The sequence below is a fragment of the Bacillus cereus group sp. MYBK101-2 genome (assembly GCF_051918845.1).
Classification (GTDB): Bacteria; Bacillota; Bacilli; order Bacillales; family Bacillaceae_G; genus Bacillus_A; species Bacillus_A paranthracis.
In genome coordinates this window covers 115,344-172,566 of the sequence record NZ_JBQAIE010000007.1, presented here as the reverse complement: position 1 = coordinate 172,566, position 57,223 = coordinate 115,344, and the positions used below count along the sequence as shown (strand labels likewise).

The window sequence follows — 57,223 nt, the reverse complement described above, 5'->3', positions numbered from 1 at the left end:
TTCATGTACTTCCTGTAAAGTGATTCCTTTACTCTCATCACCTTTTGCACTTTGTAAATCTTTTAACAGTAAGTTAGTTGATGTCGTTACTGCACATCTATTAGATGCATACGCTAACGCTTGTTTATGATGCTCTAGTGAAAAATCAGCAACTGCATCCGCTACAAAGAACGGCTGAATTCCATCCATAAATGCTTCACAAGCTGTTAAAAGGCAGCCAATATGCGCATAAATACCGCAAATAATGAGTTGATCTCTTCCTTGTTCATGTAAAATTTCTAATAGATTTGTCTTTTTAAATGCACTATATCTCCATTTTGTTAAGAATATATCATCCTCATTAGGAGAAAGTTCATCGACAATCTTCTTTTTATCTGGTCCAGCAGGAATACCGTCACCCCAGAAGTCTTGTAATAATCCTCGTTGTTCTAGTGTTTGTCCACCTGGTTGTGCTGTATAAACAACTGGTATACCAAGTTCCTTACATTTTTCTCTTATCACCTTAATATTTGAAATGAGTTCTACTTTTGGCGATTCTTTATCGCTATATGCATCAAGAAAATATTCTTGCATGTCATGGATTAAAAGAACCGCACGTTTTGGATCCGGCGTCCAGTTCACTTTATTTTTTGGTAGTTCGGATTCAACTGGCATTTTGTATACTGAAATAGATGGGATAGCCATCTAATCACTTCCTTCCGGTTTTTATTATTGTTTTACTGTAATAAGTTTTTCAGCAATGACTTTACGTAATTCTTTTTTGCTTACCTTTCCAACGCCTGTTTGCGGGAATGATTCAATAAATTCAATTCGATCTGGAATCTTATAAGCTGCTATACCACGCTCTCTTAAAAATTTTTTTAATTCACTTACTGCCGGAGCTTGTCCGCGAGCTATTACAAATGCACAAGTACGTTCTCCTAAATAGTCATCAGGCATCGATACAATTGCTACATCATGCACTGCATCATGTGCTAATAAATGATTTTCCACTTCTTCCGCAGCAACTTTCTCACCACCACGGTTAATTTGATCTTTATCTCTTCCTTCTACTATGATGTAACCTTGTTCATTTACTTTTACAAGATCACCTGTGCGATAAAATCCATCCTTTGTAAATGATCGTGCATTATGCTCTTCTGCTTTATAATAACCACGAATTGTATATGGCCCTCGCGTTAATAAACTACCTACCTCCCCAGGTTTTACATCGTTGTCGTTCTCATCAACAACCCTTATTTCATCCAATGTAGACATCGGTCTACCTTGCGTATGAATAATAATTTCTTCAGGATCATTTAATCTTGTGTAATTGACTAAACCTTCTGCCATACCGAATACTTGCTGTAACGTACATCCAAATGTAGGGCGTATACGTTTTGCAACCTCAGCGCTAAATTTCGCACCACCTACTTGAATCACTTCTAGGCTCGATAAATCATTATTACGAGAAGATGCAGCATCAAGCCATATCATTGCTAATGGTGGAACGAGAGCAGTAATCGTAACTTTTTCTTTTTCAATAAGTGCAAATGCCTCATCTGGACTACCTCCAGTTGCCAGCACTACTTTTCCACCCGCATAGAAAGTTCCAAATGTTCCAGGAGAGCTCATCGGGTAATTATGTGCTACTGGAAGAACGGCCATATAGACACTCTTTGCACTTAAATTACAAATTTCAGCGCTAACACGTAAACTATAAATATAATCATCATGCGTTCGAGGAATTAATTTAGAAAGTCCTGTTGTCCCCCCTGATAATTGGAGAAACGCAACATCACTTGGCTGAACTTCTGGTAATGGAACGGAATCTATATATAAATCACTTATGTTCACAAATTCTTCTTCTTCTCCCACTACAATTACATGTTGTAAAGTTGGCACTTTCTCTTTCACTTCTCTTGCTAGTTTTCGATAATCAAAACCGAGAGCTTTATCTGAAATAACGTAAGCACTCGCCTCACTAAACTCACAAAAATAACTAATTTCACTGCTTCGATGTGAAGGTAATGCAAAAACAGGAAGTGCCCCAATTCGAAATAGCGCAAAACATACTTCGAAAAACTCAATAACGTTAGGTAGCTGGATTACAACTCGATCCTCTTGCTTTATTCCTAAATTCAGTAGCCCTGAAGCTAATCGATCTACTTTTTTATCAAACTCACTATACGTAATATGCGTATTACCACTTACAACTGCAATTTGATCGCCATATTTTTCAGCTCGCTCTCTTAACATCCCGCCAAATGTTTCCCCAAGCCAACACCCTTCCTCTCGATAACGATCAGCAAATTCTTTTGGCCATTTTGTATAACCTGTTAGCATTCTTTCTGCCCCCCTACTTTTCATTAAGTGAACTATCATTTAATCCTAATGCTTTCAACATTGTTTGGAACTTAGCTGATGTTTCTGCTAATTCATCTTCTGGTTTTGACTCAGCAACAACGCCCGCTCCTGCATATAAACGGAGTGTATTTTCTTGTACTTCAGCACAACGAATTGTAACAATCCATTCACCGTCTCCATTTAAATCACTCCACCCTAGCATTCCTGTAAAGAATTCACGGTCAAATGGCTCAATTTTTTGAATCGCCTCTCTCGCTTCTTCCATCGGTGTGCCGCAAACTGCTGGCGTCGGATGAAGAGCAATTGCTAATTCCAAAGAAGTAGTATTCGGATCCTTTAGTTCACCTTTCACTTCAGTAGATAAATGCCACATCGCTTCACTATGAATAACGGATGGCTTTTCCGGAACATGTAATGTATGACAGTACGGACGAAGCGCTGCAGCAACTGCTTCTACTACTACCGCATGTTCATGTAAATCTTTTGGAGAAGAAAGTAATTCCTCTGCTCTTCTCTTATCTTCAACTGAATCCTCACTACGTGGCCTTGAACCAGCTAACGGATTAGAAATAACTTGCATACCATTACGTGAGACGAGTAATTCAGGGCTCGCTCCAATTAACGTCTTACTATTCTCATTTTCATCTTTCGATACATTCACAGCAAATGTATATCCATGCTTATTATGCGCTGCTAATTCTCGAAGAAGTTTTTGCTTATCAATCTTTTCGGAAGAATTAACATCTAACGATCTGGATAGAACGATTTTCTTTAACTCCCCGCCCTTTATTTTTGCAATTCCTTGCTTCACACCATTCATATACACTTCAGGCGCTGGTACAGGCGTCATTTCGAATGTTAAGTTCTCATTTATTTCAAGCTGATTTGTTGTATCCAATTGTAATCGCTCAGAAGTCCCACTATATTCTGGTACGATAAGTTGGACTTCTTTTCTACGATCAAATGGCAAAGCACCGACAACGATAGGATTCGGATTTCCGGCTTGTTTTGCATTACATAATACTGCTTGTACAAGTTCTGGGAAACTTTCAATTTCATGATGCTTTACTGTAGTAAACTCTCCTTCTGCTAATATCGTTCGAGTTGGTGAAGCGAAAAAGAATGAAGATTCAGTCTTATAATCTTCTAGTAATTTTTCTGACAGTTCCTTTACAGCCGTAAATTCCTTCATTGTATAGTAACCCCCTGAATTTTTTATTAAACGCCTAATGTAGCTCCGCCATCAACACATAAATTATGCATTGTAATATGACTAGCTTTATCTGAAGCTAAAAACAATACTGCTTCAGCAACTTCTGAAGGCTGTGCAATTTTTTGTAACGGTATACCGAGTCTATATATACTTTGAGAACCAGCAATTATATTTTTTTCTCCATTCTCATCAGCCCATAGTAGCCTTTGCATTTCAGTTTCAGTAGAACCTGGAGAAACTACGTTACAGCGAATGTTATACGCTGCAAGTTCTAATCCTAAACATTTCATAAACATCGTCGTAGCAGCTTTTGATGCAGCATATGCAGCCATCTCCATTCTCGGCGTATTTGCTGCATTTGAACCAACTGTAACAATTGTCCCTGACTTTCTTTGCATCATATGTTTACTTACTGCTCGGGACATATAGAAAACTCCTGTAGAATTTACAGAAAATGTTTTATTCCAATCTTCATCACTTAACGAGTGAATCGCTCCCATACGTAAAACCCCTGCAACATTTACTAATATATCTATTGGCGCTATTTCATTTTCAATATCATTTACCATCTGTTCAACTGCGGTACTATCACTCACATCTAAGCAAAACGTTTTCAAATGTATTTCATTTAAGAGTTCGTTTAATCCCTCTTCATTTTGATCAACCGCAATAACTGTAGCTCCTCTTTCTAAAAACATTTTAGCAACAACACTACCTATACCTTGAGCTGCACCTGTTACTAAAACAGTTTTCCCATCAAATTCCCCTAAGTTCATTTCCTCTATCCTTTCATTTAAAAATCAATCTAATTAAACAAATAATGATAATGATTATCATTATCGATGTAAAAAATAATACACTTACTAAACTAATTGGTCAAGTGTACTTTTCATTAAAATATTATTCATTGATAATGTTTTTCATTTAACGTTCTTACACCGAAATGATAATCTTTCTCAATAAACTTGTCAACCTATTTTTATTTTTCAGATAAAAACTTTAGTGCTTTTCAATACAATTACATCTAAAAGTATTAATAAATACTTACATTAATACTTTAATTCTTACCCCTCTTTGTAAAAATTGAAGATGATAAACTGAAGATCTCTTCAGTTACAAAGCCTTAACAAAAAGTCGAGCATTTATTTTCTCAATATTTGTCTGAAAATATATCTTGCAAACATCAATTCATATTTTCTTTATTATTTAAGATTTAATACATATTTCGAATACGATGTATCGATTTATTATATTCCAATATAATCCAAACGGATATTTCACTCACTTTTATATCAAAAAAAATAAAAAGTAATTTAACCTTGTTAAAATAACTCAAAAAAGCACCCTATTTAACAGGATGCTTTTTCGTAACTATAGTGTTTATAGAAGATTTATATACTTATGCTACGCTGCGATACTCTTCTTCTTGTTCTTTTTTCTGTTTAGGTGCTCGAATTAAAATTGCGATAATGAATGACACGACACATAGTACACCAATCACCATAAAAGTTGGTTTGAATCCACCTAGAAGTGCACCGATAAAGGAACCTGCAAGCGCTCCAAATCCAAATCCTTGATACACAATTCCGTAATTCTTACTATGGTTTTTCATACCGAAGAAATCACCAACAATAGCTGGGAAAATAGTAATATTTCCACCAAAGCAAAACGCTACACTTGCTACACATACGAAGTAGATACCGTAATTCAAATCTACGAAACTTAGAACTAATACCGAACTCGCCATAACCACAAAAGTACCCGTAACAATTTTCAAACGACCAATCTTATCTGATAACGGTCCTAGAATAATACGACCTAATGTGTTAAATATTGCAACCATAGCCACCGCATTAGCTGCTGTCGCTGCACTAAGCCCTACAAGTTGAACACCAATGTCTTTTACCATACCAATTAAGTATAAGCCACTCATACATGATGTAAATAACATGATGAATAATAAGTATACTTGTTTTGTGCCTAACATTTCTTTCATTGTATATTCATGAGTGTTTGTTTCCTGAACTGCACCTTGATCAGCAGCTTGATGGATTAAACAAGCTCCAAGGAGAATCATGGCTGTAACAATTAAACCCCAATATATAAACGCTTGCGATACACCAACGGAATCAATTAACTTTGCATTTATATATTTGAAAATTAAGCTACCTGTACCATATGCAGCTACAGATATACCAGAGATTAAACCTTTACGTTCAGGGAACCACTTAATTAAATTAGATAGTGAAGTAATATAAGCTGTACCATCTGCGTAACCTACAACAACTCCTGCTAGTACATAAAGCAATATTAACGAAGAAGCTTGTGAACTAAGTACTAATCCTAGTCCTAATGCTAGTCCAGCTATCATAATAAGTTTACGAAGTCCCCATTTTTCTTGCAATTTACTTGCAAATAAAGTTGAAAATGCTAAGGAAAGACTAGTAATTGAGAAAGTTATCGCAACCGCGTTAAGACTCCAACCGTATTTACTAACTAAAGGCTGATTGAATAAACTCCATGTATATATCGTTCCAAGTCCCATTTGAACTATTACTGTACCAAGGACAACAAGCCATGGATTAACCTTTGATTTTTTCATACCTTTCCGCCTCCTCTTTCTATTTCAATGCTTTTCGCTAAGTCTTGTTTTTTTATGTTCATTTTGGTCATCTCTTTTGATTTAACACCTTCATTGTATAAGATGTTTTCAGTTATGTAAGCACTTACAAGGCAAGGCGTCAAAAACATGGAATCAGTTACAGAAAACGAAGGATGAAATACAAAAAAATGTTTTTTAAATACGTAATAGTTGTTCATATTGTTTTGTATAAGTTAAATTTACATATGTTTTTGAATCCTTTTTTCAATAGTAAAACAATAAAACCGTCTCTTTAATAAACATTAAAGAGACGGTTTTATTAAATTAATTCATAAGCCTGACTTTCTTTATACATTTATAATTGTTTCTTCAAATGTAATAATTGGCTCTACAAATTCCATCATAATGAAAGCGTTTTTAATACGTCTTGTTAAAACTTCTTTTAATTCTGCACACATAGACTACAAATATTTTTTTGATAAATAAAACTAAATATTCACTAATATACTTATACGTGGTTTAATATATATAATAAAAAATATTTCTGTCTTTAATGAGGAGGTACTATGAAAGCAAACGTAGGGGATACTATACTTTTTCAACGAAACAATTTAAAGATTACAGGATCTGTACTAAAACTTTATACTGAATCGGTCTTAGTTGAAATTACAAATGTAAGCGGTGGTACTTTTGAATTTGAACGAACAATTGTAAATCATAAAAACTATAAAATATTAAATACGAATACATAAAGTGAAACTTTAATCAGTGGGGGTTTTGTTCATCCCCCACTGATTATTAGTTGAACCAATCAGACGTTTACGGACAGCCTGACTCCCACCTAACTTCTTTGCTCCAACTGAATTTTGAGGTGGGAGTTTTACTGTCGGTTAACGCGTGATAGAACAACACAAAATAGCCCCTGCCCACCAGCAGCGGCTATTTTATATGAAAATACTTCATTAGTTTATATATCCTAAAACACTTACAATCTTACTCGCTTTTAAATTATTAATATGATAATAAATTTCTAAACCTCTTCTCTCAGCTCGTAACACTTTACCTTTCATTTTTGATAAATGTTGCGAAACAGTCGATTGTGGAATATTTAGTAATTCTGTTAGTTGTGTTACGTTACAAGTTTTTCTCGTGCTTAATTCATTTACAATTTGTAATCGGATTGGGTGCGCCATAATTTTTAAAATATCTACATCTTCTTCTGAAACTAAACTTTTTCTCATTTCACTCGTATATGTTGTCATAAGACATTCCCCTTTTATATGAATTCCTTTTATTTAGATCTATTTCCAAAATATTTAAAACTCCGATGTGAAACCTTTATATAAAAATAATAGAATTTTAAATTTTTAAAAACAGAACGAAATACAATTCACTTTATTTATTTGGTACATATACATAATACAATGTTAATATGTGCTCTATGTGAAGTTAGCATAAATTTATAATGAAGATTTTTCAAATAATTCACATCTAACTATATACTCCCTCATAACACTATCCAGTGATTTTAACATATTTTAGGCGTTTGTATATACTATATACAAAATAAATGTTATTTAGGGGGAATTCAAATGCCTACAATGTTACAAGAAGAAGTTGAAGAAGCGCGCGAAACATATGTCAGTCGTATCATTTTGGTCGGTGGATCGGCTTTATTTTTAGTAGGTGGTGTTATCTCGGCAATTTCGGCTTTTAAAGCTTATAATCGGTTGGAAAATACGCCTCCTTCTACAGATAACTCATAGGTGAATTATCTAATTTTGAATAACAAATAAAGAGGCTGTCCCCAAAGATGCTTTTTAGCCAAAATCGTATAAAAAGTGAAAGGCAGAAATGTTGATTTTATAACATTTCTGCCTTTTCGATTTCATGTGATCTTACTTCGAAAGAGACTTATGAGACAGTCCCTTTATTTTATCAAAAGTTCTATACTAAAGAATCGCAAATAATATGAATTACAATTGAACTTACTTCACCACAAACCGTGTCTGACTACACCCATCCTTCTGCTTCGTTACTTCTAATACAGCTGGCATTGCGTTTTTCAGCTCTTGAACGTGTGAGATTACACCAATAAATCGACCTGATTTTTGTAAGTCAATTAAGGCGTCAACCGCTTTTGTTAATGACTCCTCATCTAATGAACCGAATCCTTCGTCGATAAACATCGTTTCGATTGAAATACCGCCTTCATACGCTTGAATGACGTCTGCCATGCCGAGCGCTAAGCAAAGTGAGGCATTGAATTTCTCGCCGCCAGATAATGTTTTTACATCGCGTGTTTGGCCAGTATATGCGTCGTATACATCTAACCCTAATCCACTTTGACGATTTCTCTTTTCAACTCGTTCACTTCGTTTTAAATAAAATTGTCCATTTGATAATTTACGTAATCGTTCGTTTGCAATTTGAACAATTTGTTCTAAATACTCAATTAAGATGTAACGTTCAAATGATATACGGCTTTCGTTATCACCTTTCATTACTTCATATAAGTCAACAAGTTCTTGGAAAGCTTTTTCTTCCTCATGAATTTGCTCATCAATACGTCTAATATTTTCATGTAAATCAGAAATATAAGTTACCGCATTTTGCGAACGTTGACGTTTTTCTTTAATGATATCAAGGTTAATTTCTAGTTCTTTAATGTGTTCACCTAACGCCGTAATATCCATATACTCTTTATCTTTTAATTCAGCATGTAACTCTTCAATTTGTTTTGCAAGTACTTCAAGAGATGAATAATAGCTTTGAATTTCTTTTTGTAACATATCCATCTCGGCATCACTTAATTTCGCTTCTTTATACGTAATTTGATCTGTAAATCCACTCTGTTCAAGCTCTTTCATAAAGCGCGTGAAAGTCTCTTCTTTCTTCGATTTTGCACTTTCAAATTGATTAGAAGCACCTTCCTGTTCTGCTTGAATACGTATATTTTCATTTTGCCAATGTTGATACGCCTCCTGCACTTTCTTCCATTCGTCCTCCATTAATTTGAGCTCATGCATAGCTTGGTCAAACTGGACTTTCCAAGCTTGGACTGTTTGTAAGTTTTCAGGAATGTTTTTCTTATCATGTTCATATGACGTACGAAGCTGCATACAATCCATTTCTATACGGTGCTGTTCTGTTTCTACCTCATGTTTTTGTTTCTGAAGTGCATCTACTTTTTCTTCTATGCTTTTTATTTTCGCAGCTGTTTGCTTACGCGTTTCTTCACTTGCTTTTAACGTATTCACTTCAGTTGCTAATTGTTTTCCTTTTTGAACAAGCGCACTATATGTTTCAGCTAATTCTTCTGAGCGATAGCCTCGCTTCTTAACCTCTTCTATTACTTGCTCATATTGAAGATGATAGAAATTCCATTTCTCCTCTAATTGAACAAATAGTTTTTCAGCAATATTTTTCTTATCTCTTAAATCATTTAACTCTTTTTCATCGATCGCATCACTTTGCTCTGTAGCTTTTTTCGGATGGGTCGTACTACCACATACTGGACAAGATTCACCATCATGTAAATGAAGAGCTAATATACCAGCTTGTTCACTTAACCAGCGACGTTCCATATTTTCATATGCATTCACTGCCGATTGCATGTTATTATATGCCGCTTCTTTTTCTTTCTCGAATTTTTGTTTTTCTTGCCAAACATCATATGCTTGCTTTAAAACTTTTGCATCTTCTCGCATATTCGTTAGTTCTTCTACTTTAGCTACGTATTGTTCAAGTGCTCGTTCTAATTGCTGTAATTCATCAGACATTAGCTGTTTATGATTTGTATGCACTTCTAATTGTTGCTCTAAATTTTGCATACTTACTTTTAATTTCCCTACTTGAACTTCTGCATTTTGTAAATTCAACTGTTTCTCAGCTAATGATGCAATAATCGGTTGTAACTCTTCTAATCTTTGAACAAGTTTTTTTGCATTTTCTCTCTCAGGTTCTTTATTCTTTACTGCTTCATATTTCTCCTGAGCAAGTTTAAAGTTATTCGTTATATTTTCTTTTTTAGCGATTATTTGTTTTAACAAACTTTCAACTCTCTGCTCATTTTGCATTGCTTCTTCATACCATTGTTCAAATGGTAATAAGCGCTTCGCTTGTTCCGCACGTTTAAAAGATGTTTCTTTCATTTCAATGACTGTACGGTTTTCTTGTAATGTATTATATTTCTCATTCTTTTGTTGTAAATCTATAAATTTCTCATTTACAGACTTCGCTGCATGAAAACGTGTTTCAGCATCCTTTAATTGCTTCGTTTGAATATCTTGTTCTACTTGTAATTGCTCCACCTCTGCCTTATACGCAGCTGTCTCTTGTTCTAATGCCTCTACTACTTGATGCGTATTTACATGGTCTTGTTCCACTAATGTCTCTAATAATGCTCCATCACGAATTGGTAATTTAAAAACATTACGGAAATATAACTCTCGCTCTTTCTGTTTTTCTTGTAAGACGTCTTTCCATTGTTTTCGTTTTTGGTCAAGTAACTCACGCATTAACTTATAACGATCTGTTTTAAAAATACGACGCAAAATCTCTTCTTTGTTTTCTGTCTCAGATGTTAATAGTTTTCGGAATTCCCCTTGCGGTAACATAACAATTTGGCTAAATTGATGTTTACTTAAACCAATTAAATCTTCTACTTTTTTATTTACATCCGTTACATGGAAACGATCAACAGCCGGAATCTTCTCTTCATCAATTACTTCATATAATTCTACTGCATGTCCCGTAATCGTCTTGTTCCCTTGTTTTTTATGTCCCAGTTGTCGTTTTATTTCATAACGTTTCCCTTTTAACTGAAAGGTTAATTCTACGCTTGTATACACATTATCATCAGCAAATTGACTGCGGAGCATGCTCGTATCACTTCGTTCTTCTCCGCTTGCCTCACCATATAAAACATAACAAATCGCATCAAAAATCGTTGTCTTTCCGGCGCCCGTGTTTCCAGAAATGGCGAAAATACGATGCTCTCCCAAATCGTCAAAATCAATTACTTCTTTCTGTTTATATGGGCCAAATGCCGTCATAATAAGCTGAATCGGTCTCATCCTCGTTCACCTTCCCGTTCTTGCACTGTTTGTAATACTTCTACAAATAGACGTTCTTTCTCTTCTGATAAATCTAAGCCTTTCATTTCTTTATAAAAAGCCTTTAATAATGATAAATCATCCATTTTATGTCTTGAAACAGTTAATTCATTTGACTCAGTGAACTCTCGTCTTTGAATGGCTCTTTCAACATGCATTGCATTTGGATAAACAGAGCGTATTTTTTCCATTGGCTGCAAGACAGGATTTTCATCTAATAATTTTACAAACACGTAATCTTCACTTACTGGATGTTGTAACAATTCATCTATTTTCGCTTCTACTGTTCGCATTTTACGGCGTGGTGTAAGTAACCTTTTTTCAATTGTTACTTCACCTTGCTCGTCCAATTCCACAATATAATATCCTTTTTTATGTTTTTCTTCAGAAATAGAATATGCAAGTGGAGAACCTGAATACCTGATTGTCTCATTACGTACGAAATGCGCTTGATGTAAATGTCCAAGCGCTGTGTAATGAAACTTATCAAAATAATGACTATTCACGTATTCAGCACCACCAATTGAAAGCGGTCGTTCAGCATCACTTGTATTCTCTTCCGCTTCGCCCGCAGAAGTTACAAATGCATGACCAACAAATACATGTCTAGCTTCTTTATCCATCGTTTCAGAAAGTTCATTCATAAAAATACGCATCGCATCATCATGAGAACGTACGTCTTCGTTTTTCAATACATGTCTCACTATGCTTGGATCCGCATAAGGAATGAGATGGAAGTGAACCTCCCCATATTCATCATTTAATATAATTGGCTCATATGGAAATTGAAATTGCCCCACAATAAATAATCCTTGTTTCTTCATTAAACTACTTCCAAAATGAATACGATCTGGACTATCATGGTTTCCTGCGACTGCAATAACTGGTGTTTGTAAATCAATCACTATTTTTTGCAGCACATCATTTAATAAGTCTACTGCTTCCGTAGGTGGAATTGCTCGGTCATATAAATCCCCTGCAATAATTACGGCATCTGGTTTTTCTTCTTCAACAGCTTGTACAAACTGATCTAATACAATCTTTTGATCTTCAGTCATATACACGCCATGAACAAGCTTTCCTAAATGCCAATCGGCTGTATGAAATAACTTCATGGTTTCCTGCTCCTTTTAATTTACTGAATTTAGTGATACAAGTTGATAGTTTATTGTAGTTTTTCCGTTCTCCCATTCTAACTTTTGTATCATTGCACTACCGATTCTTTCTTCATTTGATTTATATAAAGGTAATATTTCTTGAACTGTAAATAAGTGATAACCATCCAATTTTAATTGAAATATGTTTTCTTCTATATGTAATCTTACTTCTTTTTCATTTGAAATAATTTTTGTGTGCATCTCAAATTTCATGATAGATACAACCCCTTTTTCTAATCTCTACACTATTAATAGTATATTGGCTATGCAAGATTGACAAGTAAATACACGGTAAAGTACATACTTTTCTATTGCGATATGTTTTTTTAATTTCACATATAATACGGTATGTGAAATTTTATTCTTTCCAAAAATAAAAATGTCTCATATGACATCTTTATTTTTGGATAAATTCTTTCATTACATAATATAAAACTGTAATGAAAACAATCGCTACAAAAAATGAAAATACTGCAACAATGTACCCATCTTTATTTAATAAAATGCAAAAAGAAATAGATATGATAAAAATCGGAAATACAAGTCGTACTTTATCCTTCACTTCCTCTGTCGTATCTGTATGATGAAAATATTGCGTTATCCCTATCATTAAAGAAGACAAAATAATCACCGACAATAGTAAAGGTACTGGCATTCCGATTTCTCCTTTCTCTATTTCTAATGAAAAGCAATTTTTCTTTCATTATAATCACTTCAAATACTCTTTTCGAAGTGATTATGTACAATTTACACATATATAATAGCGTGTTTATCATGGTAACTTCAAATAATTACAATTACAGTAATGTTGTAATATTCATTTTCAACCTCCAAAATCCTGCAAATATAACTCGTCAAAATATGCAGTGGATAAATTAACATATACCGCCAACTTTAGACAAAATTTATAAAGGACATTTCAGTACGTATAAAGAATTAAGAATAAGAAGATATGTAAGGGAGGATGAATCATGACTGAACACGTTTTATTTTCTGTTAGCGAAAACGGCGTTGCATCAATTACTTTAAACCGCCCAAAAGCACTTAATTCTTTATCTTATGACATGTTGCAACCAATTGGGCAAAAACTGAAAGAGTGGGAACATGATGAGCGAATTGCGCTTATCGTATTAAAAGGAGCTGGCACAAAAGGTTTTTGTGCAGGTGGCGATATTAAAACTCTTTATGAAGCACGTTCAAATGAAGCTGCATTGCAGCATGCGGAACGTTTCTTTGAAGAAGAGTATGAAATTGATACATATATTTATCAATATAAAAAACCGATTATCGCTTGTTTAGATGGAATTGTAATGGGTGGTGGTGTCGGTCTTACAAATGGTGCGAAATACAGAATTGTAACTGAGCGTACGAAATGGGCAATGCCAGAGATGAATATCGGCTTCTTCCCAGACGTCGGTGCTGCTTATTTCTTAAATAAAGCTCCAGGGTATGCCGGCCGCTATGTCGCTTTAACAGCATCTATTTTAAAAGCTTCTGACGTATTATTTATAAACGCTGCTGATTACTTTATGACATCTGATTCATTACCCAAGTTCCTTACTGAACTGGAAAGTGTAAATTGGCATAAAGAAGACGATGTACATACTCATTTAAAAGAAGTCATCCGTACATTTGCAACTGCTCCAACATTAGAAAGCGAGCTTGCTCCTTCATTAGAAGAAATTAATTCACATTTTGCATTCGATACAATTGAAGAAATTATTCATTCATTAGAGAAAGATCAAAGTTCCTTTGCTTTAAAAGCGAAAGAAACGTTATTATCAAAATCTCCTATTTCACTAAAAGTAACATTAAAACAGTTTATTGATGGACAAAATAAGTCCGTTGAAGAATGTTTCGCTACTGACCTTGTACTTGCTAAAAACTTCATGAGACATGAAGATTTCTTTGAAGGAGTACGATCTGTTGTCGTTGATAAAGACCAAAATCCAAATTATAAATATAAGCAGTTAAGTGATGTTTCAGAAGAAGATGTAAATCGGTTCTTTAACTTACTTAACGCATAAAGTGAAACGTTAATAAGTGGGGTTCATACAGGAAAAATCAAGGCTATAGAGTCGTATAATTACACGGCTCTATAGCCTCTTTGTCATTTAATAATTTTTAATAAAATTTAATTTTATTAAATCGAAATATGTGCTACACTATTTTTAATCAAATATTCTAAAAATAAAAAAGGAGGAGCGACTATGATTGAAAATTATTTTCTTTTCATCATTATGTCTATTTGTCTTATCATTTTACCCGGCCCTGATACTGCAATGGCTACGAAAAACACATTAGTTGCTGGTAAAGTGGGCGGGGTGAAAACAGTGTTCGGTACATGTATTGCACTATTGATCCATACTTTAGCAGCAGTAATCGGCCTTTCTGCACTTATTGTAAAGTCAGCTCTTTTATTTTCTATTTTCAAGTACGTTGGAGCTCTATATTTAATTTATATTGGTATTAAAGCCCTTTTAGCAGTAAGAAATAAAGAAGGCGTCGATACGAACGATATTTCTTTGCATAATGAAGACGAACACACTTCTTGCTTTCGTCAAGGGTTTCTTACGAATTTATTAAACCCTAAAGTTGCAGTCTTCTTTTTAACATTTTTACCGCAATTTTTAAATCCAAATCATAATACGTTTATCCAACTTCTCATAATGGGCCTTACTTACCTCATTTTAACAGTTATATGGTTCGCTTTTTATATATTTTTAATTGATAAAATTAGTGCTTTTATGAAAAAACCGAAGACGCAACGTTATATTCAAGGGTTAACAGGAATTGTCTTAATTGGTTTTGGTATTAAACTAGCTTTTGAAAAAAGTAATTAACAAAATGAAAACCACCACTATTAATAGTGGTGGTTTTCATTTAATAACTCATTTTGCTGTTTATTTTATATTAAAACCAGCGCTCAGTTACAACTTTTTTACGTGTATAGAATTGAACGCCATCTGTACCATTTGTACCTAAATCACCAAAGAATGACGCTTTATTTCCTGCAAATGCGAAGAATGCCATTGGTGCTGGAACGTTTACGTTTACACCGATCATACCCGCATCGATGTTATCACGGAACGTTTGTGCATGTTTACCGTTTGACGTATAAATAACCGCACCATTTGCAAATTTAGATTGATTTGTTAGTTTAATACCTTCTTCTAAATCTTTAACACGGACAATGCTTAATACTGGAGCGAAAATTTCATCTTGCCAAATTTTCATTTCTTGATTTACGCCATCAAAGATTGTCGCACCTACAAAGTAACCTTCTCCAACTTCTTCCTTAATTTTGCGGCCATCTACTAATAAAGTAGCTCCATCTGCTACACCGCTATTAATATAGCCCAATACGCGTTCTTTATGAGACTCACGAATTAATGGTCCAACATAATTATCTTCGTGGAAACCGTCACCTACTTTTAACTTCTTCGTCTCTGCTACTAGTACGTCGATGAACTCATCTGCAATTTCATCAACTACTGCTACTACTGAACATGCCATGCAGCGTTCTCCGCTACTTGCAAATGCGGATCCAATTACACCTTGCACTGTTTTCTCAAGATTGCAATCTGGCATTACAATCGCGTGGTTTTTCGCACCAGCTAACGCTTGTACACGTTTTCCATGTTTTGTACCTGTTTCGTATACGTAACGAGCTACCGGCTCAGATCCAACGAACGAAACAGCTTGAATATCTTTATTTTCTAAAATGCTATTTACAACATCTTTTCCGCCTTGTACTAAATTTAGTACGCCTTTTGGAAAACCAGCTTCATAGAATAACTCTACAAGTCTTTCAGCCAAAAGCGGCGTTCTTTCAGATGTTTTTAATACGAATGTATTACCACAAGCAATTGCAAGCGGGAACATCCATAATGGAATCATCATCGGGAAGTTAAACGGCGTAATTCCAGCAACAACTCCAATTGGGTAGCGCCAAATTGATCCATCAATGCCGCTTGCAATATTCGGAAGTGCTTGTCCCATCATTAAATTTGGAGTAGATGTTGCTAGTTCTACTGCTTCAATACCACGTTGTACTTCACCAGTTGCATCCGTTAATGTTTTACCATTTTCTAGCGTAATGATTTTTGCAAGTTCTTCTTTGTTTTCTTGTAAAAGCTGTAAATATTTATACAATTGTCTTGAACGATTCGGAACTGGTACTTTAGACCATGTTTCGTATGCTGCTTTTGCCGCTTCAACAGCTTTTTCAACATCTTCTTTCGGAGATAGCGGAACGTAAGCGATAATTTTTCCAGTCGCCGGATTTGGAACTGCTTCTACTTCTGTACCAGTAGATTCTACCCACTCACCATTAATATGATTTTTTACTCGTTTAATTTCAGTTGTAATCATTATATTCTCTCCTTTTTTATGATGTTTATAAGTCTATTATTTTTGATTAGAAATTAATTGTTCACTAACTTTCTTATATAAAGCAGCCATATCGTTTTCACCATACCCAGCTTCACTGGCTTCTTCATATACGTTTAATAGCATTTCGCTTACTGGTAAGTGAAGCTCACTTTCTTTCGCTAAATCTACTGCAAACCCTAAATCTTTCTTTAATAAATTTACAGTAAAACCTGGCTCGTAGTTTTCTGATGCAATAAAACTTTTATAATTGCGCTCATAAATTCTACTTTGACCATAGCTTACATTTAAAATATCAAACATTTTATCTAAATCCATATTGTTCTTTTTCGCTAATGTTAAAGCTTCACTCACACCAGCTGTATAAAAACCAATTAATAGGTTATTAATTAATTTAACTGTTGTCCCACTATCAATTTGCTCACTAACATGGAAAATGTTCGCACCTAATACACCCATGATAGATTCCGTCTTTTCATATACCTTTTTTGATCCACCAACCATAAATGTTAATGTACGGTTTTCAGCTCCAATTACCCCACCACTAACAGGTGCTGCTAAAAAGTCTACTTTCTTTTCCTTTGCAGCTTCCTCTAACTGTTTGTTTAACTGTGGAGATACAGTACTTGTATCAATTAAAACTACATTCGAGTGACTATTTTCAAATAATCCTTCTTCGCCAAAATATACTGCTTCAACAGCGCGAGGTGAAGGTAAACTTGTAAAAATTACATCGCATGTTTCCGCTAGTTTTGAAATTGATAAGCCGATAATTCCGCCTTCTTTTTCAAAAGAAGCTTCAGCATTTTTATTTAAATCCACACCATATACTGTGTAACTTGATTTAACTAAATTTTTAGACATCGGAAGACCCATGTTACCTAAACCAATAAAACCAATCTTTTTCATATCGCTTTCCTCCTATTTACACAATATACTTTCCGCGATTTATAATAGCTTTCGCAATTTCTCTCTTTTTTGTAAATACGTTCGTGTATAAAGGCACTAATAATTGACGAATTTCAGTTAAAATCACGTGTCTATCTTGTTCTTCTGTAATAGCCGCGGAAAGTATAGAAATCGCTGATTCTTCTACTTTGCGATAGCCTTCTTCACAAATAACGTCAGTTATCATTTGTTTCGTACGCTCTTTTTCTGCACCATTTTTACTAATTGCTTTACTCGTACGTAAAAATGCTGATTCCATGACGTACACGTCCGTTAACATATTTGATAATACACGTGAATATTCTTGCTCTTGATCAATTTTTAAACCTGGAGTTTTAGAGAGCGTTTTCAAAGATTGTTTCAACAATTTTTTCGCTAATAAAATGTAACGATGGTTTCTTTCGACATTTTCTACATCAATCTCTATTTCAGTATCTTCAATTTGTTCCATTTGCTTCATTAACATTTTGGCAACTGTTAATCTATTAATTTCGTTCGTCCCTTCAAAAATACGACTAATTCTAGCATCACGGTATAATCGTTCTACTTCATACTCTTGCATATAACCGTAACCACCATGAATTTGTACAGCTTCATCTACGATATGACCAAGTGTTTCAGAAGCATTTACTTTATTCAGTGCACATTCAATTGCAAATTGAGACATTTTCTTCATAAGATCTTCATCGCTCTCATGAATTGCTTCATCAATTACACCTGCTGTACGATACGCTGCACTTTCTGCTCCATATGTAGCAATGATCATATTTGCAATTTTCTCTTGAATCATCGTAAAGTCTACTAATTCCGTTTGAAACTGTTTACGTTCTTTTCCGTATTGAACGGACAATCCAATTGCTTGCTTTGCTGTTCCAATATTTCCAAAGGCAAGTTTTAATCTAGCAAAGTTAAGAATATTAAGAGCTACGTGATGCCCTTTCCCAACTTCCCCTAAAACATTTTCAGCAGGTATGACAACATCTTCTAAAATAAGCGTCGCTGTTGAAGAACCTTTAATCCCCATTTTCTTTTCTTCTAGCCCAATAGATACCCCTTCACATGTTCTTTCGACAATAAACGCTGTCATTCCTTTATTTGTCTTCGCAAAAACAACGTATACATCTGCCATATGAGCATTTGTAATCCATTGCTTTTCACCATTTAGCTTCCAAGCAGTACCATCTTCATTTAATACTGCACTCGTTTTTGCACTTAAAGCATCAGAACCAGCATTTGGTTCAGTTAAAGCATAAGCCCCAATCCATTCTCCTGATGCAATTTTCGGCAAATATTTTTCTTTTTGTTCTTTCGTTCCGTAATATATGTAAGGCAATGTACCTACACCTGCGTGTATATTAAATGAAACGCTAAATGCACCAGCGTATCCCATTTTTTCTGCTACAAGCCCTGAAACTGCCTTTCCTAATTCAAATCCGCCATATTCTTCTGGAACCTCGATACTTAATAATCCAAGTTCTCCAGCTTTCTCAAACAATTGACGAGAAACTTTATAGTTATGTTGTTCAATATTCTCCATTTGTGGAACAATTTCTTGTTTAACGAATTGTTCAGTCGTTTTTGCGATTAAATCTTCGTCTCCTGAAAAATCTTCTGGCGTAAAGAAAGCATGATTCACATCTTTATTAAGTGAAAAAAATTCATCCCACGGTAACTTCGTTTTCTCCATCTGAATCCCCCTATCATTTCGGCCTTACTTGCTACTACATATGCTCGTCTACGATGAGTGGAATATCTTATTTTTGAAAACAGAAGGCGATGAATTTTCACATCAAGCAGTTTGTCTTGCCAAAGATGTATTCTCATCGCCTTAGTTGTTTTATCCCGCTTTAATGGGCAGTAAGACCCCCGCCTCAAAATTCAGCGAAAGCAAAGAAGTTAGGCGGGGGGCGGGCTGCCCATAAAAGTCCGATTGGTTCAACTAATAATCAGTGGGGGATGAAGAAAACCCCCACTGATTAAAGTTTCACTTTATCTATTGATCCTCTGATAATACTGTTTTTGCAATTCCAGTATCTAGTTCTTCAAAGTCATGATATGAAATTGTTTCATATAACTCACTTCTCGTTTGCATATTAGAAAGTGCATCTTTTTGAGAACCAGTTTCCTTAATTAAAGTAAACACATTCTCATACGCTTTCGCTGCTACGCGAAGTGAAGTTACAGGATAAATAACCATTTGGAAGCCCATATTCGCAAATTCCTCTGCACTATAATACGGCGTTTTCCCGAACTCAGTCATATTGGCAAGTAAAGGTGCATTTACTTTACTATTAAATAGACGGAACTCTTCTTCTGATTGAAGCGCTTCTGGGAATATTGCATCTGCACCTGCTTTTACATAGGCGTTTGCTCTTTCAATCGCTTCATCCAAGCCTTCTACGCCGCGAGCATCTGTGCGCGCTACAATATATAAGCTCGGTGCAACTTCTTTAATCGCTTTAATCTTTTGAACTAATTCTTCTGTCGTAACGAGTTTTTTACCATTTAAATGTCCACATTTTTTTGGTAATTGTTGATCTTCAATTTGAACAGCTGCTACTTTCGCTTCCACCATTTCTACTGCTGTTCTCGCTACATTTAGGACGCCACCGAATCCAGTATCAATGTCAACAAGAACTGGTAAGTCTGTAGCTCTTACTAGATCTCTTGCTCTCTCTGCTACTTCAGTAGACGTCACGATTCCTAAATCAGGTAGCCCTTTACTTGCAGTATAAGCAGCTCCTGATAAATAAAGAGCTGAAAATCCTGTATTTCTCGCAACTAAAGCTGCCATTGCGTCATGAGCACCTGGAATTTGCAAAATTTCATTTGCTTCTACTAAAGCTCGGAAGCGATTCGCAAGCTCCTCTTGTGTTGACTGTTTATTCACAACCCAAGCCATTCTAAATTCCCCCTATTATTAAATTAAGAATAGATCTACAAATTCGTTTACGTTCATATTTTCTAGTTTCTCTTCATTTAAACAAGCTTCATGAATTTGTTCTTGTTGCTTACTAGAATAATGACCTGCCATATTTGCAGTGAATTTTTGAACAACTTTTGGAATTGCTTCGTCTCTACGGAAACGGTGACCAAGTGGATATTCACATTCCACGTTTTCTGTTTCAGTGCCATCTTTGAAATGGACTTGAACAGCGTTGGCGATTGAGCGCTTGTTCGGGTCAAGGTAATCTAAACTGTACTGTTTGTTTTCAACAACAACCATCTTATTACGTAATTCATCTACACGTGGATCATTTGCTACTGCATCCTCATAATCGTCCGCAACGATATCTCCTTTTAATAAACCAATTGCCGTAATGTATTGTAAGCAATGATCACGATCCGCTGGGTTATTTAATGGACCTTCTTTATCAATAATACGGATTGCTGATTCATGAGTTGTAATTGTAATACGGTCAATTTCATCTAATTTTCCTTTAATTTCTGGATGTAATTTCACAGCACATTCTGCAGCTGTTTGTGCATGGAATTCTGCTGGATATGAAACTTTAAATAATACATTTTCCATTACATAAGAATCTAATGGTCTTGCTAATTTTAATTCTTGTTTATTGAATAATACATCTTGGAATCCCCAGCCCGGTGCAGATAATGCCGTAGGGTAACCCATTTCACCTTTTAGAGCAGTCATTGCAAGATGAACACCGCGGCTCGTTGCATCACCTGCTGCCCATGATTTACGTGATCCCGTATTTGGAGCATGACGATATGTACGAAGACTAGAATTATCAATCCATGCATGTGATAATGCATTAAAGATTTCTTCACGTGTTCCGCCAAGCATTTTCGCAACTACAGCAGTTGTTGCTACTTTTACGTATAATACGTGGTCAAGACCAACGCGGTTTAAGCTGTTTTCTAAAGCAAGTACACCTTGAATTTCATGTGCTTTAATCATCATTTCTAATACTTCACGTACTTTTAACGGTTCTCTTCCTTCTGAAATACGAACACGGCTAATATAATCTGCCACAGCTAAAATTCCGCCTAAGTTATCAGATGGATGTCCCCATTCTGCTGCAAGCCAAGTATCGTTATAGTCTAACCAACGGATCATACAGCCGATATTAAATGCACCTTTCACTGGATCAAGTACATATGACGTACCTGGTACACGTGTACCATTTGGCACGATTGTTCCTGGTACAACTGGTCCTAATAATTTCGTACATTCTGGATATTGTAATGCTAAAATTCCGCATCCAAGTGTATCAAGTAATACGTAACGAGCAGTACTGAATGCTTCTGCACTTGTTACCTCTTTATTTAATACATAATCCGTAATCTCTTCTAATAATGCATCTTTTTGTTTAATTTCATTTGTTTTAATCATGCTATCCTTCCCTTTCTGTCGAAAATTCGTTATTATTAATGATGGGTGTCGGTCAAACACCCATCTGGCGGGCGGTGCTAACAACTCCCCAGTTGTTCTTATTTACTAAGCACATGTCGCTCGCCAATATAATTTACACGTGGACGGAACAAACGATTGTTCGCATGTTGCTCAATAACGTGCGCACATAGTCCTACTGTTCTAGAGCTAAAGAAGATTGGTGTGTACAGTTGAATTGGAATACCAAGCATCCAATATACTGGAGCTGCGTAATAATCAAGGTTTGGATAAATTCCTTTTTCCTTCTCCATAATCTTTTCTCCAGCTTCACACATTTCATATAGTGTATAATCACCTTTCACATCACATAACTGCTTTAAAGCTTCCTTCATCATTAAAGCTCTTGGATCCATCTTCTTCATATATACACGGTGTCCAAAGCCCATAATTTTTTCTTTGTTATATAGTTTCTTCTGTAATAACTCTTCAAACTTTTCAACATTACCAGCTTCTAAAAGCATGTACATAACCGCTTCGTTCGCACCGCCATGTAAGCTACCTTTTAAAGATGCAACCGCACCTGTTAAAGCACCATATAAGTCGGATTGTGTAGATGCAATAACGCGCGCTGTAAATGTAGAGTTTGGCATTTCATGTTCACTATATAAAACAAGGGAACGATCAAAGATCTTCTCCTCAAGTTCAGTTGGTTTTTTACCTGTTAACATATAGAAGAAATTCGCACTATATGATAATTCCTTAAGTGGTTCGATTGGCTCTTCATTATTTAAAATATGATAGCTATTCGCTACAATGTTTGGTACTTTACTCAATAATTTGTATCCGCGGCTTTTGTTTACTTCTAACGAGCGGTTTTCAATATCATTATCGTAACCAGCTAATGCGGACACACCTGTACGCAATCCATCCATAGGGTGCGTTTCTTTCGGTAATGCCTTCAGTACGTTGAATACACCTTCTGGTACCGCGTATTCTTCTTTTAATTTCTTTTCAAGTGTTGCTTTTTCATCCTCATTCGGTAGATGTTCTTCCAATAAAAGGTGCACAATGTCTAAATACTCTTTTGTTTTTGAGAGTTCGATTAAATCATACCCTTGAATTACAATTTCACCTTTCACTGTGTCAAGAAACGAAATCTTCGTCTCCGCTGCCACTATACCATCTAATCCCGGGGAAAATTTTTCTTCAGCTTTCATCATTATTTCCTCCAATCCTAATAGATCTTCGTGCACATAACTGTAAGCCTTTACAATATTGTGAAACTACATTTCTATTTCAATGTATCAGAGTTTTTAGAAGATTTCAATTTATTTTATAATGATAAGTTTCCTATACTTTTACCGATGTAACAATACAGTTTTTCAACAATAATTTTCATAGTTTATAAAGAAAGGACAGACTTCTCTTTATTTATCTTTAAAACAAAATATAAAGTTAATTCATATAACCCAGTTAAATATATACCTACTTTACAATTCCTTTTACTAAATAAAAAAAACGAGCCGTATTCATATACAACCCGTTTTTTGCATTATATTTATTTCACTATTCTCTAAATATAATTTCCATATAAAATTTATTTATTTTTAATAAAGTTATTATTTTACGTAATTAAATTGAATTTCTTCCATTTCCTCATGATAACCTACAACTAAATCATAGTTTTGAAAGTACCAAAGATTATCAACATCCACAAAAAATAAAATACCTTCTTTCTCAACTGACACAATTCCCCCAGCTGCTTTCTCTGCAACAATCCCTAAAGAATAGCCTGGCTGGATGGAGCTATCTCCTCCGTACCTTACATTAAACCGTATAGATTCACCATGCTTTATACGTAATTCTTCTTTAAACCATTGTAGAGCTTTATGATCAATTGAAATTTCCATCTTTGTTCCTCCAGTTTACGCAAATTCTTTTTTACCTAATTGCTGTTTTACAAAAAACACAAAAATAATGAAAGCAATTAATCCTGAAATTGCACTACCAGCAAATAAAATACGGTAACCAAACATTTGTGAAACAACTCCAAGTAAAATTGCACCAAGTCCAATCCCTAAATCAAATGCAGTAAAGAACGAAGCGTTAGCAACTCCTCTTTTACTCGGATCAACAATTGTAAGCATCGCGGCTTGCAATGCTGGCTGTGCTGAACCGAATCCAACACCATATAATGTAGCTGCGATAACTACACCTATTAAATTATTTGAAATCGTTAGCACAACTATTGCAATAACAGTAATGCATAGTGCCGGAAGTATGATAAATACTTCTCCATACTTATCTAATAGTTTTCCTGAAATTGGTCTTACGATTGTTAAAGCAATTGCATATACAAGAAAGAATGTCCCAGGATTCACATCAATTGACGATGCAAATAGCGGTAAAAACGTCGTAATGCCTCCATATGCAAATGATAAAAAGAATACAACTATCGTAATGGATAGAACGGATTTTTCAAACAGTTGTATTTTCCCTTTTTCTTTTTGTGGTGTGAATGGCATTTTCGTCATTAACGATAATAAGACTGCCATAAAGGATAAAAGAGTTGCTAATAAGAAAAGGCCGTGAAATGAATAATTTTGTACAACCGATAATCCAATCATTGGGCCGATTGCCATTGCAATCGTCATAGCCATCCCATACCACCCCATACCTTCACCACGGCGTGAATCTGGAATAATATCAGTTATCGCTGTTCCAACAGCTGTTGTAGAAACAGCCCATGTTACTCCGTGAATAACACGTAAAACAGCTAAAAGGACAATAGTCGTCGCTAAATGATAAGAGTACATCGTTAACCCAAAAAAGATGAGTCCGAAAATAATAAAGGATCTTCTACCATATTGATCTAACATCCCTCCAATAATCGGTCGTATTACAACTGCCGCTATTGTAAACATTCCCATCATAAGTCCGACTTGTGATTCATTGCCACCTATCTCTTTAATAAAGAGTGGGAGCGTTGGAACAAGTAAATAAAATCCTGTAAATAAAAATAACATTGCGAAAGTCATTTGAATAAATGATTTCGTCCATAATCGTTCCATTCATATTCCTCCATAAACACGTAAGTTATTGCAATTAACACCTCCATTTTACAGTTTCTTCGTTCCTTTTCCCTCCGTAAATAGACGTATCTTTTTATAATAAATGGTCCAAAATCAATTTAAATTAGTCTTACAACTTTATACGTATGTTTTAGCCTAAAGTCCCATTTATTTGTACCTTTATATGTGTGAAAAGAATATACTACTTTATTATCGCAACTTAGGAGTGAATATTTTTATGTGGGTATCATCAAGAGTAACTGCCGTAGTTCCTTCGACCCCCGAAATACACGTTCCCGCTGTTCATACAGCTAGTTCCGATGTCGGTATTGAACTTCCCGCAACTTGGCAACACTATCAAATTCCCGGTCAAATTACTCCCTCATTTTGGCATCATGGCGCACATCCAAGTAGTCCCCCCTTTCAAAGCCACGCTTATCCTCCGTTACCTCAATCTCAAATTTTTTATCATTTTCCTTCAATTTATTTTCAAAACTTCTATGGTACTTTTAATATTTAAAATACATTGTCTCATAGCTACTGCATTTAAAAGAAAAAAGCACTTAAGATTGTAATTTTACAAATCTTAAGTGCTTTTTAATATTTTTTATAAAATTTTCTTATTGTCCATTATTAGCAGGGGCCTCTCCTGCATTACCGCCAGTTTCTGGTTGTGTGGTCGCTGGTGGAGTTGTATTTCCTTGGCCTCCTCCATTATTTGCTGGAGGTGTCGTATTTCCTTGACCTCCACCGTTATTTGCTGGAGGTGTCGTATTTCCTTGGCCTCCTCCGTTATTTGCTGGAGGTGTCGTATTTCCTTGGCCTCCTCCGTTATTTGCTGGAGGTGTCGTATTCCCTTGGCCTCCTCCATTATTTGCTGGAGGTGTCGTATTCCCTTGGCCTCCTCCATTATTTTGTTCATTTTGTTTCTTTTCTTCTTCTTGTTTCTTTTGCTCTTCTAGTTTCTTTTGTTCTTCTTGCTTCTTAAGTTCCTCTTGTTGCTTTTGTTCTTCTTGTTTTTTCAGTTCTTCCTGTTTCTTTAATTCTTCTTGCTTTTTCTCTTCTTCAGTTTTTTGCTGTTGATCTTGTTTTGGTTTTTCCGTTGTATCCGGTACGCTCGTATTTGGAGAAGAATCACGTTTTTCACCTTTTATACGCAGCTCACTACCTTCTTGAATTACACTACTTGGCATTTTAAATCTTGATTTATCTGTAGCCATCTCGCTCATCATTGCTTTAAAGATCAACTGTGCAATTTTCGTATTTTTACTACTAATATACTCGTCTTTACCATCTTTCATATACCCAGTCCATACCGCCATCGTATATTGCGGCGTATAACCTGCAAACCAACTATCACGAGTTGCACTTTCCGGAATATTAAATTTTGCTAATTGTTTTGAATCATAGTTTGTTGTACCTGTTTTTCCAGCTACATCTAAAGAACTTATATTTGCTGCTGTACCAGTACCTGATGTCACTACTGAACGAAGCATATCAGTAATCATATATGCTGTAGAGTCAGCTATAACTTGTTTTGGTTTTTGCCCGAAACTTTGTGACTTACCGTCTGGATAAACTACTTTCTTAACAAAATGCGGTTTTGCATACTTTCCACCATTACCAAATGTCGCATAAGCACCCGCTATTTCAGTTGGTGATACTTCGTTTGTACCAATAGCTGTAGATTCTGTTGGCGCTTTTTTAAATGTAATACCTAATTTCTCAGAGAATTCCTTTGATTTATTAAGTCCTACTTCTTTTGCAGTTTTAACTGCTGGAACGTTACGTGACATTTTTAACGCCTCACGCATAGTAATTGGACCTAAATGACTTCTGTCTGCATTTCGAAGTTCTTGTCCAGTTGAATATTTAAATGGAGAATCATCAATTTGATGATACGTAGCCCATTTTAAGTATTCAATTGCAGGACCGTAATCAAAGATTGGCTTCATCGTCGAACCAGCTGCACGATCTAATTCAATGGCCATATTATGCCCTTTAAATACGGCTTTATTTTCACCGCGCCCACTACCTATAGCACGAACCTCTCCGGTTTTCGTATCCATAAATGTGAAAGCACCTTGGAACTTATCATTTGGATAATTAATAATATTAGTATCTAATATCCTGTCGGCAGCCTTTTGTGCTTCTACGTCTAAAGTTGTATAAATTTCTAAACCGTCAGAACCAATATTAGCATCTGGTAATTCCTTTTCAACTTCTTTCACAACCGCATCCATAAATGCAGGATATGGCATCGCTTGTACAGTTGCAGTCTTAAGTCCATCTGTTACTTTAACTTTCGAAGCTTCTTCCATTTCTGCCTTCGTAATATAACCATGTCGATTCATTAATTTTAGTACAACATTTCTTCTTTCTGTTGCTCTTTCAATATTTTCTGTTTTCGTCGGATCATAGTTATTCGGTGCTTTTGGTAAACCTGCAAGCATCGCAACTTCTGGTAATGTTAACTCTTTCAATTCTTTACCATAGTAGTTTTGTGCTGCTGTTGCGATACCATACGAACGGTTTCCTAAGTTAATTTTATTTAAATACATTTCTAAAATTTCATGTTTTGAATATTGTTGTTCTAGTTTATACGCTAAATAAATTTCCTGAACTTTACGTTTTGATGTTTTTTCCATCGATAAGAAGTAGTTTTTAATAACCTGTTGCGTTATTGTACTTCCACCTTGTGAACCGTAATCTCCTTTAAGACTCACCAAAACAGCACGGGCAGTACCTTTAAAGTCTACTCCGCTATGCTCGTAAAAACGTGCATCCTCTGTTGCTAAAAATGCATTTTCTACTAATTTAGGAATTTGATCATACGTAACATTCGTCCGCTTTTCTTTCCCGTATTCATATACCAAATCGCCATTTTTATCATAAATTTTTGAGGATAACGGATTAACAAGTTTTGCTTTCTCAAGTTTTGGTGCATCCTTAATCATTACAAAGAAGGTAGCAACTCCCCCCACTAAACCAACAATACCAAGTAATAAACAAGTAATTAAAAACTTGCGAAAAAATGATGTTTTACCTTTTGGTTTTTGTGTTTTAGAAGCTGGCTGTTTTTTCTTTTTAACTTGTCGTCGCTCCTCTCGAGAACGATAATTTTCTGACATGTTACTTTCTCCTGCCTTTCAATTCTCCCGTTGATTTACTTAAAAATATTGAGGTCACTTTCTAAAATAAATTTAATTAAGAAAGTATATTGACCTGGAGCATTCAATATTTTGCTAATTCACAGATTATAAATTTTAGAATGCTTGTTACACAAAGTATTTTCACTTCTATTTTTCTAATAATGCTGCCCCTTTAAGCATAGAATGTAAAAAGTGAATTTTTAATACCTCGTATAAATAATATACCTTTTTTTCAAATGGTCAATATTTTCTTATTTATAAATCAAAGGTGAAATAAAAATAGCACAACGATATGTACTTCGTGTGAACTTCCTTATAATTACGTATAACGAACATTTAATATATTGCATATAAGTATAATACCTCTTTAATTATAAAGATTTCAACATCACAACCTCAACATCTATAAGAAATTATTAAAAATGAAAAGTGAGGAGTTGCGTAATGATGGAGTTATCTCCCGTGATTTCCAAAACTATAGTTGCTGTTGGATATAATCCTTTTTCTATGATTTTACGCATTCAATTAAAGAATGGACTGTATGATTTCTTTAACGTTCCTGAAAACATTTACACCGGTTTACTAAACGCACACTCTAAAACGAGTTATCACAATACTTATATTAAAAATTCTTACCGCTACACCAAAATATAAACTTAACCAGAATAAAAAAAGAAAGGAGGTGGTCCCCCTTTCTTTTTAAAATCGTTTCACAACTCAGCTATCTTCTGTTCTTTTTATTTATTTCATCATATGCTTGAATTTGTTTTTTTAAACGCCGATCTGCTTTTTTATCATGTACAACTAATATCGCATGAATAACACCTGGAACCCAAAATATTAATGTTAATATGAAATTAATTATTGCTTGAAATGGTTTTCCACAAAATAATACGGCTACAGGTGGAAGAAGAATTGCCAACAAATACATCATCTCTTGAAAACTCCTTGTTTTGTATTTTTCTCTCTCCATACGCTATACAAACCAATGACTTTTGCATTTCTAATGTTTTTATTAACCACTAATAACTGTTCTACTGTTATATATTCTCTTTCAATGTCAAAAAACCTACCACTTCAACTTTTCTACTTATGTAAAATTGAAATTTTACATACAATCTTTCCATGAACAATTTCATATGATTATTTTTTCTAATTGTTCTTCTTTCTCTATTATAGTTAATCCAATTGCAGAAATAACAGTTCCTATCGCTTGTATCCAAACACCAATGAGTGCTATTATTCTCTCATCTTTCTGATCAACTATACTGTCTTCATTTTCGATTCTATTCTTCATCACATTAATAATGCCTTGATACGCTTGAAGTCCAGCCCCTAAACTTTGCAGAGAATTGCCTAGTATTATAATTTTCTGTACCGTTTTCATCTGGAGCAAAGCCGCTTCTACTCCAAAAAAAGCTCCAATCGATTGTAAGCTATTCCCTATAATAATGAGATAATCATTCTCTTTCAATTGTTCCTTTATATTAAAATATGTTCCTATTACATTTGATATATTCCCTAACGCTAATAACTCAATGCCCACTTTATCAAGCATTTCACTTTTATTCTCCAAACACATACTTTGATTTTCTCTTTCACCTTCATCTTCGGTTTCATTACTCGCTATAATTTGCAATATATACCCGAGGGCTTGTAATGAGCTTCCTACAATTACAATTTTCGATTCAGCTTTCTCCTCCCCCATAAATCCTCTTGTCGTCCCAATTGCCGCTGTAAGATTTCCTCCTACTTGAAACCATGCTCCTGTCACTTTTAAACCACTTGGATTCATTCTTATCACCTATTTAGAAGTTTTCTGGTGCTTTCGAAATACATAAATAGCCTCCTTTAACTCATATTTATTATCTATATGTAATTTTGTGCATTCTATAATGTGTTAAAAATACAAAAAAGAGTAACCCATAACAGTTACTCTTTCCTATATATCAAAAAATTCATTATTTATTTCGTTATTGCTTTTAAATTTCAATTTCTCTTTCCCGCACTTCTCACACCTATACACATAAGCTACACCTAGCTTACCACTTTTGAAATCTTCATTATCCTGCATCTTAATAAAACTATATTTATGTTTACAGTGAGATTCGTCTAAAAAATTTTCAAACCATTTTTTCAACATAGAACTGTTCACCTCTATGCAAGAATCTTCCTCTTGCCTTATTACATACTTTTACTTAAATACTCAATCTCATGTTGTAACTTTTTAAATTGTTCAAAATGCATAGTGATAGATTGACTGTTTCCATACTCAGCACTATGCTTCACCAATAAAACACCCGTGTCATGAAAAAACGCGTCAAGCTCTTTTCTAATGGATACTTTCATTATATGCGCTGTTTTAATAGCCGATAAAATTGCAATTTCATTAAACTTTAATTTTATTTCCTTTGGACAAAATGCTTCTTCCACCAATATAACTTCATTGCTATAAATAAGTGCAACAAGATTACTTGACTTTGCATCTGTTAAATCTACTTTTTTTATAACTTTATTCATTACATTTTGCCTCCTTTGTTTTCGTATATGACAATTATACAATTTCCATTTTTAATTACGTAACCTTACATTCAGTTTAACACACTTTTATTATGGGATTAAGCTACACTTCAAACGTTTTATTATTCCGCAATTTTCGTTAGATGAACCATTTGGACTATAAGACCATATAGTAGTGTTAACAAATGATTGTAAAGTGGGTGAGAACTATGCCCTCAGTTGTAGGGAATTTAGTTGTACAAAATAGTAACGGTTCATTTAATTTAGGTGATTTCTATAACGTTTCTCCAAAAGAAAACACGAAGGCTTATAATGGATCTGGTGCTTCCAACGTTGGTTTTGTTGTTAATACTTTTAATGGTGTGAGTGCGACTAATACGTTTGATTCTGACCTTGCGGATCAAAACCAAGTCGGTACAGCTTAACCCTATTTTTTCATCGTTCTGTTTAAGAATTTTTAATTTGCCCATACTATAATCAGGCTGTTATACAGCTATTGTTGATTTTTGGAGTACCCTATCTTTTTCTCCCTTTCCCTGGGGCTTAGCAGCTAGTATGAAGCTAGCTGCTTTTCCGTTTCATTTTTCTGTTTCACATCTAACATAGCTTACTTTACGCTATTTCAATAATATCCGTGGTATTAAATACGTAAGTTTTATAAAACGCGTCAGTACACATTACAATGCGCTTTAGCGGATTTATATGTACAACTGTCATGTAGCTTGTAAGTATGTATCCATCTTCAAAATATGTCACCAATATTTCTTTCTCAGACAATAATGACATTAATAATTTATCAAAAATTCCCTCTTTTGCTTCTTTTGTTAAAAATGGTTTTTGTACTTTAAATTTCTCCCCAATAACCTTTCGCATACTTAATAACTGTTCCGACATTACTGTAAATGGAACCCATTCTCTTTTTGCTCTTTGCATCTTTACATCATTCATTTCTCTATCTCCTCGATTATTTATCCATTCTATTTCAAACATATTGCGCTTCGATTATTCTTTAATAATTGCTCGGCTCATATTTCCCCCGCATGAACAGGTAAGAAATCTCCCACCTCAAAATTCAAGACATACAAGGAAAGTAAGTCGAAGATTAACTTCCCGTAAACACCCGCTAATTACAGTTTCACTTTATTTCTAAATCTTATACTATCTACACTTACAAGAACATTCGTTCTAATTATACACGAACTTACGTTCTTTTGAGAAGAGATTTATTTTTTCTTCATCAAATAATCTTTTCACTTCCTATTAAATGGGAGGTGAAAAGATCAACTAAACAGTTTTAATTTTTTCGAGTTTATTAACCATCTATAAATGAAAGCATATATTATAAAGAACGAACTCACAAAATTTAAGGGATTTATAATGGACCTCCATTCGTTCCTTATGAATTTCTATGAAAAGAGAGCAATTTAAACACTCTCTTTTCGTACATACTACATAAAACTATTCATCAATAATTCACTCTAATTACTAAATATATTTTGGTTGTACTATTATATGTAACTCCCTCTCTGTTACTGCTTTTTTCGGGTTTCGAAAATACTCTAATTCGTATTTTAATACCTCATATTCAACCATCCCGATCTTAATCCCTTTCGTTTCTTTTAAAATAGCTAATAGGTTATTTATATCTTCATCATACGATTCAAAAATTTTCCCTCCGTCTTCTCTTTGAAAAATTACTTTCACATTTTCTCCCCCTACATCATTTATTTATCTATCCAATAATTCATTCTTCACCTTAAAATTTCATACGAAAAAGAACATCCATCTTAATAGAATGCTCTGCTTTTCACTTCATTTAACGTCAATATATTTCAATCTTATTGTATGTTTCATTCTGCAAATTATGTTTATCGACTTCTATAAAGTGAAACTTTAATCCACTCAAGCTTTGTTTATTCCTGACTAATAATTAGCCTACGCAAATCTTACTGCCTACGAATAATGGGCTAAAATTAATTAATTCGTTTTATATTTAATGAGATGAAACAAAACATTATAATATCAACATTCTATGAAGTGATGATTAACCTACTTCAAGAAAATTACATAAATTTCCATTGTAATTCTTAATATTTATATGTAATATTGTATTGTCTTACTATCTATTTATAACTCACACACTAACTAGAAAAGGGAACCTTTAAAGGTTCCCTTTTCTAATTACAGTCATTATTTCTTTTCTAGAAATTCAAATGTATTTTTAAACTCTTTATCATTCACCTTAATATCAGCATCTTTCAATAATTCATTGACTACTTGTTGTTTCCATTTACCTGTCGTGTCTTGTAGTCTTTGCTGTTCTATATCTTTACGAATTGAATCTTTTACTTCATCAAATGGCTTTAATTCTTTTTTATCTGTCACTTTAATAATATGGTAACCGTAAGTTGTTTTTACTGGTTCACTTACTTGTCCTGCATCTAATTTATATGCAGCTTCCTCAAATTCTTTTACCGTTTGCCCTGGAGCAAAACCAGTGATTTCCCCGCCCTGTTCTTTTGAACCAGTATCCTCTGAGTATTGCTTCGCTAAAGCCGCAAAATCTTCTCCGTTATTTACTTTCTCTTTCACTTCTTTAGCAGTCTTTTCATCTTTTACTAAAATGTGACTTACCTTCATTTCTGGTTTATAGTTATCTTTTACATCTTTTTCTGTAACAGTCGCTTTAATCGCTTTCTCAAATGCAATTTCTGGCTTCATTTTTTCTTTTAATTCATCTTCGTTTTTCAATCCAAGTTGTTCTAAAGTCGCTTTAAAGTTCTCACCCATTTTATCTTTTGCTTCTTCTACTTTCTTTTTTGCTTCCTCATCTGAAACTTTATATTTATCGAGCAACGCCTTACTTAACACCATTTGGTATAAAGTACTTTCCCCATATTTTTGTCTTAATTCTTTACTTAACTCTTTCTCTGTAACATTTCCTACTTTTGATGTTACTACGTTGTCTGAGGAGCCACATGCGGATAATGCCAGTACTACGCATGAAATAATTGTTCCTAAAAATAGCTTTTTCTTTTTCAATTCAAAATACCTCACTTTTATTATTATATAAGAATAACTATACAGTGTTGTTGTGTATACAATGTGTTTTCTAGATGTAATTCATTTCATTTGAATAAACTATGTATCAGTAAAGGGACTCTTTACGTATTCATAACACATGTAACTACCTATAGTTACATGCTCTTCTAGTATCCAATTATTTTATCCAATATGTACCGCATTTTTCGCTCTGCCCACACATGTAAAAATTTTGATTCATTAATATTCCCTTAATAATTTATACATTCAGGCTCTGCATAGTAGTGAACTTTATATCATTATCAACTAAAGATTCATATTATACTAATATGCCTTTATAATCTAAACAAAAAACGCAGTATACAATACTGCATCATAGGAGCTGATTTCATGGAGAAAAAACCTATTGTTTTCAAAGTCCCACCAAATTCAAAATTAAAAGTTACATTTTTCGGTCCTTGTAACGAAGTCATTACAAATGTTTCTATAATTAATCAACTTTCTACACCTAAATGTCAAACTATTACACAATATCCAAACTATACGAAATATGAAACTGAAGTACGATTATTATCGAGTTGTTAATCCATTCTATACAAAATCCTTACAATTTGGGTAACTACAAAACCTTATTAATAAACTAAGATTACTCATTTCATGATATTCCATTGATAATTTATTGATTTTCCACACATTTACATCAACCGAACATATATTATCGTATGGAGATTATCCACTCATAAAACCTATCTTTCTTTAGAGCGTACTTTTTATGTATGCTCTTTTTTATTTATCCCTTATTCTGTACATATAAATCTGATCACTTTTATATTTCACGTCGGGTAAATCGACCTGCCCTTTATAAATAATCTAGTCAAGGTGTCCCCCATAATACTTCTTTATTTATTAGACATTCACTACTCTATTAAATTCGTGTATCCATTCAAGCACCATTTATCTAATATATATTCCTTCTAAATTCACCAAAGATGTATTAAAATTCTTTATATACTCAAGGAGGTCAAATATGTTCAAGTTGCATCCCATACTACTCATCTTAGGATTTATTTTATTTTTATATAGTGTACTTGCCTTCATGTTATTCCTTTCTATTCAATAGCAATACCTGCGTAAACCTTTGATAAATATGTAATTTCTATATAGTAATGAAAAAGCCTTTAATTATACGGACATAAGTTAAGATGTCTTTTTATACCATTAGGCAACTAGCAAATGTAATGCCAAAGAACTTTTACAACCTAGTTACTTACTCTTTTTATTACCTGCAGAAGATCTAATACTTAAAATAAGATAGCCCTTTCAACATCAAAACTGTAAAAAATAATTTTTAAAATTTACCTTTCATCATTACATCTTTAGCATGTGAAATTTTCATGAAACAAACTATATTTAATCGATTCACTTGTATATTTTAAATAAACAATAATAATCCCCCACCATTCGGTACAGGGGATTAACTAGACCTACTGAAAAGTATTTTATTCTCTTCGTTATTTAATTGGAGAAGGGAATCTTGCTGCTTCAAAATGTGAGCCGTCTTCTGAAGGACTTAAAACTCCGTCTATGCTACTTTGTGCATAAACCTCAACTTGATCTCCTTCATGCAATTGAATAATCGTCGAAACACTTACTACATTTCCAAAACCTATTGGACCAAAAAAGTCATTATCTATAGCTATTGCTGCATTGCCATTCACACGAATTTCTACACGAGCTCTATAATTTAAGCTAGGATCGTTTGGAAAAAAACCAATCGTTCCAATAACAGAGTATACTCCTTTAGTCTTCGGAATAAAAATAGACGTTGCTGGATTATACTCATTCGCTAAATCAAATTGTTCATTTTGGAATAACACTTTCACAAAAGTATTAGCAGGAACAGGTTGATTCACCGTATTTCTAGCTCTAAATGCTGATGCCCTAACAAGACTATCCTTGTTATCATTACACTTACTATCGTTCTTACAACCGTTATGCTGTTTCTTTTTATATTCTTTACAATACTTACAGTAGTAATAGCAAGACATACTCGTTCCCCTTTCATGCTTATTACTCTATATTATGTAAAAGAGATTCACAATGTTTGGACGAACTATTGTTTCCCCCCCTATACTTGTCGCCTATTTATATACACGTAAGCGGAAGACATTTCAATAACACAACAACCTAGTAGTATAGTAATCTCTATTCAAATTTGATAAATCCCTTTCCTTTCTATTTTACTTTTTATGCATAAAAAAGAACGAACTTACATTCGTCCTTTCACACATTTTTATGGTCCAAAGCTTATCATCCAACCTAACATAAATCCAAATATAGAAAACAGTAGCATAAAAACAAATAAACTACATGCCCACAATGCATATTTTCGACTTTTTCTTTTTGTGATCATGCCTACGACTGAACATAACAATCCAACGCCAACTATTTCCCGAAAACCTTCGCCTATAAATGTTTCTTGACTAAGCAATGTAATGTTCAAATACAATAACGCTAGAAAGGCAATAATTAATGAAATAGTCCCCATCCATGTTTCTTTTTTATAACTATGACTCTTTCTTTTTTTTAAGAATGCCAATTCCATAATCTCGCTTCACCTACTTTCAAGTTTCTAACTTTTTCATGGCTCATCAATTTTTCAACTTCCCCTTTAGGTCCAGTTACAACTGCCCCGTATGTTTTTACCCCATTTTTTTCAAGGAAAGAAATACGCTTTGACAACTCTAATGTTTTCGCTCTAGATAGCTTCATCGCTAAATCTTCATGCTTTTGTAATGACTTTAACACATCAATAAATTGTTCCTCATGAGGTGAATCACTCACAAAAGCACCACTTGGTCTTGAAATCATATCTGCTGGAAAACCAATCGGAGCAACATACATACCCTCGTCATTCGTTTGCTTCTCCTCTAACCCTGTATTAACGGCATACCAGACAATATCAATAGTGGGAAACATATTCGTTACCTCTTGTACACTCAACAATTCTCTAAAAGATATAAATGCTTCTACAACAGATTCTTGCGGAAGACCCTTTAATACTTGCGCTTCTTCACTACTATTATAGGATGAATTATAATTATTAGGATGAGACAATACCTCGTTATCTATATATGGGACTTCCGGAATTTTTTCATCTGTTGTATATTCACGGCTAACTTTCGTTGCTCTACTAAATATATAATCTGTTTTCTCTTCTCCTATTCGAATATCTTTCTTCCCTACCCTTTTATACAAATCAAAATGCAATTGTAAACTAAGCGGTAACAATGTTTGCTCCATGTCCCTATCTTTCAAAAATACATTTGGTTCTGTTACACTTAATGTTTTATTTACTACATTCCGTATCTCCATTGCGTTTGTAGGTGCAAATACATAGTATGCGAGAGTAGATATATATAATATAGGTTGAATAAGTAATAAAAAAGTAAATACAATTAAAACATTTGTAATACGCGCTCTTTTTTTCCCTATTTTCATCACTTGCTCCTGTTTTCCATTAGAAAGTGCATCCGGCCTTTGATGGAGAGCTTCTTGTAACAATTCTTTATAATCATCTTGTTCAGAATGAGGTTTATCATTTGTCATTTTGACTCTTTTCCTCCTTTAACAATTCTTTTAATCTCTTTCTCCCGCGAAATATGTGACTTTTATACGTGTTTAACTTTAAATCTAATACAGAAGCACCCTCTTCGTACGTTAATTGATGTACGTCACATAATAAAATAGCTTGCGCCTCTACCACTGGTAAAGTATGAATAATCTGAATTAATTTTTCATAACTATTTTTTGCGACTACATACTCTTCTGTAGATTCACCTGCTTGAATTGTTTCTAATTCCTCCGTTCCTACAAAAGCTACTTTTTTCTCTTTCCTAACAAAATCAATAAAGGTATGATATGCCACTTTAAAAAGCCATGATTTCACCTTTTGGTTTTCATAGTCTTCTAGATAAAGAAACGCCCGATAAAAAGTCTCCTGCATCAAGTCCTCCGCTACATGATGGCTACGAGAAAGGGAAAATAAATACCGGTACACATCGTTTATATAAACTTTATATATTTCTTCAATCTCCATCCCCCTCCTCCTTTCATATATAACACGAATAAACAAATTAAAAAGTTGCATTATTTTTCCTTTTTATTCATAAAAAATATTTATACATTTCAATAACTATTTACAATTATAAACAAAACATAAGATGTTATGGCTATAAATATACTTCAAAATGGGGAAAAACGGTTCGGATGTTCTCCTGCTCTTGTAAATTGATAGTCATAGGACAATCTTCCTGTACGATATAACCACAGATAGGATTTCGTTGCTACCTCTCGTCCTGGTTCGCGTTAGTAAATGTTCATGTATCTTTTCATATAGTGCCACTATCCATCATTTGTCATGATAAGATAATTCTCATTCTTTCTTCGATCGACGATATTTTCTTATCAAAAAACAACTTGTAGAGTATGTACAAAGATTATCTCATCAGCTATTTACAAATTGTAGATGGAACTATTTGACGCTTACATATATACTCATCCCCCTCAATTATTTCCGCTATTTGCGGATACCTCAAAATTCGGCATCTGTGATAAAGGTAGGTGGGAGCTGGGTTTCCCGTATATATCCAATTGGTAATGGTTAGATTAATAATCGGTTTGGGATACCTGCTCCTATTCATAAAATTTTCAGCTTATAGATTGAAGACAGTTCCATATGGAATCGTAAGAAAAGAACTTCCATACGGTGTGATTTGATGCACTGGATAAAAATACTCCATAGATGAATAATACGGCTGGATACCTTGTTGTTGCATTTGCATTTGTTGTTGCATTTGTAACGCTTGTTGAACAGCTTGAACTGTACTTTGTGCTCCGCTAAACGTTATTGATGTACCATATGCTGGTCGCATACCAGCTTGAGAATAAAAATACGAATAAAACATTTTTTTCAGCTCACTTTCATATAAGTTATTACAAATTATGTTATGATTCTTTATTTCAGTGGGTGCTGAAAGTTAGTCTATTAGCTTTGATTAGGTTTAAAAATTTCTATTATCTCTTACACTTTCATATTTTATTTACAAAGTTTATCTCCTAATACTAATTTAATTTTCGGAGGGGCATTTCATTTACAAGTTTTCGATAATTACTTTACAAACTAAAAAGGTAAAAAATTCACTATTTCTAATTCCATTCGATTACCTTCAAAACTATAAAAATGAATTTTTAAGATTATTAAAGGTAAATTATCTATACATCCTCCACAAAATAAAAGCACCCTAAACGGATGCTTTATTTTTCACTACTATAATTTCTTAGCAATAATTCAATTGTCCACGAATTTCACCATTAGGATGTTGTACTGTATGAACATTAATATAAATGTTTCCAGATATGATTTCATTTACAAGAGTAGCTAATGTTTGACCCGCTAACGGCCCAACCAAATCTTCTTGAGTAATTATTCCCGTAAGCGTTGCACACTCTATTGAAACCGGATTTGTTATAGGTCCAAATAAAAAAGCTACAACAGGACCATTAGTTCCTTTTGCTCCAATATGCAGATGGGCAACTACTACATCCTCTATATCAAATAAATCCAACTTAAATTTTAGGCTAAGCTCGTCATGGCTTAATTTAAAGAAAGCCTCCCCTCGAGCGTCTGTTTCTACTGGTGGAACTTCATTTCTACCACGTAGCTTTGCAAAAAACATATCTATCACTCCTATGCTTTTATATACTACTAATATATTCATACCCTTTATATAAGGTGATAAAGAAGCAGTTGTTAGACCAATAAAAATTCATTTTATATGATAGATTAATTTATCAATTTTATAAAATTCATCAATTTAACTATAACGTTATTTAAATTTAATTCATATATTGTAGTAGATTACTAGAAGGGAGGTGTAAATATGGAAAGTTGTGTTTTGTTCGTTAATGGACAACCTCTTTTAGTGGTATCAGTTGCTGGAATCGAAATTGCTAGATTAGAACTTTCTCTTCAAGTAGCATTGACTTTAATAGCATTAGGAATTCCAATCTGTGCATAAAAGTTAGGCATTTATAAAAAGAGGGCTTAAGCTCTCTTTTTTAATTTATTCCTTAACCAAAAAAGATACCACCTAAATCATGGTATCTATCGCAATAATCAACATCTGTTTCATTAGTACTAAACTAGCAATCCTAATTTGCGTATAATTCCTGAAAACGAATAACCATATGCAAAACCTACAATACGATTTCTTGGATTCCATTTATGTTCTAGATCTTCATTGTACGTTTTCTTGTAATACGCTAGTTTAGAATCTATGTTATATTTATCGTTAATAATTACTTCATCACTAGAAAATCCATCTATTTTAATCTGAACAGCTACATACTCTGCCCCTTCATTTAAAGCATCATTATAACACTTTTCTAACTCTTCTAATGTCTTTCCCAACATTAACCTCCTGTTCAAATGGACGGCTCGTTCAAAAAAAAGTATTTTCATCAGTAGTTGTGAGCAACAATCACAATGAGTATTTAATAGATAATAAGCTGTTTGCTTGTCTTACAAAGTATCATATGATTTTTATATAGGAACGGTTCATCAAAATGAAAGTAATTCATATATGTTTTCACACATGTAGTGATAACAATAAAATATATCAATAAACTTGATATTAGTGTTAGTGACATTACAATAACTTGTTAATTTAAAAGATCTTTCCATAAGAGCTCTTTTTTATTCTCTCAATTTATATCCAATATTCCTTTATCAATAAGTACATGTTGTTTTCCATTTTTCACGAGAGCATTTAACTTTTGCTAACCGCTCTTATTAAACTAATCTATTTATCGCTCTCTTCTAACTCCTCACTTTCTTCACGTATTTGTCCAATTAGTGAAATTACAGAACCTACCGCTTGTATCCAACTTCCAGTAATATCTACCAACTGTCCTTTTTTATTTTCACCTGGTTCGCTGTTTACTTGAGTTTCTAAATTTTCCTCTACATCATTTAATCTATCTTCTTTACTAAATTGCCGTAATTCTCTTTTACTCTTTAGTTCGTAAATCCCTCCAATCGCCTACAATGAATTCCCTGTAGCTTGCAGTAAGTTTCCTACAACATTTAAAGATTCATCTTTATCAGAACTATCCTCGAATTCATCAGCCAATGCTGTAAGTCCTCCTAAAGCCTGTGTCCAATTCCCAGCAATCACCAATTTAAGTTTTATTTCGTCTTTAAACTCAATAACCAATCCAGATATTACAGTTACATTACCAATTGATTGAATCTCATTCCCGATTTTTTCAAGAGATATTTCCCCTTGGCCATCAGCTTCTAAAGCATTTCCGACTGCTTGTAATACATTCCCATATATATTTAACTCTTTCCTCACATTACTACCTATAAAATAGAAAGGTGTACTTCCAATAGCGGAAGTTATTGTACCTATAGCTGCTATCAATGCACCAAATATTTCTTTTAGTTGGTTTTCCATTTATAACCTATCCCAACATTAAGTAATTATTTTCATCCTATTCAATCACACATCTACCTGTTAAAACTTCAAACTGCCTCTTAGTTTTTTCTTCCTATATAGAGCGTAACTCTACATCGTTCTGATACTTATTACTAATACCGTTGCTTAAGCGACTCTACACTTCCGTTTATTAAAGTACTCAATACACAGTATTATTTCTATAGAATAGAAATATGTTCATAAAAGCCCATATTGAATCAACAAACATACTAAACATTTTCGTTAGATATCTATTTGTATTACTCTTCTTATAAAACAAAGTAGTTTTTACAACTAGATGATTTCTCCACTAGAACACTTAATAAATTACTCTTTTTATGTTTTAAGTTAATAAAAATGTATTTCCATTTTGTTTTGTAGTCTTACTTACGTTTCTTGTTAATAACCAAGTATTGATTATATATCCCTTAAGAACGTCTCGATTTTCTAAACATATACTTAAAAGAAAAATATCCCTAAACATTACACAAATACTTACAAAATCTTTAAATTCAGAAGAAAATACAAATTCTTAAAGCATACTTAACGATTATTAAATTTTAAAAAGGAGGTAATTATGAAAAATAATCAAAACTCAAACGATCCGTGCGAAAAATTCCAATTTCCCTGTTTTATTTCTATATCCTCTTGCGATCAAAGTAATTGTTGTACACCTGTTTTTTTCTCATTTTCCCAGCAACAAGAATTATTGTCCCTAATTAACCAATTAAACCAAGCTATCCTTTCTTTTTTTACCACGCCAAATCCGACAACTATACAAATACTCCAATCTGCATTACAGGCATTAAATGATTTAATCATTACAGTGCAACCAAATACTCCAAATAGAAATTTAGTTATACGAACTATAACTCAATTAATCAATTCCTTACCTACTGCATCTCTCACTCAAATCTCTGCATTATTCCAATTTCTATTCCAAAATTTATCTTCGCTCATTAGTTGTTCCAATATATCGGACCCATTGTTGCAACAAACATTCAACTTAATTTTGCAAGGAATATTGAATAGTTCTCTATTAAATATTACCGGAATCCCCGGTCCTACTGGAGCTACTGGACCTAGAGGATTTCCAGGGCCTAAAGGAGCGACCGGGCCTCAAGGTGTGCAAGGCATTCAAGGGCCAGAGGGACCAGAAGGAGCGACTGGGCCTCAAGGTGTCCAAGGGCTTCAAGGGCCGGAAGGACTTGTAGGAGCGACTGGGCCTCAAGGCGTGGAAGGGCTTCAAGGGCCAGAAGGACCACCTGGACCCACTGGGCCTCAAGGTGTCCAAGGGCTTCAAGGGCCACCTGGACCACCTGGACCCACTGGTTCTGGGACTGGAATGGGAGTTCCTGGACCACCAGGGCCGACTGGACCTCAGGGAGTACAAGGCATTCAAGGGCCGGAGGGACCAGAAGGACCACCTGGACCTCAAGGGGTGCAAGGGCTTCAAGGGCCAGAAGGACTCGAAGGGCCGACTGGACCTCAAGGGGTGCAAGGCATGCAAGGACCGGAAGGACCACCTGGACCCACTGGACCTCAAGGCGTGCAAGGTATTCAAGGGCCAGAAGGACCACCTGGACCCACTGGAGATTGTGAATGTCCACCTGGACCCACTGGGCCGACTGGGCCAACTGGGCCAACCGGACCAACTGCACCGACTGGACCTGCATGTAATTTCCTTGTTTATGTTACAAACGCAGGAGCCATAGATGACCCTACAAATGATACAGTATCTGTTATTAACACCGGAACAAATACAGTGGTTGATACAATTACTGTAGGTAATGCACCTCTTGAAGTAACAGTTTCACCAAATGGCGCTCGTGCTTATGTTACTAATATTTTTTCTGATACCGTTTCTGTAATTGATACTACTACGAATATAGTTATTGCTACCATTCCGGTTGGGGCGGATCCAATTGGCGTAGCTGTTTCTCCAAATAACACAACTGTTTATGTTGGAAACCACGCGAGTAATGACGTTTCTGTTATTAATGCTGCTACTAACACAGTTATTGATACCATCCCTGTTGGCATCGCTCCGCAAGGAATCACTGTTTCTCCAAATGGAACCTTTGCATATGTTGCAAACGAATTAAGCAACAATATTTCTGTTATTAATACTGCTACGAATACAGTTAGCGCTACCATTCCGGTTGGCATTCGTCCTAGGATAATCGTCTTTACACTAGATGGTACTCGTGCGTATGTCACAAATCAAAACAGCAATACTGTTTCTGTTATTGACACTGCTACAAATACGGTTATTAATACAATTGGCGTAGGTTCTGAACCGGTTGGTATAGATATTACACCGGATGGTACTCGTATTTACGTTGTAAATAAAGTTAGTAATAATGTATCGGTAATAAGTGTGGCGACAAATACGGTAATTGATACAATTCCTGTTGCTTTATCCCCGGATCAAGTAACCATCATACCAGATGGCACTCTCGCCTACGTTACAAACCAAGGCAGCAATACTGTTTCTGTTATCAATACTGCTACAAATACGGTTATAGATACGGTTCCAGTAGGTGTTGCTCCAACTGGTATAGCAACTGGAACTATTTGTGAATAAAATAAAAAAACAGAGGGACAAAATTATGTCTCTCTGTTTTTTATTTTTTGTGCACCTTAAAAATTTTATATTCCTAGTGGTACCCCTTATGTACTTTTAGTTAATCACAAATTACTTATATCACGTTCTAATCTTATTTTTCTAACCTCCTATTCATCACCTTCTAAATTTCTTTGCAAAATAAAAAAGCAGCTGTTAAGCTACTTTACATTCTTTTTATCCCCAAGAGAAATGATATATATATTCCCCCGTTACACTTTGATTAATCCCAGTAATTCTAGCAAATCTCATTAAGTCTGCCCCTTGAAGAAAATACATCGCAAGCATTACTGGCACTTGTGACCACATAAATTGATAAAACTCCTCGATTCTCTGATATGTTGAAACAATTAAATCATTTACAGGCCCTTGATTCCATACAGAAGTTCTAACTGAATTAAACGGAAGATCTTTCCCATTAACCACTATTCGTGCCATACTTTGAGTTATGTCCACAACAATTCCCTCCATCATTACAAAAATTGGACCTGTGTATTTACTCCCTTTGTTATAAATATTCTTTACTTTTATAAATGTTTAAGGCAAACCTCTATTTTTTACTACGATTCAAATGAATTTATTTATTTCAGTAAAAAATCAAATGAATTTTAGTATTTACTTCCTCAACTTCCGGAACATTTATATATTTTATAACCTTGTTTACTTTTAAAAATTCAAAATGCAAAATTACATATTTTATTATCTCAATATTACTTTATTTACTATAACTTAACAGGAATTCATTCCAATCACTTGATAAATCAACATTTGTTATTTAATTCCTTCTTCCAAATTACATACCTTTATTTTTCAACACTATATTCGAATAATTATATTGGAATTTCTTGTTGTATACACATCTATCTTTTTCATGTATTATATACGAGAAGGGTAAGGTAAGAGTTACCCTTTGCCATTTTAGGAAAGGTCCTGTTGGAAACAACAGGACCTTTTTTCATATTAGTAAAAGCAATCTTGATTTACTCATTTAACCCACTCATTACTTCCCCAAATATAGTTTCAACCATTTTTGCTTTAAGCTCTCTGACCTGAAATGCTATACGTTCTCTTCTAAGTAATCGACTACTCGTACTATGCGTGCTTCTCTTTACATACCTAACTTTCCGTACAGCTTGTTTCCCTTTAAAGTATTTCACATAATACAAACAAAAGAACCGTTCTTGTTCCGTCAACTCTTCATCATCTAGCATCTCGTTCACCTCCTTAAAAATGCAGGATTTCCCTTTCCACTATCGAATTAGTAATGTTCGGAAAGGGGGTGTAACATGGCGGAAATTAAAGTGGGACTTACACAATTTTTAGACTTTACACTGAAAAGTAGTGCTGCTAAAACAAATTTTGTAAAGAATTTAAAATCTCAACCTGAATATCACCCGGTTTTTGATTACTGGAAACAATTACGAGAAACTGTTATTAAATTTCATAAAAACGAACTATCTTTTGATTGTTTTGAAACATTAGTACAAACTATTGACCAGAAGAAAAAGCAAAACTACATTGATGTTATAAAACAGTACAAAAAATTTATTAAAAACAAAGACGTCTCTTGGTTTGATCCAGGTAAATCGCATTGGTTATCACATAATTTAATCGTCCGCTCATCGCCTGAACTCGGTTTGCTCATTAATGATGAGCCGCATCTTATTAAACTGTTTTTCAAAGGAAAAAAAGAGCGAATTGATAAATATAACATCAACTCAACACTAACATTATTAAACGAATCAACATTTTCAAATGAATATAACGATGTGAATTATACAGTCCTTAACATCCAAAAGAACAAAATGTATACGAATAACTCTATTAATAATGATCATGTAATAGCTCTTGAATCAGAAGCTCACCAGCTTTGTTATTTATGGAATAAGATATAAAGGGTTTAGGAATCTCTTTCTATGTCTTGTTCATACGTAATTTGGTCACATTTTTCACAAACTACATTCATTTAATGGAAGCTCACCTTCTTGTTTCTCACAAACAATGCAGGGTGGGCGTTTTAAAAAATTAATTTCTTTACCCATTTCAACATCCTAGTTACCCCTTTGAAAGAATAATGTAATACTGTCTTTCTATCACATCTACATTCCCCCTAACTTCTACCGCTAAATACTTCCTAACATGTTCTTACGATTCCTTTCTCGCTCCATATCATGTTTTTCTTTCACTCTATACAGAGTCGCAATTTCCCTTCTTGTTAGCCTTGCTTCTTTTACCTGCATTACTTTATTTAGATGTAATTGTTGCTGGAACTCCGCTAACGCCACTTAATCTCTTCTCTCACAACACCTCATAAAAATATATGGGGAAAAGAACTTTATAGCAATGGCTATCATGAATACAATTTACCTTACTAATAAATAGTAGCCTTACAATTTCAGAAGTTTGACACAGCTCACGAAAAAGCTTATAAAGAAAAGTGAGGTTCCTAATATTCATTTCTAGATTTAAGATGCATATAAGACTAGAACATAAAAAGTAGAATCACACTGGATATCTACTCATATGTACCAGGACTTCAAGAAACTGCGGTGGATCAATTTGCTAACGAATTTTTCGAAAAGAAAGGTTCTCCCTTCCACAGCAAATACACCAACTAAATAACCAAAAATATTGATAGTGAAAAAGGAGAAACAAAACATGAAAGAAATCAAATCTGAACAGGAATTCAAAGACATCATCGCAAGCGAGGAGCCAGTAGTTGTTAAGTTCTTTACTACATGGTGTCCAGATTGCGTGCGTATGGACAACTTTATCGGAGATGTGATGGAAGAGTTCAATAAGTTTGAATGGTATTCTATTAATAAAGATGAGTTCCCAAATATCGCTGAAGAGTATCAAGTAATGGGTATTCCAAGTTTACTTGTATATCAAAATGGGGAGAAGCTAGGCCACTTACATAGTGCTAACGCAAAAACTGAAGAGCAAGTTACTGAGTTTTTAGAAGCATACTAAGATGAAAACCCTCTGAAAAATATTTTCTAGAGGGTTTTTTTATTTTTTCCAAATCAGCTGTCAGAAGTGTACATATTTGTACTCCCTTCTCCTTCCCCGGTTATACATAGATCTAAATCGCTTGCATACCCTAACTTTGCACTTTACAACATATTTTTCCTTCATGAAACTTTGTTATCCACTTCTTAAAAAGCTATAAAACGTCAACAATGTTTGTATAGACCCACACGACTTTCGTTTGATACTCTATTTATAGAAAGAAATTCCTTGTAGAAAGGTGAGTGATTAAAATGGATACTCTTTCTCATAAAGAAGCTGATAAAGGTGCTATTGTCAGCATTTTGGCCTACATATTTTTATCCTCTATGAAAATCATCATCAGTTATATTACCCTCTCTAGCGCATTACGTGCTGACGGTTTAAATAACTTAACCGATATCGGTGCTTCTTTAGCGATATTAATTGGTCTAAAAATCTCTCGGAAACCTCGTGATCCAGATCATCCATATGGGCATTCGCGTGCAGAACAAATTGCATCACTTGTTGCTTCTTTTATTATGGCAACGGTCGGATTAGAAGTTGTTATTAGTGCCATTCAATCTTTTTTAAATCCGAAACAAGCAGCACCTAATGTACTTGCTGCATGGGTAGCTTTATTTTCTGCTGTCGTTATGTACTGTGTGTATTTGTATACGAAAAAGATTGCAGCACGAACAAGAAGTAAATCATTAGAAGCAGCTGCAAAGGATAATTTATCAGATGCTCTCGTAAGTATTGGTACAGTAGTAGGTATTGTCGGTTCGCAGTTCCAAATGCCTATTTTAGATCCTATTGCTGCTTTAATTGTCGGTCTTATTATTTGTAAAACTGCATGGGAGATTTTCGTAGAAGCTTCTCATATGTTAACGGATGGAATCGATCCAGATAAGATGGAAGAATACGCTGATGCGATTGAACATATTGGTGGCGTGGAAAACATCGTAGATATTCGCGCTCGTATGTACGGGAATCAAACGTACGTTGATATTACAATTGAGGTAGATGCTCGTATGGATGTTGGAGAAAGTCACTGTATTACTGACAACATCGAGGCAATGCTTCGGAAAAAGTTTGGCATTTATCATGCGCACATTCATGTTGAACCAATGGAAAAAGAACCTATTATGACATAGGTTCTTTTTTAATGAACGTTTTATGAAATATAACACATAAAACGAGCCAGCTACCGCCAGCTGCCCATCCTGCTAATATGTCAGATGGATAGTGAACGCCAAGATATATTCGGCTAACTGAAATAGATAATACAACAAAGCTCGCTATAAAAATAATCAACAATTTTTTATGCAACGTAATACGTTCTTCTGTAATCGTGACGTATGCAATAAATCCTAAAAAAGCAGTAGCATTCATCGTATGACCGCTCGGAAAACTATATCCAGTTGCAGTAACAAGCTGCGACACATCAGGTCTTGCTCGCTCGTACCATAGTTTAAGCATACTGTTTAAATAACGAGATCCATAATAATTAATTGTTAGAAGTAATGCACTAAGCAACTTTTTTCTAACGAGAAAATACATTACAAGAATAATGAGTAACGGAAAATATATTCTTTTGGAACCGATAAAAGACACCCAAGTAAAGTAGGCTGTCAAATAATCGTTTCGAAAACTTTGAATAAAATGCGCGACTATATTGTCAAATTTCTCAATACAAGCGGTATGATACGAAAGTGATAATACGACAAAACAAATGAGTAGCGTTGAACTTAACAAGTATAAATGTCGATATCGTTTCACATACATAACCTCACTATGCAAAAAAATGGAGCGGTTGTTTTAGTTTTCCTCTCCATTTCTTTTTTATGCATAGTTTATTAAAAAATATAATTGTTAATTGTTTCTTTCATTGTTGGAATATCTTCATTCGTTACTGTAAAGCGAATCACTTTCTCATCAAGATCAAGTGCTTCTGCAAATAAACCTGCTAATCCGCGAGATTTTCTGTCTACTTCCATAATAATCTCTAGGCGATCGTAAGCACTTGGCAAAATCAACAATTCTAGTTCATCTAATTTCCCATAATACTGTCCGGAAACAGGAACAAACTCAAATTCTTGTGCGAATGGAACTTGCTTACGTAGTCGATACGGTAATTCTTCACACTCAATATGACGCGCTTTAAAGCCTAATTGATTGACACTCTCTAACACACTATTTAATAGTGCATTTGGCAACACTTGAATGTAATCACGATCACTTGGATCTATACTACGTTTAATATCAAGGCCTGTGTGTATCCAAACTGTTTTCATTCCAAGAGTAAGCGGTGTTTCAACTGGCATTTTAAATGAAAATGGAATTTCTCTTTTTTCATTCGGCTCAACAGAAAAAGGTTCTGTTAAACGAACTCGCTCTAAATCATATGTTGTTGTTACTTTTTTATCATCTACTTCTCGTACATACGATGTTGATAGCGTTAAGTAAATGCTTTCAATTTGTTGGCTAACGGAACCTCCCGTTATATGAACCTTTCCGTATATCTCTTCACCAACAATATACTCATCTTTTTCAAGAACTGTATCTACTTTTGCATTACCGATACCAACGCTTGCTAAAAACTTTTGAAACATGGATCCTCCATCCTTTCTAAAGCAAAAGCTACATCTTTTTTTAAATCTCGTACATTCTCATAGTACGGCGTTTTTATTTGTAACATTCGCATCAGCATTTCACGGTTGTAATTTTCCAAAGTTAATTCGTCATACCATGGTTTTTCATATTTTTCATTAGATTCATAGCCTGCATATAATAAAAATAATGAGAAATGACCAAGCGCATAAAAATCGCTACGAAAGTGAACTTCTCGCATCAAAGCTTGTTCACCTTCATACGTTGTAGCTCGTTCATCACCCTCACCTTTCAATTTCGCCAACCCAAAATCAATAATACTAATTTGGTTTTCTTTCATTAATATGTTTGGAATGCGTAAATCTCGGTGAATAATACCTTTACTATGAAACACTGATACAATTTCTAATATTTCATATAAAATTTTTAAAACTTCACGTTCTGTATATACATGTCCATCTAAGAAAATATAATCTTCAAAATTTTTACCAGGCATATATTCCATCACAAAAAAGCTTTTTTTCTCCCATACGAAATGATCATATAAACTAGGAATTGCATGATGATTTAATGTTTGTAAAATCATTTTCTCTTGTTCAAATGATTTTCTACCAGACTCATATCTTTGTTTACTTTGTCTTAATTGTTTTAAGACTTTATATCTATTTATTTGTAAATCATTAACGACATATGTAACCCCATAACTACCCATTCCAATTACTGATTCAATTTTATAACGTTCTACAACAATTGTATTTTTTCGCAGTGGTCTATCAAATAAAGCTAGTATACGACGCCATTTCATCAACTACTTGAAAAGAAGCTACGGCTTTTACGTTTTCTTTTATAATGATGATGCCCATAACCAGATGAACGTCGTTTATAATCGCTACTTGAATAAGAGCGACCTCTATGGCGATAATCACTACTAGAATACGAACGATATTTTTTCTTTCCTAATAAAGAATCAATAATTTTTTTGAACATCCCTTCACCTCTTGAGTAAAATTTTCTTTTAATTATACCAAGTATTGCTGGCTACATTTGTGACAAGTTTGTAAAGAGTAAAAAACGACGAGTTAAGCCCGTCGTTACTTTCACTCATTCTCTTCATCAAACACTTCATCAATCATACATTTCTCTAATAAATACTCGAATGTAATATCTGCGAGATCTTCAATTTCTTCTCGTTTTGGGACGTATCCTCTTTCAATTAGTTGCTCATAAAAAAACTCCGCAATCTCTTCCGTATCAATTACGACTTCAATTTCCTTCATGAGCATCACTCCTTTATTTCTGTTTTATGAAAAAATCTCAAAAATATGTATATGAGATTAGAAAAATAGTTTTTCTTTTTTATAGGTCATATCCTTTGGACAAGGTGCATACGATGGTAGTACAAGCTATCAAAAAGGGGGATTATAATTATGGAATATCAATACGAGGTAAAGCAAGAAGTAGGACAAACAAAAGAAGAGTTCATGCATGAAGATCAATGGGCAGACTCTCTTATTAAATGGCTTTTTATTTTTTTAATAATTGTAGGCATACCTTATACTGCATATGTTGTTGTTCAATTCATTCTCTCTTTCTAGTTAACTATTTTTTCTCTGTCAATTTAACTAAATAATTATGAACAACATCCATAACAATTTTGTATTCTTCATCTTTAAATGTATCAAATAACAATTGATAATCGTTATAAATATCAAGTAATCCATCAATGATTTCTTGACGATTTGTCTTAACACTCACTTTTTTCGAGTTGTTAATTGACTTTAATTTTCCTAAATCTAATTTATTCATACCTGCTTTATCTTGTTTCATTTTCTTCAAAATTGCATTTGCCGTTTGAGCATTGGCAAGTAACGTTAAATCTGACTCATCCGCTTCTAACCATTCACCATCCGTAATTCGTGACAGTTCATATATTGTATCTTCCCATGCGTCATTTTTATATCTCCATACTTCTGTACGAAAACCAACAATTCGAAACACATCTTTATCGTATCCTGTTACTTGCACGAGATCACCAAATGTGAAATTATAGTTTAATTCAATCCACTCAGTTTCACCTTTTTTCATATCTTGCTCTGTAACGTGCTGCAATGTTTGCTCTACGTAAAATCCATCGTGATTATTGACTTCGTATACGTAAACTCCATCTAAAACCTTCATATTTGTGATTTTACCAACGGTTCCATATAGCGTAATCACGACTATGTCCCCTACGTTATATTTAGGTTGCTTTTTCCTTGCCATCTATATCTCTCCTTTTTTTGACGTCGTGATTTTGATAACAGTATATGCAACCTACTTAAAAACGCTTATCACAGAAGCGTATATTCATAAATTTTTTCAATAAAAAATATCATCATATGAAAATTTATTTACAACGTAAAAAAAGCTAGCAAATAGACTAGCTTCATGTCGAAAAAAGTTCATATAGTTTTTATCTATCTTGTATGTATAAATCCCACGCTTCATCAAATATAGACATACTTTCTAGCATTCCACTTAGCTCTAAGTATGAACTAATTTCATCGTAATCTTCAGATTGCTTCGGAAAACTTAAATCATCATACATTGCCTCTGCTAAATTCGATATTTCATTACTAAATAAAGCTGCACGATGCTTCATCATATAGTGGTAAAATGTCTTTTTCAAAAATATTCCCTACCTTTCTAGCTTGGGTACATTATACAAGGCAAAAAAGAAAAAAACCAGCATAAAAGCTGGTTAAAAGTCGAAATAATTTCTTTTTAATAGACGTGGTCTTCCCATTAATTCTTCATATGTTAGTTGTTTTGGTAAGTCTTTCGTATAAATTAGAAACAATTGATCTTCTATTTCTTTCACTGTTTGATCTGATTGATAGTCCATACCACATGAGGAACAAGAAATGCATGGTGTCTCTTGGATTTCAATGGCTTTCGTACCATCTGGTAATTCCCAATATACAGTATTTAAGCTTTCTTTTGCTTCTGTACTGTCACACCACATACAATTCATACTGCATCACCCTCAGTTTTTTTGTCGTTTTCTTCTAATTTAGCCATTTGTGCTTGATATTTTTTATCTTTCAATTGGTCGCGCTTATCACGTTTATCTTTTAATGTTGCATGCGTTTCATTATCCTCATAGTCTTTACGACGGTTCATACGCTGTAAATCGTCTGGAACAAGATTAAATTTCTTATCGCTCATAAGGCCTGCGATACCAACATCTGAACGTTTTTCTTCGTAGTTTGGATAAATTTCTTTAAAGTACCCTTCTGCTCTTCCTGGAATGTAGCTTTCTGGCTCTGGATACGTTGTAATAACACCTTCAAAGTTACGAAGTACAACTTTATCTGCACTTTGCGAGATTAAATAGTTTGGTTGAAGCGCAATTTTACCGCCTCCTCCTGGTGCATCAACAACGAATGTTGGTACTGCATAACCAGACGTATGTCCGCGTAAACCTTCAATAATTTCAAGACCTTTAGAAACTGGTGCACGGAAATGACCAATACCTTCAGATAAGTCACATTGATAAATATAATATGGACGTACACGGATTTTTACTAAGTCATGCATTAGTTTTTTCATAATTGGAACGCTGTCATTAATACCAGCTAAAATTACTGCTTGGTTTCCGACTGGAACACCAGCATTCGCTAACATTTCACATGCTTTTTTCGATTCTTCAGTAATTTCAATAGATGTATTGAAATGTGTATTTAACCATACTGGATGATATTTTTTAATAATGTTACATAAGTTTTCTGTAATACGCTGCGGAAATACTACCGGCGCTCTCGTTCCGATACGAATAATCTCAACATGCGGAATCTCTCGTAAATTTTTTAATACATATTCTAAAATTTTATCGTTAATAAGAAGACCATCACCACCAGAGATTAATACATCTCGTACTTGTGGTGTTTCACGAATGTAAGCAATTGCATCATCTAATTGTTTCTTCGGCACACCCATTCCAATTTGTCCACTAAAACGACGGCGTGTACAGTAACGACAATACATAGAACATTGATTCGTTACTAAGAATAGTACGCGGTCAGGATAACGATGTGTTAACCCTGGAACTGGTGAATCTTCATCTTCATGAAGCGGATCTTCTAAATCATATTTTGTTTTATATAACTCTTCCGAGATCGGTACAGATTGCATCCGAATCGGACAGCGTGGGTCATCAGGATTCATTAACCAAGCATAGTACGGTGTAATATTTAACGGGATCGTTTTCGTTGAAATTTTAACGCCCTCTTCTTCATCAGGTGTTAAGTTAATCACTTTCTTTAAGTCATCTAACGTTTTGATCGTATTCGTTAATTGCCAAACCCAATCATTCCATTGCTCTTCAGTAACATCTTTCCATAATTCGATATCCTTCCAGTGACGATTTGGTTTGTATACATCATGTAACATTGCTATTCCCCCTTTTTATACGCTCATCCTTTATATAAGCAATAGTTATGCCAACTTTACTTTATTGATAAGTAAACGTACGGATAACCCTATTATATAAGCGAAAAAAATATTTTTAAGCACTGTATGAAATCCATACATACTATCATATTCATTACTTTTTATATATGTAAACGCTCTTTTATTGGTGCAAACACACAAAAACCGCCAATTATTCGGCGGTTTTGTCGTACTTACTCAGTTTATATTGAAGCGTCTGACGAGGGATACCTAACATTTTTGCAGCCTGTAATATATTCCCTTCTGTTTCAATTAACGCTTGATCTATTAATTTTTTTTCCGTTTGATGAAGTGCTTCTCTAAGAGGCAATATGCCCTTCTTCTTTGGAAAACTCTCTTTCCGAAATGTACGCGGTAAACAATTGGCTGTTAATGTATTCCCTTCTGCAATAATGACAGCATGTTCAATCGTATGTTTTAACTCCCGAACATTTCCAGGCCATTGGTAAGCTTGTAGTCTTTCTTTCGCTTCCTTATCCATTTGAAGTACACCTTTTTTATAACTTTTATTATATTCTTTCAAAAAATAAGACGCTAACAATAATACATCCTCCGTTCTTTCACGGAGCGGCGGAATATATAATGAAAAGACATTTAATCGATAGTATAAATCAGTGCGAATTTTATTCTCTTTTAAACATATTTCTGGCGGCTGATTCATTGCGGTAATAACGCGAACATCTACTTTTCTCGTCTTATTATCACCAATACGACGAATAACACCATCTTCTAATACACGTAGCATTTTCGCTTGTAAATCGAGTGGCATTGAATTCAGTTCATCTAAAAACAATGTCCCTCCATCTACAAGTTCAAATAATCCCGCTCGTTCAATTGCCCCCGTATAACTACCTTTCGTCGTTCCAAACAATAAACTTTCTAATAGAGACTCTGGCAAAGCTGCACAGTTTTGTGCAATAAACGGCTTGTTCTTCCGCTTAGAGGCTTCATGAATCGCTTGTACAAATAACTCTTTCCCTGTTCCTGTTTCCCCATATATTAAAACATTCGCATCAGTTGGGGCTACTTTTTGTGCTAATTCTTTCGTCTGTTTAAACCGAGCATCATTCGTCACGATCGTCTCAAATGCAACATCCTTTTTGACCGCTTTTTTTCTAGATGACCGCTTTATTTTCGACTGCAAATCGACTATTGTATCGGTAAGTTTTTGTACTGTGGAATAATCTTTTGCAATTTCAACAGCTCCAGCAATATTTCCATCTATGAAAATAGGTAACGTCGTATTTACTGTACAAATGTCTTCCCCATTTAAGTTTTGATAGTGCTGCACTTGATGAACGATTGGCTTTTTTGTATCTAATACTTTCATCAACGTACTTGTTTCCCTAGATAAAGAAGGAAACGCTTCTAACAAATGTTTACCTAACACTTTTTCAATTTTTGATCCATCGTGTTTTGCAGCTACAGTATTATAGAAAATTGTAATACCATTTTCATCTACTGCGTGTATAGCCTCATCAATACTGCCCAAAATCGCCTCAATGACTTCTTGTGTCGAAACTGCTAGCAATGTCATCCCCCCTCTTGCCGAAAATTCAGCAAATACTATGCCGAATTTCCGGCATACCTATGTGCGATTATAAGCATGACGATTCCGCTCTATTTTTATAACGTACTATTTAGACAAATCTTTTACCCATATATTCATATCTTCTAGCTTATCAAAAATGTAGCAATTGTTCGCCAATCTTCCCGTATACGTATAGCCTAACTGATGAAAGGCTGCATTCATTCCGAAAGAAAGCGATCGAGCAATTGTATAAGAACAGAAAATCGATTTTTCTTGAAGTTCTTCTTCTAACTTAATTAATAAACTTTTCATAAACCCATGTTTACGATATTCGGGTAAGGTCGCACAATTCGTTAATTCTGCATTTCCTTCTTTTATATTCATTTCTGCAGACGCTGTACTAATTATTTTCCCCTCGAATTCATACACATAGTAAATTGTATCGTCTTCTTTCATCGTTTGTTTTACATAACTCGCTTCGTTTAAAGGAGTCGGATACACTTCAAATACTTCTCCAAAGACAGCTGCTAATTCTTCTGCGTCCTCTTCTGTCGCTTTTCTTAATAGGAATTTTTCCGGAACTGTTTTTTCCTTTACTTCTTTTGCTTTTACACCGCTTAAAATGGTATCTTCCTCAGCCCAATGAATACTATTTCGTCTTTCATCATTATTAAATTTCACGAAGAAGTATGCATCGTGACCTTGAAAATAATGTGGTATTGTTGCTTCTAATAAAAAACCGAAAGAGAGCCATGTTGAAACATGCTCTCCCTTTCCTTTAACAATACATTTAGTGAAAGAATGTTTCTCTGCTAATTCGTCAATTGTTTGGATAATTCTCTCAATATTTCCTGTGTAGTGGTCTACTCGAATACGTTTATTAAAATAGTCCAAAACGCCTTCTACTGTATAGCCATTCGTCTGTTCTCTAAAAGATTCATAGTATTTCATTTTTTCACCTCACACCAATCTAGTAATGTACATGCAATAATTTTCGCGGCAGCTATCATTTTATCAACTTCTATATATTCGTTTGGATAATGCGCTACTTTCGTTTCTCCTGGGCCAAATACTATCGTTGGTACACCTGCGATTTGTGTAAATAAACCTCCATCAGTCCCCCACGGTGATGCTTCAATAATCGGTTTGTTCCCTTCGATTTCAACAAAGTTATGTTCAAGCGTTGTAATTAACTCATGATTTTCTTCTAGTTCACCTGGAACCCATCTTGCTCCAAACCATTCCACTTCTACAGGATTTTCAACAAACCAACTGTCCACACCATTTAATTCAGCGATCCAATTCTCGAACTCTTCTTTTGCTGCCTCTATAGTCTCATTCGGCGCAATACCGCATCTTCCTTCTAAAATTAACGAATCAGGAACAGAACTTGGCCAGCTACCGCCTTCAATTTTCCCAATATTAATTGGAATTGGGATCGGGATTCCTTTAAATAATGGATCTGTAATTCGGTCATTTCTCTTCTCTTCCAACTTTCTCAAATGATCTATAACAA

At 34.3% G+C, this 57,223-nt stretch carries 62 protein-coding genes and 2 pseudogenes (2 of these 64 only partly in view); 15 read left to right on the top strand and 49 right to left on the bottom strand.

What is annotated here, in order from left to right:
- The 5 genes from ACTFSI_RS15945 to ACTFSI_RS15925 all read right to left on the bottom strand — a co-directional run.
- Positions 1-684, bottom strand: the 5' portion of a protein-coding gene (locus ACTFSI_RS15945) for an isochorismatase family protein (protein ID WP_440045479.1). 210 nt of this gene lie to the left of the window's left edge; only the first 684 of its 894 coding nucleotides appear in the window; it begins with the start codon at positions 682-684; the stop codon falls past the left edge of the window.
- A 24-nt stretch (positions 685-708) separates the two neighbouring features.
- Entirely contained in the window at positions 709-2,325 is a 1,617-nt protein-coding gene (locus tag ACTFSI_RS15940; protein ID WP_440045478.1) for a (2,3-dihydroxybenzoyl)adenylate synthase, read from the bottom strand.
- A gap of 13 nt (positions 2,326-2,338) precedes the next feature.
- Positions 2,339-3,538 (bottom strand): isochorismate synthase DhbC, encoded by a 1,200-nt coding sequence (gene dhbC / locus ACTFSI_RS15935; protein ID WP_440045477.1) that lies wholly within the window; start codon positions 3,536-3,538, stop codon positions 2,339-2,341.
- Positions 3,539-3,564: 26 nt separating this feature from the next.
- A complete protein-coding gene (gene dhbA / locus ACTFSI_RS15930; RefSeq protein ID WP_440045476.1) occupies positions 3,565-4,335 on the bottom strand; it encodes a 2,3-dihydro-2,3-dihydroxybenzoate dehydrogenase in 771 nt (256 codons plus the stop codon).
- A gap of 623 nt (positions 4,336-4,958) precedes the next feature.
- Positions 4,959-6,161 (bottom strand): L-lactate MFS transporter, encoded by a 1,203-nt coding sequence (locus ACTFSI_RS15925; RefSeq protein WP_440045475.1) that lies wholly within the window; start codon positions 6,159-6,161, stop codon positions 4,959-4,961.
- A gap of 566 nt (positions 6,162-6,727) precedes the next feature.
- Between ACTFSI_RS15925 and ACTFSI_RS15920 the strand changes: the two genes are divergently transcribed.
- Entirely contained in the window at positions 6,728-6,913 is a 186-nt protein-coding gene (locus ACTFSI_RS15920) for a YkvS family protein (RefSeq protein WP_000646794.1), read from the top strand.
- Positions 6,914-7,123: 210 nt separating this feature from the next.
- On the opposite strand, the gene ACTFSI_RS15915 is transcribed toward ACTFSI_RS15920, so the two are convergent.
- Positions 7,124-7,423: an ArsR/SmtB family transcription factor gene (locus ACTFSI_RS15915; RefSeq protein ID WP_000214798.1), complete on the bottom strand. Its 300-nt coding sequence runs from the start codon at positions 7,421-7,423 to the stop codon at positions 7,124-7,126.
- Between the two features lie 330 nt (positions 7,424-7,753).
- Between ACTFSI_RS15915 and ACTFSI_RS15910 the strand changes: the two genes are divergently transcribed.
- Positions 7,754-7,927, top strand: coding sequence for a hypothetical protein (locus tag ACTFSI_RS15910; RefSeq protein ID WP_001142746.1), 174 nt, complete (start codon positions 7,754-7,756; stop codon positions 7,925-7,927).
- A 222-nt stretch (positions 7,928-8,149) separates the two neighbouring features.
- Here ACTFSI_RS15910 and ACTFSI_RS15905 read toward each other — a convergent pair whose 3' ends face one another.
- The 4 genes from ACTFSI_RS15905 to ACTFSI_RS15890 all read right to left on the bottom strand — a co-directional run bounded on the left by ACTFSI_RS15905 (position 8,150) and on the right by ACTFSI_RS15890 (position 13,090).
- On the bottom strand, positions 8,150-11,239 hold the full coding sequence (locus tag ACTFSI_RS15905) for an AAA family ATPase (RefSeq protein WP_440045474.1): 3,090 nt from the start codon (positions 11,237-11,239) through the stop codon (positions 8,150-8,152).
- Complete coding sequence (locus ACTFSI_RS15900) at positions 11,236-12,393, bottom strand: exonuclease SbcCD subunit D (RefSeq protein ID WP_000765137.1); 1,158 nt, start codon at positions 12,391-12,393, stop codon at positions 11,236-11,238. Before ACTFSI_RS15900 ends, ACTFSI_RS15905 begins: the two co-directional genes overlap by 4 nt.
- Before the next feature lie 15 nt (positions 12,394-12,408).
- Positions 12,409-12,648 carry a DUF2584 domain-containing protein gene (locus ACTFSI_RS15895; RefSeq protein ID WP_000667348.1) on the bottom strand — a complete coding sequence of 80 codons (240 nt, stop codon included), beginning with the start codon at positions 12,646-12,648 and terminating at the stop codon, positions 12,409-12,411.
- Positions 12,649-12,832: 184 nt separating this feature from the next.
- Positions 12,833-13,090, bottom strand: coding sequence for a hypothetical protein (locus ACTFSI_RS15890; RefSeq protein ID WP_001145041.1), 258 nt, complete (start codon positions 13,088-13,090; stop codon positions 12,833-12,835).
- A 316-nt stretch (positions 13,091-13,406) separates the two neighbouring features.
- Here ACTFSI_RS15890 and ACTFSI_RS15885 point away from each other — a divergent pair, with 316 nt between their 5' ends.
- Together ACTFSI_RS15885 and ACTFSI_RS15880 are read left to right on the top strand one after the other, a co-directional pair.
- Entirely contained in the window at positions 13,407-14,462 is a 1,056-nt protein-coding gene (locus ACTFSI_RS15885; RefSeq protein WP_044791045.1) for an enoyl-CoA hydratase/isomerase family protein, read from the top strand.
- 183 nt (positions 14,463-14,645) lie between these two features.
- The gene (locus ACTFSI_RS15880) at positions 14,646-15,278 is read left to right on the top strand and encodes a LysE family translocator (protein WP_000572325.1); all 633 of its coding nucleotides are present in this window, start codon (positions 14,646-14,648) and stop codon (positions 15,276-15,278) included.
- A 70-nt stretch (positions 15,279-15,348) separates the two neighbouring features.
- Here ACTFSI_RS15880 and ACTFSI_RS15875 read toward each other — a convergent pair whose 3' ends face one another.
- The 8 genes from ACTFSI_RS15875 to ACTFSI_RS15840 form a co-directional block, all read right to left on the bottom strand.
- Positions 15,349-16,809: a CoA-acylating methylmalonate-semialdehyde dehydrogenase gene (locus ACTFSI_RS15875; RefSeq protein ID WP_000633357.1), complete on the bottom strand. Its 1,461-nt coding sequence runs from the start codon at positions 16,807-16,809 to the stop codon at positions 15,349-15,351.
- Positions 16,810-16,845: 36 nt separating this feature from the next.
- Positions 16,846-17,736: an NAD(P)-dependent oxidoreductase gene (locus tag ACTFSI_RS15870; protein ID WP_000719437.1), complete on the bottom strand. Its 891-nt coding sequence runs from the start codon at positions 17,734-17,736 to the stop codon at positions 16,846-16,848.
- A gap of 16 nt (positions 17,737-17,752) precedes the next feature.
- Positions 17,753-19,462 carry an acyl-CoA dehydrogenase family protein gene (locus ACTFSI_RS15865; RefSeq protein WP_000416019.1) on the bottom strand — a complete coding sequence of 570 codons (1,710 nt, stop codon included), beginning with the start codon at positions 19,460-19,462 and terminating at the stop codon, positions 17,753-17,755.
- 306 nt (positions 19,463-19,768) lie between these two features.
- Positions 19,769-20,677, bottom strand: coding sequence for a methylisocitrate lyase (prpB, locus tag ACTFSI_RS15860; RefSeq protein WP_000312655.1), 909 nt, complete (start codon positions 20,675-20,677; stop codon positions 19,769-19,771).
- A gap of 18 nt (positions 20,678-20,695) precedes the next feature.
- Entirely contained in the window at positions 20,696-22,132 is a 1,437-nt protein-coding gene (gene prpD, locus ACTFSI_RS15855; protein WP_440045473.1) for a 2-methylcitrate dehydratase, read from the bottom strand.
- Positions 22,133-22,230: 98 nt separating this feature from the next.
- On the bottom strand, positions 22,231-23,352 hold the full coding sequence (mmgD, locus tag ACTFSI_RS15850; RefSeq protein WP_001987369.1) for a citrate synthase: 1,122 nt from the start codon (positions 23,350-23,352) through the stop codon (positions 22,231-22,233).
- Positions 23,353-23,751: 399 nt separating this feature from the next.
- A complete protein-coding gene (locus tag ACTFSI_RS15845) occupies positions 23,752-24,042 on the bottom strand; it encodes a HesB/YadR/YfhF family protein (RefSeq protein WP_440045472.1) in 291 nt (96 codons plus the stop codon).
- A 15-nt stretch (positions 24,043-24,057) separates the two neighbouring features.
- On the bottom strand, positions 24,058-25,203 hold the full coding sequence (locus ACTFSI_RS15840) for an MFS transporter (RefSeq protein WP_242261485.1): 1,146 nt from the start codon (positions 25,201-25,203) through the stop codon (positions 24,058-24,060).
- A gap of 238 nt (positions 25,204-25,441) precedes the next feature.
- Between ACTFSI_RS15840 and ACTFSI_RS15835 the strand changes: the two genes are divergently transcribed.
- A complete protein-coding gene (locus tag ACTFSI_RS15835) occupies positions 25,442-25,723 on the top strand; it encodes a hypothetical protein (protein ID WP_000270176.1) in 282 nt (93 codons plus the stop codon).
- Positions 25,724-25,823: 100 nt separating this feature from the next.
- Here ACTFSI_RS15835 and ACTFSI_RS15830 read toward each other — a convergent pair whose 3' ends face one another.
- Complete coding sequence (locus ACTFSI_RS15830) at positions 25,824-28,334, bottom strand: PBP1A family penicillin-binding protein (RefSeq protein ID WP_197225392.1); 2,511 nt, start codon at positions 28,332-28,334, stop codon at positions 25,824-25,826.
- Positions 28,335-28,799: 465 nt separating this feature from the next.
- Here ACTFSI_RS15830 and ACTFSI_RS15825 point away from each other — a divergent pair, with 465 nt between their 5' ends.
- The gene (locus ACTFSI_RS15825; protein WP_000970367.1) at positions 28,800-29,009 is read left to right on the top strand and encodes a KTSC domain-containing protein; all 210 of its coding nucleotides are present in this window, start codon (positions 28,800-28,802) and stop codon (positions 29,007-29,009) included.
- 67 nt (positions 29,010-29,076) lie between these two features.
- Here ACTFSI_RS15825 and ACTFSI_RS15820 read toward each other — a convergent pair whose 3' ends face one another.
- From ACTFSI_RS15820 to ACTFSI_RS15805, 4 genes are all read right to left on the bottom strand, one after another.
- Positions 29,077-29,289: a YqaE/Pmp3 family membrane protein gene (locus tag ACTFSI_RS15820; protein ID WP_000990223.1), complete on the bottom strand. Its 213-nt coding sequence runs from the start codon at positions 29,287-29,289 to the stop codon at positions 29,077-29,079.
- Positions 29,290-29,490: 201 nt separating this feature from the next.
- A complete protein-coding gene (locus tag ACTFSI_RS15815) occupies positions 29,491-30,150 on the bottom strand; it encodes a DUF6944 family repetitive protein (RefSeq protein ID WP_139895483.1) in 660 nt (219 codons plus the stop codon).
- 147 nt (positions 30,151-30,297) lie between these two features.
- Complete coding sequence (locus ACTFSI_RS15810; RefSeq protein ID WP_000915131.1) at positions 30,298-30,498, bottom strand: hypothetical protein; 201 nt, start codon at positions 30,496-30,498, stop codon at positions 30,298-30,300.
- A 41-nt stretch (positions 30,499-30,539) separates the two neighbouring features.
- Entirely contained in the window at positions 30,540-30,875 is a 336-nt protein-coding gene (locus ACTFSI_RS15805) for a hypothetical protein (RefSeq protein WP_001045105.1), read from the bottom strand.
- A 209-nt stretch (positions 30,876-31,084) separates the two neighbouring features.
- Between ACTFSI_RS15805 and gerPF the strand changes: the two genes are divergently transcribed.
- The gene (gene gerPF / locus ACTFSI_RS15800; protein WP_001141565.1) at positions 31,085-31,300 is read left to right on the top strand and encodes a spore germination protein GerPF; all 216 of its coding nucleotides are present in this window, start codon (positions 31,085-31,087) and stop codon (positions 31,298-31,300) included.
- 187 nt (positions 31,301-31,487) lie between these two features.
- On the opposite strand, the gene ACTFSI_RS15795 is transcribed toward gerPF, so the two are convergent.
- From ACTFSI_RS15795 to ACTFSI_RS15785, 3 genes are all read right to left on the bottom strand, one after another.
- Positions 31,488-31,823, bottom strand: coding sequence for a YolD-like family protein (locus ACTFSI_RS15795; protein WP_270724658.1), 336 nt, complete (start codon positions 31,821-31,823; stop codon positions 31,488-31,490).
- Positions 31,824-32,360: 537 nt separating this feature from the next.
- Complete coding sequence (locus ACTFSI_RS15790) at positions 32,361-32,579, bottom strand: hypothetical protein (RefSeq protein WP_000864286.1); 219 nt, start codon at positions 32,577-32,579, stop codon at positions 32,361-32,363.
- Positions 32,580-33,065: 486 nt separating this feature from the next.
- Positions 33,066-33,917 (bottom strand): peptidylprolyl isomerase PrsA, encoded by an 852-nt coding sequence (locus ACTFSI_RS15785; RefSeq protein ID WP_000727481.1) that lies wholly within the window; start codon positions 33,915-33,917, stop codon positions 33,066-33,068.
- Between the two features lie 390 nt (positions 33,918-34,307).
- Here ACTFSI_RS15785 and ACTFSI_RS15780 point away from each other — a divergent pair, with 390 nt between their 5' ends.
- Positions 34,308-34,502 carry a hypothetical protein gene (locus ACTFSI_RS15780; protein ID WP_000412567.1) on the top strand — a complete coding sequence of 65 codons (195 nt, stop codon included), beginning with the start codon at positions 34,308-34,310 and terminating at the stop codon, positions 34,500-34,502.
- Between the two features lie 926 nt (positions 34,503-35,428).
- Here the strand turns inward: ACTFSI_RS15780 and ACTFSI_RS15775 are convergent.
- The 6 genes from ACTFSI_RS15775 to ACTFSI_RS15750 all read right to left on the bottom strand — a co-directional run bounded on the left by ACTFSI_RS15775 (position 35,429) and on the right by ACTFSI_RS15750 (position 39,655).
- Entirely contained in the window at positions 35,429-35,965 is a 537-nt protein-coding gene (locus ACTFSI_RS15775; RefSeq protein ID WP_044790672.1) for a C1q-like domain-containing protein, read from the bottom strand.
- 245 nt (positions 35,966-36,210) lie between these two features.
- The gene (locus tag ACTFSI_RS15770) at positions 36,211-36,522 is read right to left on the bottom strand and encodes a hypothetical protein (protein ID WP_000417681.1); all 312 of its coding nucleotides are present in this window, start codon (positions 36,520-36,522) and stop codon (positions 36,211-36,213) included.
- Positions 36,504-37,526, bottom strand: a complete 1,023-nt coding sequence (locus tag ACTFSI_RS15765; protein WP_000180316.1) for an anti-sigma factor — start codon at positions 37,524-37,526, stop codon at positions 36,504-36,506. The genes ACTFSI_RS15770 and ACTFSI_RS15765 overlap by 19 nt, the downstream gene beginning before the upstream one ends.
- Positions 37,516-38,016, bottom strand: coding sequence for a sigma-70 family RNA polymerase sigma factor (locus ACTFSI_RS15760; RefSeq protein ID WP_000401919.1), 501 nt, complete (start codon positions 38,014-38,016; stop codon positions 37,516-37,518). Before ACTFSI_RS15760 ends, ACTFSI_RS15765 begins: the two co-directional genes overlap by 11 nt.
- Positions 38,017-38,632: 616 nt before the next feature.
- Entirely contained in the window at positions 38,633-38,884 is a 252-nt protein-coding gene (locus ACTFSI_RS15755) for a DUF3947 family protein (RefSeq protein ID WP_000500111.1), read from the bottom strand.
- A 372-nt stretch (positions 38,885-39,256) separates the two neighbouring features.
- Entirely contained in the window at positions 39,257-39,655 is a 399-nt protein-coding gene (locus tag ACTFSI_RS15750) for a CHRD domain-containing protein (protein WP_000464532.1), read from the bottom strand.
- A gap of 204 nt (positions 39,656-39,859) precedes the next feature.
- Between ACTFSI_RS15750 and ACTFSI_RS15745 the strand changes: the two genes are divergently transcribed.
- Positions 39,860-39,997 (top strand): DUF3956 family protein, encoded by a 138-nt coding sequence (locus ACTFSI_RS15745; protein WP_000443219.1) that lies wholly within the window; start codon positions 39,860-39,862, stop codon positions 39,995-39,997.
- A gap of 119 nt (positions 39,998-40,116) precedes the next feature.
- Here ACTFSI_RS15745 and ACTFSI_RS15740 read toward each other — a convergent pair whose 3' ends face one another.
- Both ACTFSI_RS15740 and ACTFSI_RS15735 read right to left on the bottom strand, forming a co-directional pair.
- On the bottom strand, positions 40,117-40,389 hold the full coding sequence (locus tag ACTFSI_RS15740; RefSeq protein ID WP_141403262.1) for a hypothetical protein: 273 nt from the start codon (positions 40,387-40,389) through the stop codon (positions 40,117-40,119).
- A 391-nt stretch (positions 40,390-40,780) separates the two neighbouring features.
- Positions 40,781-41,437 (bottom strand): annotated as a pseudogene (locus ACTFSI_RS15735) (DUF6944 family repetitive protein).
- A 598-nt stretch (positions 41,438-42,035) separates the two neighbouring features.
- Between ACTFSI_RS15735 and ACTFSI_RS15730 the strand changes: the two are divergent.
- Positions 42,036-44,045, top strand: a complete 2,010-nt coding sequence (locus ACTFSI_RS15730; RefSeq protein WP_044790678.1) for a YVTN family beta-propeller repeat protein — start codon at positions 42,036-42,038, stop codon at positions 44,043-44,045.
- A gap of 216 nt (positions 44,046-44,261) precedes the next feature.
- Here ACTFSI_RS15730 and ACTFSI_RS15725 read toward each other — a convergent pair whose 3' ends face one another.
- On the bottom strand, positions 44,262-44,615 hold the full coding sequence (locus tag ACTFSI_RS15725; RefSeq protein WP_080776398.1) for a hypothetical protein: 354 nt from the start codon (positions 44,613-44,615) through the stop codon (positions 44,262-44,264).
- 449 nt (positions 44,616-45,064) lie between these two features.
- On the bottom strand, positions 45,065-45,295 hold the full coding sequence (locus ACTFSI_RS15720) for a terminase small subunit (RefSeq protein WP_000883185.1): 231 nt from the start codon (positions 45,293-45,295) through the stop codon (positions 45,065-45,067).
- 75 nt (positions 45,296-45,370) lie between these two features.
- Here ACTFSI_RS15720 and ACTFSI_RS15715 point away from each other — a divergent pair, with 75 nt between their 5' ends.
- Positions 45,371-45,979, top strand: coding sequence for a hypothetical protein (locus ACTFSI_RS15715; RefSeq protein ID WP_044790679.1), 609 nt, complete (start codon positions 45,371-45,373; stop codon positions 45,977-45,979).
- A gap of 228 nt (positions 45,980-46,207) precedes the next feature.
- On the opposite strand, the gene ACTFSI_RS15710 is transcribed toward ACTFSI_RS15715, so the two are convergent.
- The gene (locus tag ACTFSI_RS15710; protein ID WP_014481658.1) at positions 46,208-46,369 is read right to left on the bottom strand and encodes a hypothetical protein; all 162 of its coding nucleotides are present in this window, start codon (positions 46,367-46,369) and stop codon (positions 46,208-46,210) included.
- Between the two features lie 109 nt (positions 46,370-46,478).
- Here ACTFSI_RS15710 and ACTFSI_RS15705 point away from each other — a divergent pair.
- The 3 genes and pseudogenes from ACTFSI_RS15705 to ACTFSI_RS15695 all read left to right on the top strand — a co-directional run.
- A pseudogene (locus ACTFSI_RS15705) lies at positions 46,479-46,702 on the top strand (hypothetical protein); the annotation flags it as partial.
- 40 nt (positions 46,703-46,742) lie between these two features.
- On the top strand, positions 46,743-47,057 hold the full coding sequence (locus ACTFSI_RS15700) for a thioredoxin family protein (RefSeq protein ID WP_000658775.1): 315 nt from the start codon (positions 46,743-46,745) through the stop codon (positions 47,055-47,057).
- 290 nt (positions 47,058-47,347) lie between these two features.
- On the top strand, positions 47,348-48,229 hold the full coding sequence (locus ACTFSI_RS15695) for a cation diffusion facilitator family transporter (RefSeq protein WP_000380376.1): 882 nt from the start codon (positions 47,348-47,350) through the stop codon (positions 48,227-48,229).
- Here the strand turns inward: ACTFSI_RS15695 and ACTFSI_RS15690 are convergent.
- The 5 genes from ACTFSI_RS15690 to ACTFSI_RS15670 all read right to left on the bottom strand — a co-directional run bounded on the left by ACTFSI_RS15690 (position 48,219) and on the right by ACTFSI_RS15670 (position 50,962).
- Positions 48,219-48,854 (bottom strand): phosphatase PAP2 family protein, encoded by a 636-nt coding sequence (locus ACTFSI_RS15690; protein WP_000833371.1) that lies wholly within the window; start codon positions 48,852-48,854, stop codon positions 48,219-48,221. The genes ACTFSI_RS15695 and ACTFSI_RS15690 overlap by 11 nt on opposite strands.
- 77 nt (positions 48,855-48,931) lie before the next feature.
- Positions 48,932-49,687 (bottom strand): sporulation protein, encoded by a 756-nt coding sequence (locus ACTFSI_RS15685; RefSeq protein WP_000486607.1) that lies wholly within the window; start codon positions 49,685-49,687, stop codon positions 48,932-48,934.
- Positions 49,669-50,490: a serine/threonine protein kinase gene (locus ACTFSI_RS15680; protein ID WP_044790680.1), complete on the bottom strand. Its 822-nt coding sequence runs from the start codon at positions 50,488-50,490 to the stop codon at positions 49,669-49,671. Before ACTFSI_RS15680 ends, ACTFSI_RS15685 begins: the two co-directional genes overlap by 19 nt.
- Positions 50,490-50,672: a hypothetical protein gene (locus tag ACTFSI_RS15675; protein ID WP_000473370.1), complete on the bottom strand. Its 183-nt coding sequence runs from the start codon at positions 50,670-50,672 to the stop codon at positions 50,490-50,492. Before ACTFSI_RS15675 ends, ACTFSI_RS15680 begins: the two co-directional genes overlap by 1 nt.
- 110 nt (positions 50,673-50,782) lie before the next feature.
- A complete protein-coding gene (locus ACTFSI_RS15670) occupies positions 50,783-50,962 on the bottom strand; it encodes a YozD family protein (RefSeq protein ID WP_440045471.1) in 180 nt (59 codons plus the stop codon).
- 150 nt (positions 50,963-51,112) lie between these two features.
- On the opposite strand from ACTFSI_RS15670, the gene ACTFSI_RS15665 reads away from it, so the two are divergent.
- Positions 51,113-51,280: a DUF3930 family protein gene (locus ACTFSI_RS15665; protein WP_000456537.1), complete on the top strand. Its 168-nt coding sequence runs from the start codon at positions 51,113-51,115 to the stop codon at positions 51,278-51,280.
- A 4-nt stretch (positions 51,281-51,284) separates the two neighbouring features.
- On the opposite strand, the gene ACTFSI_RS15660 is transcribed toward ACTFSI_RS15665, so the two are convergent.
- From ACTFSI_RS15660 to ACTFSI_RS15630, 7 genes are all read right to left on the bottom strand, one after another.
- A complete protein-coding gene (locus ACTFSI_RS15660; RefSeq protein ID WP_000101501.1) occupies positions 51,285-51,947 on the bottom strand; it encodes a hypothetical protein in 663 nt (220 codons plus the stop codon).
- Positions 51,948-52,137: 190 nt separating this feature from the next.
- Complete coding sequence (locus ACTFSI_RS15655) at positions 52,138-52,353, bottom strand: YozE family protein (protein ID WP_000750724.1); 216 nt, start codon at positions 52,351-52,353, stop codon at positions 52,138-52,140.
- Between the two features lie 72 nt (positions 52,354-52,425).
- Positions 52,426-52,698, bottom strand: coding sequence for a YokU family protein (locus ACTFSI_RS15650; RefSeq protein WP_000995764.1), 273 nt, complete (start codon positions 52,696-52,698; stop codon positions 52,426-52,428).
- A complete protein-coding gene (ablA, locus tag ACTFSI_RS15645) occupies positions 52,695-54,116 on the bottom strand; it encodes a lysine 2,3-aminomutase (RefSeq protein ID WP_000902136.1) in 1,422 nt (473 codons plus the stop codon). The genes ACTFSI_RS15650 and ablA overlap by 4 nt, the downstream gene beginning before the upstream one ends.
- A 211-nt stretch (positions 54,117-54,327) precedes the next feature.
- A complete protein-coding gene (rocR, locus tag ACTFSI_RS15640; protein WP_001997445.1) occupies positions 54,328-55,713 on the bottom strand; it encodes an arginine utilization transcriptional regulator RocR in 1,386 nt (461 codons plus the stop codon).
- A 99-nt stretch (positions 55,714-55,812) separates the two neighbouring features.
- Positions 55,813-56,658 carry a putative beta-lysine N-acetyltransferase gene (gene ablB / locus ACTFSI_RS15635; RefSeq protein ID WP_270364439.1) on the bottom strand — a complete coding sequence of 282 codons (846 nt, stop codon included), beginning with the start codon at positions 56,656-56,658 and terminating at the stop codon, positions 55,813-55,815.
- On the bottom strand, positions 56,655-57,223 hold the 3' end of the coding sequence (locus ACTFSI_RS15630; RefSeq protein WP_139895487.1) for a peptidase. 700 nt of this gene lie beyond the right edge of the window; the window shows 569 of its 1,269 coding nt (coding positions 701-1,269); its start codon lies off the right edge, out of view; its stop codon occupies positions 56,655-56,657. Before ACTFSI_RS15630 ends, ablB begins: the two co-directional genes overlap by 4 nt.

What these genes read in the sequence shown, in the direction of transcription:
- ACTFSI_RS15940 (WP_440045478.1), bottom strand. Translation starts at nt 2,325, where the DNA reads ATGCTAACAGGTTATACAAAATGGCCAAAAGAATTTGCTGATCGTTAT.
- dhbC (WP_440045477.1), bottom strand. Translation starts at nt 3,538, where the DNA reads ATGAAGGAATTTACGGCTGTAAAGGAACTGTCAGAAAAATTACTAGAA.
- dhbA (WP_440045476.1), bottom strand. Translation starts at nt 4,335, where the DNA reads ATGAACTTAGGGGAATTTGATGGGAAAACTGTTTTAGTAACAGGTGCA.
- ACTFSI_RS15925 (WP_440045475.1), bottom strand. Translation starts at nt 6,161, where the DNA reads ATGAAAAAATCAAAGGTTAATCCATGGCTTGTTGTCCTTGGTACAGTA.
- ACTFSI_RS15920 (WP_000646794.1), top strand. Translation starts at nt 6,728, where the DNA reads ATGAAAGCAAACGTAGGGGATACTATACTTTTTCAACGAAACAATTTA.
- ACTFSI_RS15915 (WP_000214798.1), bottom strand. Translation starts at nt 7,423, where the DNA reads ATGACAACATATACGAGTGAAATGAGAAAAAGTTTAGTTTCAGAAGAA.
- ACTFSI_RS15910 (WP_001142746.1), top strand. Translation starts at nt 7,754, where the DNA reads ATGCCTACAATGTTACAAGAAGAAGTTGAAGAAGCGCGCGAAACATAT.
- ACTFSI_RS15905 (WP_440045474.1), bottom strand. Translation starts at nt 11,239, where the DNA reads ATGAGACCGATTCAGCTTATTATGACGGCATTTGGCCCATATAAACAG.
- ACTFSI_RS15900 (WP_000765137.1), bottom strand. Translation starts at nt 12,393, where the DNA reads ATGAAGTTATTTCATACAGCCGATTGGCATTTAGGAAAGCTTGTTCAT.
- ACTFSI_RS15895 (WP_000667348.1), bottom strand. Translation starts at nt 12,648, where the DNA reads ATGAAATTTGAGATGCACACAAAAATTATTTCAAATGAAAAAGAAGTA.
- ACTFSI_RS15890 (WP_001145041.1), bottom strand. Translation starts at nt 13,090, where the DNA reads ATGCCAGTACCTTTACTATTGTCGGTGATTATTTTGTCTTCTTTAATG.
- ACTFSI_RS15885 (WP_044791045.1), top strand. Translation starts at nt 13,407, where the DNA reads ATGACTGAACACGTTTTATTTTCTGTTAGCGAAAACGGCGTTGCATCA.
- ACTFSI_RS15880 (WP_000572325.1), top strand. Translation starts at nt 14,646, where the DNA reads ATGATTGAAAATTATTTTCTTTTCATCATTATGTCTATTTGTCTTATC.
- ACTFSI_RS15875 (WP_000633357.1), bottom strand. Translation starts at nt 16,809, where the DNA reads ATGATTACAACTGAAATTAAACGAGTAAAAAATCATATTAATGGTGAG.
- ACTFSI_RS15870 (WP_000719437.1), bottom strand. Translation starts at nt 17,736, where the DNA reads ATGAAAAAGATTGGTTTTATTGGTTTAGGTAACATGGGTCTTCCGATG.
- ACTFSI_RS15865 (WP_000416019.1), bottom strand. Translation starts at nt 19,462, where the DNA reads ATGGAGAAAACGAAGTTACCGTGGGATGAATTTTTTTCACTTAATAAA.
- prpB (WP_000312655.1), bottom strand. Translation starts at nt 20,677, where the DNA reads ATGGCTTGGGTTGTGAATAAACAGTCAACACAAGAGGAGCTTGCGAAT.
- prpD (WP_440045473.1), bottom strand. Translation starts at nt 22,132, where the DNA reads ATGATTAAAACAAATGAAATTAAACAAAAAGATGCATTATTAGAAGAG.
- mmgD (WP_001987369.1), bottom strand. Translation starts at nt 23,352, where the DNA reads ATGATGAAAGCTGAAGAAAAATTTTCCCCGGGATTAGATGGTATAGTG.
- ACTFSI_RS15845 (WP_440045472.1), bottom strand. Translation starts at nt 24,042, where the DNA reads ATGGAAATTTCAATTGATCATAAAGCTCTACAATGGTTTAAAGAAGAA.
- ACTFSI_RS15840 (WP_242261485.1), bottom strand. Translation starts at nt 25,203, where the DNA reads ATGGAACGATTATGGACGAAATCATTTATTCAAATGACTTTCGCAATG.
- ACTFSI_RS15835 (WP_000270176.1), top strand. Translation starts at nt 25,442, where the DNA reads ATGTGGGTATCATCAAGAGTAACTGCCGTAGTTCCTTCGACCCCCGAA.
- ACTFSI_RS15830 (WP_197225392.1), bottom strand. Translation starts at nt 28,334, where the DNA reads ATGTCAGAAAATTATCGTTCTCGAGAGGAGCGACGACAAGTTAAAAAG.
- ACTFSI_RS15825 (WP_000970367.1), top strand. Translation starts at nt 28,800, where the DNA reads ATGATGGAGTTATCTCCCGTGATTTCCAAAACTATAGTTGCTGTTGGA.
- ACTFSI_RS15820 (WP_000990223.1), bottom strand. Translation starts at nt 29,289, where the DNA reads ATGATGTATTTGTTGGCAATTCTTCTTCCACCTGTAGCCGTATTATTT.
- ACTFSI_RS15815 (WP_139895483.1), bottom strand. Translation starts at nt 30,150, where the DNA reads ATGAATCCAAGTGGTTTAAAAGTGACAGGAGCATGGTTTCAAGTAGGA.
- ACTFSI_RS15810 (WP_000915131.1), bottom strand. Translation starts at nt 30,498, where the DNA reads ATGTTGAAAAAATGGTTTGAAAATTTTTTAGACGAATCTCACTGTAAA.
- ACTFSI_RS15805 (WP_001045105.1), bottom strand. Translation starts at nt 30,875, where the DNA reads ATGAATAAAGTTATAAAAAAAGTAGATTTAACAGATGCAAAGTCAAGT.
- gerPF (WP_001141565.1), top strand. Translation starts at nt 31,085, where the DNA reads ATGCCCTCAGTTGTAGGGAATTTAGTTGTACAAAATAGTAACGGTTCA.
- ACTFSI_RS15795 (WP_270724658.1), bottom strand. Translation starts at nt 31,823, where the DNA reads ATGAATGATGTAAAGATGCAAAGAGCAAAAAGAGAATGGGTTCCATTT.
- ACTFSI_RS15780 (WP_000412567.1), top strand. Translation starts at nt 34,308, where the DNA reads ATGGAGAAAAAACCTATTGTTTTCAAAGTCCCACCAAATTCAAAATTA.
- ACTFSI_RS15775 (WP_044790672.1), bottom strand. Translation starts at nt 35,965, where the DNA reads ATGTCTTGCTATTACTACTGTAAGTATTGTAAAGAATATAAAAAGAAA.
- ACTFSI_RS15770 (WP_000417681.1), bottom strand. Translation starts at nt 36,522, where the DNA reads ATGGAATTGGCATTCTTAAAAAAAAGAAAGAGTCATAGTTATAAAAAA.
- ACTFSI_RS15765 (WP_000180316.1), bottom strand. Translation starts at nt 37,526, where the DNA reads ATGACAAATGATAAACCTCATTCTGAACAAGATGATTATAAAGAATTG.
- ACTFSI_RS15760 (WP_000401919.1), bottom strand. Translation starts at nt 38,016, where the DNA reads ATGGAGATTGAAGAAATATATAAAGTTTATATAAACGATGTGTACCGG.
- ACTFSI_RS15755 (WP_000500111.1), bottom strand. Translation starts at nt 38,884, where the DNA reads ATGTTTTATTCGTATTTTTATTCTCAAGCTGGTATGCGACCAGCATAT.
- ACTFSI_RS15750 (WP_000464532.1), bottom strand. Translation starts at nt 39,655, where the DNA reads ATGTTTTTTGCAAAGCTACGTGGTAGAAATGAAGTTCCACCAGTAGAA.
- ACTFSI_RS15745 (WP_000443219.1), top strand. Translation starts at nt 39,860, where the DNA reads ATGGAAAGTTGTGTTTTGTTCGTTAATGGACAACCTCTTTTAGTGGTA.
- ACTFSI_RS15730 (WP_044790678.1), top strand. Translation starts at nt 42,036, where the DNA reads ATGAAAAATAATCAAAACTCAAACGATCCGTGCGAAAAATTCCAATTT.
- ACTFSI_RS15720 (WP_000883185.1), bottom strand. Translation starts at nt 45,295, where the DNA reads ATGCTAGATGATGAAGAGTTGACGGAACAAGAACGGTTCTTTTGTTTG.
- ACTFSI_RS15715 (WP_044790679.1), top strand. Translation starts at nt 45,371, where the DNA reads ATGGCGGAAATTAAAGTGGGACTTACACAATTTTTAGACTTTACACTG.
- ACTFSI_RS15700 (WP_000658775.1), top strand. Translation starts at nt 46,743, where the DNA reads ATGAAAGAAATCAAATCTGAACAGGAATTCAAAGACATCATCGCAAGC.
- ACTFSI_RS15695 (WP_000380376.1), top strand. Translation starts at nt 47,348, where the DNA reads ATGGATACTCTTTCTCATAAAGAAGCTGATAAAGGTGCTATTGTCAGC.
- ACTFSI_RS15685 (WP_000486607.1), bottom strand. Translation starts at nt 49,687, where the DNA reads ATGTTTCAAAAGTTTTTAGCAAGCGTTGGTATCGGTAATGCAAAAGTA.
- ACTFSI_RS15680 (WP_044790680.1), bottom strand. Translation starts at nt 50,490, where the DNA reads ATGAAATGGCGTCGTATACTAGCTTTATTTGATAGACCACTGCGAAAA.
- ACTFSI_RS15675 (WP_000473370.1), bottom strand. Translation starts at nt 50,672, where the DNA reads ATGTTCAAAAAAATTATTGATTCTTTATTAGGAAAGAAAAAATATCGT.
- ACTFSI_RS15670 (WP_440045471.1), bottom strand. Translation starts at nt 50,962, where the DNA reads ATGAAGGAAATTGAAGTCGTAATTGATACGGAAGAGATTGCGGAGTTT.
- ACTFSI_RS15665 (WP_000456537.1), top strand. Translation starts at nt 51,113, where the DNA reads ATGGAATATCAATACGAGGTAAAGCAAGAAGTAGGACAAACAAAAGAA.
- ACTFSI_RS15660 (WP_000101501.1), bottom strand. Translation starts at nt 51,947, where the DNA reads ATGGCAAGGAAAAAGCAACCTAAATATAACGTAGGGGACATAGTCGTG.
- ACTFSI_RS15650 (WP_000995764.1), bottom strand. Translation starts at nt 52,698, where the DNA reads ATGAATTGTATGTGGTGTGACAGTACAGAAGCAAAAGAAAGCTTAAAT.
- ablA (WP_000902136.1), bottom strand. Translation starts at nt 54,116, where the DNA reads ATGTTACATGATGTATACAAACCAAATCGTCACTGGAAGGATATCGAA.
- rocR (WP_001997445.1), bottom strand. Translation starts at nt 55,713, where the DNA reads ATGACATTGCTAGCAGTTTCGACACAAGAAGTCATTGAGGCGATTTTG.
- ablB (WP_270364439.1), bottom strand. Translation starts at nt 56,658, where the DNA reads ATGAAATACTATGAATCTTTTAGAGAACAGACGAATGGCTATACAGTA.